The 56,281-nt window shown below is 64.3% G+C and carries 55 protein-coding genes (2 of these 55 cut by a window edge); 18 read left to right on the top strand and 37 right to left on the bottom strand.

Going from position 1 to position 56,281, the window contains the following annotated elements; translation table 11 throughout:
• Positions 1-219, bottom strand: the 5' end (the start) of a protein-coding gene (locus AC1RWL_RS04450; RefSeq protein WP_493093061.1) for a VOC family protein. The gene continues 297 nt to the left of window position 1, outside the view; the window shows 219 of its 516 coding nt (coding positions 1-219); it begins with the start codon at positions 217-219; its stop codon lies off the left edge, out of view.
• A 764-nt stretch (positions 220-983) separates the two neighbouring features.
• Between AC1RWL_RS04450 and AC1RWL_RS04445 the strand changes: the two genes are divergently transcribed.
• Positions 984-1,553, top strand: a complete 570-nt coding sequence (locus AC1RWL_RS04445; protein WP_493093062.1) for an NAD(P)H-dependent oxidoreductase — start codon at positions 984-986, stop codon at positions 1,551-1,553.
• Positions 1,554-1,564: 11 nt separating this feature from the next.
• Here the strand turns inward: AC1RWL_RS04445 and AC1RWL_RS04440 are convergent, their stop codons facing one another.
• From AC1RWL_RS04440 to AC1RWL_RS04410, 7 genes are read right to left on the bottom strand one after another with little or no spacing between them, the layout of a single operon-like run.
• Positions 1,565-3,001, bottom strand: coding sequence for an NAD-dependent succinate-semialdehyde dehydrogenase (locus tag AC1RWL_RS04440; RefSeq protein WP_493093063.1), 1,437 nt, complete (start codon positions 2,999-3,001; stop codon positions 1,565-1,567).
• A gap of 19 nt (positions 3,002-3,020) precedes the next feature.
• Positions 3,021-4,973, bottom strand: coding sequence for a 3-hydroxyacyl-CoA dehydrogenase NAD-binding domain-containing protein (locus AC1RWL_RS04435; protein ID WP_493093064.1), 1,953 nt, complete (start codon positions 4,971-4,973; stop codon positions 3,021-3,023).
• A 15-nt stretch (positions 4,974-4,988) separates the two neighbouring features.
• Positions 4,989-6,248: a CaiB/BaiF CoA transferase family protein gene (locus AC1RWL_RS04430; protein ID WP_493093065.1), complete on the bottom strand. Its 1,260-nt coding sequence runs from the start codon at positions 6,246-6,248 to the stop codon at positions 4,989-4,991.
• Positions 6,248-7,279, bottom strand: a complete 1,032-nt coding sequence (locus AC1RWL_RS04425) for an ABC transporter ATP-binding protein (protein ID WP_256114759.1) — start codon at positions 7,277-7,279, stop codon at positions 6,248-6,250. The genes AC1RWL_RS04430 and AC1RWL_RS04425 overlap by 1 nt, the downstream gene beginning before the upstream one ends.
• Complete coding sequence (locus AC1RWL_RS04420; RefSeq protein ID WP_493093066.1) at positions 7,276-8,262, bottom strand: ABC transporter ATP-binding protein; 987 nt, start codon at positions 8,260-8,262, stop codon at positions 7,276-7,278. Before AC1RWL_RS04420 ends, AC1RWL_RS04425 begins: the two co-directional genes overlap by 4 nt.
• Positions 8,263-8,270: 8 nt before the next feature.
• The gene (locus AC1RWL_RS04415; RefSeq protein WP_493093067.1) at positions 8,271-9,107 is read right to left on the bottom strand and encodes an ABC transporter permease; all 837 of its coding nucleotides are present in this window, start codon (positions 9,105-9,107) and stop codon (positions 8,271-8,273) included.
• Between the two features lie 4 nt (positions 9,108-9,111).
• On the bottom strand, positions 9,112-10,125 hold the full coding sequence (locus AC1RWL_RS04410) for an ABC transporter permease (RefSeq protein ID WP_256114762.1): 1,014 nt from the start codon (positions 10,123-10,125) through the stop codon (positions 9,112-9,114).
• A 184-nt stretch (positions 10,126-10,309) separates the two neighbouring features.
• Here AC1RWL_RS04410 and AC1RWL_RS04405 point away from each other — a divergent pair, with 184 nt between their 5' ends.
• Both AC1RWL_RS04405 and AC1RWL_RS04400 read left to right on the top strand, forming a co-directional pair.
• The gene (locus tag AC1RWL_RS04405) at positions 10,310-11,167 is read left to right on the top strand and encodes an IclR family transcriptional regulator (RefSeq protein WP_435264756.1); all 858 of its coding nucleotides are present in this window, start codon (positions 10,310-10,312) and stop codon (positions 11,165-11,167) included.
• Positions 11,168-11,190: 23 nt separating this feature from the next.
• On the top strand, positions 11,191-12,480 hold the full coding sequence (locus AC1RWL_RS04400; protein WP_493093068.1) for an acetoin dehydrogenase dihydrolipoyllysine-residue acetyltransferase subunit: 1,290 nt from the start codon (positions 11,191-11,193) through the stop codon (positions 12,478-12,480).
• A 3-nt stretch (positions 12,481-12,483) separates the two neighbouring features.
• Here the strand turns inward: AC1RWL_RS04400 and AC1RWL_RS04395 are convergent, their stop codons facing one another.
• The 3 genes from AC1RWL_RS04395 to AC1RWL_RS04385 are packed head-to-tail and all read right to left on the bottom strand — an operon-like array spanning position 12,484 to position 15,545.
• On the bottom strand, positions 12,484-13,128 hold the full coding sequence (locus AC1RWL_RS04395; protein ID WP_493093833.1) for a class II aldolase/adducin family protein: 645 nt from the start codon (positions 13,126-13,128) through the stop codon (positions 12,484-12,486).
• Between the two features lie 12 nt (positions 13,129-13,140).
• Positions 13,141-14,397 carry a four-carbon acid sugar kinase family protein gene (locus AC1RWL_RS04390; protein ID WP_493093069.1) on the bottom strand — a complete coding sequence of 419 codons (1,257 nt, stop codon included), beginning with the start codon at positions 14,395-14,397 and terminating at the stop codon, positions 13,141-13,143.
• Positions 14,398-14,399: 2 nt separating this feature from the next.
• On the bottom strand, positions 14,400-15,545 hold the full coding sequence (locus AC1RWL_RS04385; RefSeq protein ID WP_493093070.1) for an acyl-CoA dehydrogenase family protein: 1,146 nt from the start codon (positions 15,543-15,545) through the stop codon (positions 14,400-14,402).
• A 127-nt stretch (positions 15,546-15,672) separates the two neighbouring features.
• On the opposite strand from AC1RWL_RS04385, the gene AC1RWL_RS04380 reads away from it, so the two are divergent.
• The 4 genes from AC1RWL_RS04380 to AC1RWL_RS04365 all read left to right on the top strand — a co-directional run bounded on the left by AC1RWL_RS04380 (position 15,673) and on the right by AC1RWL_RS04365 (position 21,841).
• Complete coding sequence (locus AC1RWL_RS04380; RefSeq protein WP_493093071.1) at positions 15,673-17,847, top strand: alpha-ketoacid dehydrogenase subunit alpha/beta; 2,175 nt, start codon at positions 15,673-15,675, stop codon at positions 17,845-17,847.
• A 45-nt stretch (positions 17,848-17,892) separates the two neighbouring features.
• Positions 17,893-19,494 (top strand): ABC transporter substrate-binding protein, encoded by a 1,602-nt coding sequence (locus AC1RWL_RS04375; protein ID WP_493093072.1) that lies wholly within the window; start codon positions 17,893-17,895, stop codon positions 19,492-19,494.
• 54 nt (positions 19,495-19,548) lie between these two features.
• The gene (locus AC1RWL_RS04370) at positions 19,549-20,793 is read left to right on the top strand and encodes an aminotransferase class III-fold pyridoxal phosphate-dependent enzyme (protein WP_493093073.1); all 1,245 of its coding nucleotides are present in this window, start codon (positions 19,549-19,551) and stop codon (positions 20,791-20,793) included.
• Between the two features lie 85 nt (positions 20,794-20,878).
• Positions 20,879-21,841 carry an aminotransferase class IV gene (locus AC1RWL_RS04365; RefSeq protein ID WP_493093074.1) on the top strand — a complete coding sequence of 321 codons (963 nt, stop codon included), beginning with the start codon at positions 20,879-20,881 and terminating at the stop codon, positions 21,839-21,841.
• 4 nt (positions 21,842-21,845) lie between these two features.
• Here the strand turns inward: AC1RWL_RS04365 and AC1RWL_RS04360 are convergent, their stop codons facing one another.
• A complete protein-coding gene (locus AC1RWL_RS04360) occupies positions 21,846-22,745 on the bottom strand; it encodes a LysR family transcriptional regulator (RefSeq protein ID WP_493093075.1) in 900 nt (299 codons plus the stop codon).
• A 96-nt stretch (positions 22,746-22,841) separates the two neighbouring features.
• On the opposite strand from AC1RWL_RS04360, the gene AC1RWL_RS04355 reads away from it, so the two are divergent.
• The gene (locus tag AC1RWL_RS04355; protein WP_493093076.1) at positions 22,842-24,257 is read left to right on the top strand and encodes an aldehyde dehydrogenase family protein; all 1,416 of its coding nucleotides are present in this window, start codon (positions 22,842-22,844) and stop codon (positions 24,255-24,257) included.
• A 45-nt stretch (positions 24,258-24,302) separates the two neighbouring features.
• On the opposite strand, the gene AC1RWL_RS04350 is transcribed toward AC1RWL_RS04355, so the two are convergent.
• The 3 genes from AC1RWL_RS04350 to AC1RWL_RS04340 all read right to left on the bottom strand — a co-directional run bounded on the left by AC1RWL_RS04350 (position 24,303) and on the right by AC1RWL_RS04340 (position 28,225).
• Positions 24,303-25,427 (bottom strand): ABC transporter ATP-binding protein, encoded by a 1,125-nt coding sequence (locus tag AC1RWL_RS04350; RefSeq protein WP_439622558.1) that lies wholly within the window; start codon positions 25,425-25,427, stop codon positions 24,303-24,305.
• Between the two features lie 15 nt (positions 25,428-25,442).
• Entirely contained in the window at positions 25,443-27,167 is a 1,725-nt protein-coding gene (locus AC1RWL_RS04345; protein WP_256114777.1) for an ABC transporter permease, read from the bottom strand.
• A 65-nt stretch (positions 27,168-27,232) separates the two neighbouring features.
• Positions 27,233-28,225: an ABC transporter substrate-binding protein gene (locus tag AC1RWL_RS04340; protein WP_256114778.1), complete on the bottom strand. Its 993-nt coding sequence runs from the start codon at positions 28,223-28,225 to the stop codon at positions 27,233-27,235.
• A 256-nt stretch (positions 28,226-28,481) separates the two neighbouring features.
• Between AC1RWL_RS04340 and AC1RWL_RS04335 the strand changes: the two genes are divergently transcribed.
• Positions 28,482-29,534 (top strand): ABC transporter substrate-binding protein, encoded by a 1,053-nt coding sequence (locus tag AC1RWL_RS04335; RefSeq protein WP_493093077.1) that lies wholly within the window; start codon positions 28,482-28,484, stop codon positions 29,532-29,534.
• A gap of 45 nt (positions 29,535-29,579) precedes the next feature.
• Here AC1RWL_RS04335 and AC1RWL_RS04330 read toward each other — a convergent pair whose 3' ends face one another.
• From AC1RWL_RS04330 to AC1RWL_RS04315, 4 genes are all read right to left on the bottom strand, one after another.
• A complete protein-coding gene (locus tag AC1RWL_RS04330) occupies positions 29,580-30,503 on the bottom strand; it encodes a LysR family transcriptional regulator (protein WP_493158265.1) in 924 nt (307 codons plus the stop codon).
• Positions 30,504-30,539: 36 nt separating this feature from the next.
• On the bottom strand, positions 30,540-31,238 hold the full coding sequence (locus AC1RWL_RS04325) for a class II aldolase/adducin family protein (RefSeq protein WP_493093078.1): 699 nt from the start codon (positions 31,236-31,238) through the stop codon (positions 30,540-30,542).
• Positions 31,239-31,293: 55 nt separating this feature from the next.
• Positions 31,294-32,247, bottom strand: coding sequence for a PDR/VanB family oxidoreductase (locus AC1RWL_RS04320; RefSeq protein WP_493093079.1), 954 nt, complete (start codon positions 32,245-32,247; stop codon positions 31,294-31,296).
• 65 nt (positions 32,248-32,312) lie between these two features.
• Positions 32,313-33,065, bottom strand: coding sequence for an IclR family transcriptional regulator (locus AC1RWL_RS04315; RefSeq protein WP_493093081.1), 753 nt, complete (start codon positions 33,063-33,065; stop codon positions 32,313-32,315).
• Between the two features lie 215 nt (positions 33,066-33,280).
• Here AC1RWL_RS04315 and AC1RWL_RS04310 point away from each other — a divergent pair, with 215 nt between their 5' ends.
• From AC1RWL_RS04310 to AC1RWL_RS04290, 5 genes are all read left to right on the top strand, one after another.
• Positions 33,281-34,630, top strand: a complete 1,350-nt coding sequence (locus AC1RWL_RS04310; protein WP_493093082.1) for a Rieske 2Fe-2S domain-containing protein — start codon at positions 33,281-33,283, stop codon at positions 34,628-34,630.
• Positions 34,631-34,718: 88 nt separating this feature from the next.
• On the top strand, positions 34,719-34,958 hold the full coding sequence (locus AC1RWL_RS04305; protein WP_256114785.1) for a hypothetical protein: 240 nt from the start codon (positions 34,719-34,721) through the stop codon (positions 34,956-34,958).
• 2 nt (positions 34,959-34,960) lie between these two features.
• Positions 34,961-35,968 (top strand): aldo/keto reductase, encoded by a 1,008-nt coding sequence (locus AC1RWL_RS04300; protein ID WP_493093083.1) that lies wholly within the window; start codon positions 34,961-34,963, stop codon positions 35,966-35,968.
• Entirely contained in the window at positions 35,968-36,570 is a 603-nt protein-coding gene (locus tag AC1RWL_RS04295; RefSeq protein WP_493158233.1) for a chromate transporter, read from the top strand. Before AC1RWL_RS04300 ends, AC1RWL_RS04295 begins: the two co-directional genes overlap by 1 nt.
• Positions 36,563-37,102: a chromate transporter gene (locus AC1RWL_RS04290; protein ID WP_439622574.1), complete on the top strand. Its 540-nt coding sequence runs from the start codon at positions 36,563-36,565 to the stop codon at positions 37,100-37,102. The genes AC1RWL_RS04295 and AC1RWL_RS04290 overlap by 8 nt, the downstream gene beginning before the upstream one ends.
• A 23-nt stretch (positions 37,103-37,125) precedes the next feature.
• Here AC1RWL_RS04290 and AC1RWL_RS04285 read toward each other — a convergent pair whose 3' ends face one another.
• The 7 genes from AC1RWL_RS04285 to AC1RWL_RS04255 form a co-directional block, all read right to left on the bottom strand.
• Entirely contained in the window at positions 37,126-37,812 is a 687-nt protein-coding gene (locus AC1RWL_RS04285) for a siderophore-interacting protein (protein ID WP_493093085.1), read from the bottom strand.
• The gene (gene fhuB, locus AC1RWL_RS04280) at positions 37,809-39,761 is read right to left on the bottom strand and encodes a Fe(3+)-hydroxamate ABC transporter permease FhuB (RefSeq protein ID WP_493158231.1); all 1,953 of its coding nucleotides are present in this window, start codon (positions 39,759-39,761) and stop codon (positions 37,809-37,811) included. The genes AC1RWL_RS04285 and fhuB overlap by 4 nt, the downstream gene beginning before the upstream one ends.
• A gap of 24 nt (positions 39,762-39,785) precedes the next feature.
• On the bottom strand, positions 39,786-40,667 hold the full coding sequence (locus tag AC1RWL_RS04275; protein WP_493093087.1) for an ABC transporter substrate-binding protein: 882 nt from the start codon (positions 40,665-40,667) through the stop codon (positions 39,786-39,788).
• Positions 40,668-40,669: 2 nt separating this feature from the next.
• Complete coding sequence (locus AC1RWL_RS04270; RefSeq protein ID WP_493093088.1) at positions 40,670-43,078, bottom strand: TonB-dependent receptor; 2,409 nt, start codon at positions 43,076-43,078, stop codon at positions 40,670-40,672.
• A gap of 102 nt (positions 43,079-43,180) precedes the next feature.
• Positions 43,181-44,131: a FecR family protein gene (locus tag AC1RWL_RS04265; RefSeq protein WP_493093089.1), complete on the bottom strand. Its 951-nt coding sequence runs from the start codon at positions 44,129-44,131 to the stop codon at positions 43,181-43,183.
• Between the two features lie 83 nt (positions 44,132-44,214).
• Positions 44,215-44,712 (bottom strand): RNA polymerase sigma factor, encoded by a 498-nt coding sequence (locus AC1RWL_RS04260; protein WP_256114794.1) that lies wholly within the window; start codon positions 44,710-44,712, stop codon positions 44,215-44,217.
• Positions 44,713-44,828: 116 nt separating this feature from the next.
• Positions 44,829-45,332: a hypothetical protein gene (locus AC1RWL_RS04255; protein ID WP_493093090.1), complete on the bottom strand. Its 504-nt coding sequence runs from the start codon at positions 45,330-45,332 to the stop codon at positions 44,829-44,831.
• A 322-nt stretch (positions 45,333-45,654) separates the two neighbouring features.
• Between AC1RWL_RS04255 and AC1RWL_RS04250 the strand changes: the two genes are divergently transcribed.
• The 4 genes from AC1RWL_RS04250 to AC1RWL_RS04235 all read left to right on the top strand — a co-directional run bounded on the left by AC1RWL_RS04250 (position 45,655) and on the right by AC1RWL_RS04235 (position 47,010).
• Positions 45,655-45,864, top strand: coding sequence for a cold-shock protein (locus AC1RWL_RS04250; protein ID WP_256114797.1), 210 nt, complete (start codon positions 45,655-45,657; stop codon positions 45,862-45,864).
• Positions 45,865-45,992: 128 nt separating this feature from the next.
• Positions 45,993-46,217 (top strand): hypothetical protein, encoded by a 225-nt coding sequence (locus AC1RWL_RS04245; RefSeq protein ID WP_256114798.1) that lies wholly within the window; start codon positions 45,993-45,995, stop codon positions 46,215-46,217.
• A gap of 34 nt (positions 46,218-46,251) precedes the next feature.
• Positions 46,252-46,632, top strand: coding sequence for a DUF6481 family protein (locus AC1RWL_RS04240; protein WP_256114800.1), 381 nt, complete (start codon positions 46,252-46,254; stop codon positions 46,630-46,632).
• A 138-nt stretch (positions 46,633-46,770) separates the two neighbouring features.
• Positions 46,771-47,010: a BrnA antitoxin family protein gene (locus AC1RWL_RS04235; protein WP_435264728.1), complete on the top strand. Its 240-nt coding sequence runs from the start codon at positions 46,771-46,773 to the stop codon at positions 47,008-47,010.
• Between the two features lie 26 nt (positions 47,011-47,036).
• On the opposite strand, the gene AC1RWL_RS04230 is transcribed toward AC1RWL_RS04235, so the two are convergent.
• The 11 genes from AC1RWL_RS04230 to dmpG form a co-directional block, all read right to left on the bottom strand.
• The gene (locus tag AC1RWL_RS04230) at positions 47,037-47,330 is read right to left on the bottom strand and encodes a type II toxin-antitoxin system RelE/ParE family toxin (RefSeq protein ID WP_493093091.1); all 294 of its coding nucleotides are present in this window, start codon (positions 47,328-47,330) and stop codon (positions 47,037-47,039) included.
• Positions 47,318-47,590 (bottom strand): CopG family ribbon-helix-helix protein, encoded by a 273-nt coding sequence (locus tag AC1RWL_RS04225; protein ID WP_493093092.1) that lies wholly within the window; start codon positions 47,588-47,590, stop codon positions 47,318-47,320. Before AC1RWL_RS04225 ends, AC1RWL_RS04230 begins: the two co-directional genes overlap by 13 nt.
• 91 nt (positions 47,591-47,681) lie before the next feature.
• Complete coding sequence (locus AC1RWL_RS04220) at positions 47,682-48,422, bottom strand: SDR family oxidoreductase (protein WP_493093093.1); 741 nt, start codon at positions 48,420-48,422, stop codon at positions 47,682-47,684.
• A gap of 8 nt (positions 48,423-48,430) precedes the next feature.
• Entirely contained in the window at positions 48,431-49,501 is a 1,071-nt protein-coding gene (locus AC1RWL_RS04215) for an ABC transporter ATP-binding protein (RefSeq protein ID WP_493093094.1), read from the bottom strand.
• Positions 49,498-50,310, bottom strand: a complete 813-nt coding sequence (locus AC1RWL_RS04210; protein ID WP_439622597.1) for a carbohydrate ABC transporter permease — start codon at positions 50,308-50,310, stop codon at positions 49,498-49,500. The genes AC1RWL_RS04215 and AC1RWL_RS04210 overlap by 4 nt, the downstream gene beginning before the upstream one ends.
• An 8-nt stretch (positions 50,311-50,318) precedes the next feature.
• A complete protein-coding gene (locus AC1RWL_RS04205; RefSeq protein ID WP_439622599.1) occupies positions 50,319-51,221 on the bottom strand; it encodes a carbohydrate ABC transporter permease in 903 nt (300 codons plus the stop codon).
• A 63-nt stretch (positions 51,222-51,284) separates the two neighbouring features.
• Positions 51,285-52,493, bottom strand: coding sequence for an ABC transporter substrate-binding protein (locus tag AC1RWL_RS04200; RefSeq protein ID WP_493093095.1), 1,209 nt, complete (start codon positions 52,491-52,493; stop codon positions 51,285-51,287).
• A 50-nt stretch (positions 52,494-52,543) separates the two neighbouring features.
• Positions 52,544-53,452, bottom strand: a complete 909-nt coding sequence (locus AC1RWL_RS04195) for a sugar phosphate isomerase/epimerase family protein (protein WP_493093096.1) — start codon at positions 53,450-53,452, stop codon at positions 52,544-52,546.
• On the bottom strand, positions 53,452-54,528 hold the full coding sequence (locus tag AC1RWL_RS04190) for a Gfo/Idh/MocA family protein (RefSeq protein ID WP_493093097.1): 1,077 nt from the start codon (positions 54,526-54,528) through the stop codon (positions 53,452-53,454). Before AC1RWL_RS04190 ends, AC1RWL_RS04195 begins: the two co-directional genes overlap by 1 nt.
• Positions 54,529-54,537: 9 nt before the next feature.
• Positions 54,538-55,287, bottom strand: coding sequence for an SDR family oxidoreductase (locus AC1RWL_RS04185; RefSeq protein WP_493093098.1), 750 nt, complete (start codon positions 55,285-55,287; stop codon positions 54,538-54,540).
• A gap of 1 nt (position 55,288) precedes the next feature.
• A protein-coding gene (gene dmpG, locus AC1RWL_RS04180; RefSeq protein WP_493093099.1) for a 4-hydroxy-2-oxovalerate aldolase crosses the window boundary here: on the bottom strand, positions 55,289-56,281 show its 3' portion. The gene runs 51 nt beyond the window's last position; 993 of the gene's 1,044 nt are visible here — the last part of the coding sequence; its start codon lies off the right edge, out of view — the gene reads right to left on this strand; its stop codon occupies positions 55,289-55,291.

The following is a 56,281-nucleotide window of genomic DNA, read 5'->3' as shown; positions in this document are numbered from 1 at the left end:
GAGTTCGAGATTGCTGCCATTGCCGCAGCGCAGCACCTTAATGTTCTCGATGCGGCAATGGTCCGGCACGCCGAGCCGGCGGCGCATAAATTCGCCGTCCACATCGACCTTTCCCGTCGTCATGACCGTAACCGCACCAAAAACCGTCTCGAAGAACGAAACCGCCTCCTCCAGGTCCGGCACCGTAAAGCCGACATGCTCAACGCCGAAAACTTTCAAATTCCCCTCCTCCGCGATCACATCCTTGATCGATGAGCCCTCCGCTCGCCGGGGCGACCATGTCGCCATCAAGTATGTATCTAGTTAGTTATTTATTTAATGCACTATCCGGTTACCATGTCAACAGGGTGATCGCGCACGCGTTCGCATGCATGGATAATGTGACGCCCTGCACATGGCGCGGGCGTTCGCTTAAGTGGTATTGGCGGGGGTTTTCGCCCGTTATGCGGGGCGTCAAAGGAATTGGGCGGTGAAATCCGCAACGCCGGCATCAGGCGGCGTCGCGCGCTGCACCTTCGGCCCGAATTTGAAGCAGAACGCGTGCTGAGCAGGCTTTCAGAAGAAGCGTGACAGGAGTTTCAGCCAGAAACCGAGACGGTCAGACGATCCGTCAAACTCGCTACGCTCGCAGAATTGAGCGGGGCAGACCCAGGCTAGCGCAATCATCTGTCGAGACATCGTGGTTCTCTCCCATTTTGAGCCAAGCGCCAAACATCCGCCTGCCGACGCGCAACGACAATTTCGCAACCTGCGAAAAACTGAAGCGCTCTGACGCAATATCAGGCCGGAATCCCGGCGCTCCGAACCGGAGTGCCGGGCTGCATCTAACCACGAGCGCCGGCTATGTACGAAGCGATCTTTCGCAAGATTCCGCTGCGCCACGTTTAATCCACAAAACGGATAATATGGAATATTGAATATCGATTGGAGTAATTACGAATCCAGCGCCATCTTCACGGCAACCCAAACCCAAGGAGGTTGCCGTGAAGACTTTGATCCTGATGTTCCATCCCGATATCGCCCAGTCCAAGACCAACGCCGCGCTTGCCGCGGCGGCTCGCACGGTTCCCGGTGTCGAGGTTGTCGATATGCAGGCGCTTTACCCGGAAGGCCGGCTCGACCTGTTCAGCGACGGCGCGGTCGAAGCAGAACGGCTGCTTTCGGCGGACCGCATCGTGCTGCAGTTCCCGGTGCAATGGTATTCGAGCCCGCCCCTGCTCAAGGCGTGGATCGATGCGGTCATGACGCGGATGTACTATGTGGCCTATGAAGCCGAGGGCAGTCGGCTGGAAGGCACGCCGATCATGATCGCCGCCACCGCCGGCAATGTGCCGGAGGCGTACGGCCCCGACGGGCAGAACCTGCTACCGCTTGCCGATTTGCTCAACCCGCTGCGCGCCATGGCCTATCGCTGCCGCTTGCCCTGGGCAGACCCGCTCCTGGTCTACCGCGCCGGCAAGCTCGACGAGACGGAACTCGCCGAGGCTGCACGGAACTATGTGGAGACGCTGCGCAACTGGATCGAAGCGTCTCCCGGCACGATCGCCGCCTGAGCGGCGGAGGATCAGCCCTTTCGCGTGACCAGACGCGTGTCGAGATAGGCCTGAAGCGCCTCGGCGCCGCCTTCGGTGCCGTGGCCGGAATCCTTGATGCCGCCGAAATGCACCTCGGGCAGTGCCAGGCCCAGATGATTGATCGAGAGCATGCCCGCTTCCACCTCGTTGCCGAGGCGGGTTGCCGTGGCGCTGCTTCGCGTGAAGGCGAAGGCAGCGAGGCCATAGGGCAGACGATTGGCCTCGGTGATCGCCTCGTCGAGATTGCCGAACCGGTTGACGACGGCGACGGGGCCGAAGGGTTCTTCGTTCATGATGCGGGCCGCCACCGGCACGTCGGCCAGCACGGTCGGCTCGAAGAACCAGCCCTCGTTGCCGATGCGGCGACCGCCGGTTTTCAGGCTCGCGCCGTGCTCGACGGCATCGTTGATCAGGCTCTCCAGCGCCGGGATGCGGCGGTCGTTTGCCAGCGCACCCATCTCGATATCGGCATCGAGGCCGTTGCCGACGCGGATTGCCTTCGCACCGGCCGCGAACCGCTCGGTGAAGGCATCGGCAATTTTCTCCTGCACGAGGAACCGCGTGGGCGAAACGCAGACCTGGCCAGCATTGCGGAACTTGTTGGCGACCATCAGGTTCACGGCAAGATCGAGATCCGCGTCCTCGGTAACGATGACCGGCGCATGGCCGCCGAGTTCCATGGTGGCGCGCTTCATATGCGCGCCGGCCAATGCGGCGAGTTGCTTGCCGACCGGTGTCGACCCGGTGAAGGAGATCTTGCGGATGACCGGATGCGGGATGAGATATTCCGAAATCTCGGCCGGAACGCCATAGACGAGATTGATGACGCCGGCCGGAATGCCCGCGTCGGCGAAGGCGCGGATGAGGGCTGCGGGCGATGCCGGCGTTTCTTCCGGCGCCTTGACGATGATCGTGCAGCCGGCGGCAATCGCGGCCGAGAGTTTCCGCACGACCTGGTTGATCGGGAAATTCCATGGCGTAAAGGCGGCGACCGGACCGACGGGCTTCTTCAGGGTGATCTGGAGGATATCCGGTGCGCGGGATGGAATGACCTGCCCGTAGGAGCGCTGTCCCTCGCCGGCGAACCAGTCGATGATGTCGGCGCCGGCAAGCGTTTCCACCCGCGACTGCGAGACCGGCTTGCCCTGCTCCAGCGTCATCATGACCGCGATCTCGTCGGTCCGTTCGCGCAGGAGATCGGCGGCACGGCGCATCAGCCTGCCGCGGTCATAGGCCGATGTCGCGCTCCACTGCGCGAAGGCCCGGTCAGCCGCCGCCAGCGCCTCGTCTAGATCCTTGCGATCCGCCCAGGCGACGCTGCCGATCGGCTGCGCCGTCGCAGGATTGACGACGGGAATGGTACGGCCGGTGGATGCCGGGCGCCAGACGCCGTCGATGAAAAGCAATGTATCGGGATAGGTGGTCATCATAAAATCCTTGTTCGTGTCATGTCTTGTCGGCACTTGCCCGGGCGGCCTGGAACATCGGCCCGCCGCGCCTTCGCGGAAAGCCATAGCCGTGCACTTCAACAAGGTCGATATCGGCAGCGCTTGCCGCAATACCTTCGTCGAGAATTAATTGGCCTTCCTGCGCCATCGCCGCCATCAACCTTGCGACGATCGCCTCCTCCGCCACGTCGTTTTGCGCGCCGACAAGCGGGGCGATGATCCGCTCCGCCTCGGCCGAAGGCTGCGGCCGGCGGTCGCCGGCGGCATAGTCGTACCAGCCGCCGCCCGTCTTCTGCCCCTTGCGCCCGGCGCGCACCAGAAGGTCGCCGGGCATGTTCGGCACATGCTCCCCGCGCGACCGCGCCGCTTCGCGATAGAGAAATGCGATGTCGAGGCCGGCCATGTCCTGCATTTCGAACGGCCCCATCGCAAAGCCGAAGCCGCGCATGGCCGCATCGACGGCGGCAATGGCAACGCCGCCGCAAACGAGGGCCTCCGCTTCCGCCCGGAAGCGGCGCAGAATGCGGTTGCCGATGAACCCGTCACAGATCCCGGAGCGCACGGGGACCTTGCCGAGGCGACGAGCGAGATCGAAGCCGGTCGCCAGCACATCCGGAGCCGTTTCGGGCGTCGGGATGACCTCCAGCAGTTTCATGACCTGCGCCGGGCTGAAGAAATGCAGGCCCAGAAAACGCTCCGGCCACGGCAGCCCCTCCGCGATCAGGCGTGGGTCGATATAGGACGTGTTGGTCGCAAGCATCGCATCCGGCCGGCAGATGCGCCCGAGTTCGGCAAACACCGACCGTTTCACGGCAAGATCCTCGAAGACGGCTTCAATCACCAGGTCGCATCGTGCGGCGGCACCATAGCCGATGCTCGTTTCGAGACGAGCCATCCGCTCTGATGCCTGGTCGTCCGTTATCTGCCCCCGGCGCCGGGATGAATCGAAAATGCCCGCGAGCGTCGAACGCGCACGCGAAACGCCCGCCTCGTCCTGCTCGATCAGCACCACGGAAAGACCGGCATTGAGAAGGGCGGCAGCGATTCCGCTCCCCATCGTCCCGCCGCCGACGACGCCCACCGTTTCGATGGGGCGCGGGCTTATGCCCCGGATGCCCGATGGCCGAAGCGCGGCACGTTCGGCGAAGAACAGGTGGCGCAGGGCGGCCGCCTCTTCCGTGGCACGAAGTTCCAGGAAGGTGGAGCGTTCCAGCGCGAGGCCGGCCTCGGCCCCGTGTTCGATCCCGTGCCGCAGGGCCTGCAACGCGCGCGGGGGCGCCGAGGCGCCCTTTGCGCGGGCAACAATCCTGTCCTCCGCCTCCGCCCACACGTCCGGCGAAGGCACGGAAACCGGTCGATCGAGACTCGGCGACGGCAGCGCGTGTTCGAGGGCATTGCGCGCAAAAGCAATGGCAGCCGGCAGCAGCGGTTCTTCGACAAAGGCATCGACCAGCCCCAGTTTCAGCGCCTCAGCGCCGCCCGGCGTGTGGTTTTCTGCAACGATCCGGATCGCGTCGGCGACGCCGATGACCCGCGGTAGGCGCTGCGTGCCGCCGGCGCCCGGAATGATGCCGAGGTTGATTTCCGGCAAGGCGAAACGGGCGCTTTCCGTCGCCACCCGGAAACGGCATCCGAGCGCAAGTTCGAGACCGCCGCCGAGGGCGGACCCGCGGATCGCCGCGATCCAAGGCTTTGCCGCCCTCTCGATGCGCGCAATGACATCGGGAAGGAATGGCGGCTCAGCCGGCCGGTCGAATTCGGCGATATCGGCGCCCGCAACGAAGAGCGTGCCGGCACCGGTCAGGATGACGGCCCGGACCCCTGGATTGTCATCAAGCTCCTGCGCCAGTGCCAGCAACCGCTCCCGCACGGCCCTGTTCACGGCGTTGACCGGTGGATTGGCGATCGTGACGATCGCGATCTCGTCCTCGATTTCGACGTTGACGCTCATCATCGTTTCCCCGGCCTAGGCGACCGCATCCTGAACGGACTGCGATGGGGCTGCGGTTTTCACATCGTGGCAGGCGACGACGCCGGCAAGGATGAGGCTTTCGATCCTCGCCTCCTCGAAACCCAGAACATCGCGCAACACGCCGCGCGTGTCCTCGCCGAGAAGCGGCGGCGCCTTCGCACCGGCATTTTCCTGCGCGGCGAGACCATGGGCGGGCCGGATCAGCGAGACCGTTCCAAGTTCCGGATGCTCCAGGCGCTGCACGACCCCCCTGTCCGTAACGCTCGGGCTCTGGAGCGCCTCGGAAACGGACTTGACCTGGCCCGCCGGCACGCTCGCCCGCTGGCAGGCGGAAAGCCAATGCTCGCAGCTTTCATTGCCGATGATCTCGGCCAGCAGGGGAAGCAGTTCGCCCCTGTGCAGAGCGCGCTGGTGCGAGGTGACGAAGCGGGGATCGCGTGCCAGATCAGGCCGGTCGATGACCTGCTCGCAGAAATCGACGAACATGCGGTCATTGCCCACGGCAAGCGCGAAGGTGCCGTCATTCGCCTCGAAAATCTGGTAGGGCACGACCGTCGGATGCGCATTGCCGTAGCGCACGGGCTCGACGCCGGCATTGAGATATCCCGTCCCCACATTGATCAGGAGGTTCAGCGTGGCATCGAGCAGCGCGACGTCGATATATTGTCCCTGCCCGGTATCCCGGCGCTGGTAGAGTGCGGCGAGAATGGACTGGGTGGCGATCATGCCGGCCACCACATCGGTGAAGGCGACGCCGAGCCGGTTCGGCGGGCCATCCTCCTGGCCGGTGATGGACATGAGGCCGCTTTCCGCCTGCATGATGAAGTCGTAACCGGGCCGGTCGCGCTCCGGGCCGGTCTGGCCGTAGCCGGAAATCGCGCAATAGACGATGCCCGGATTGATCGCCTTGATATCCTCGTAACCGATGCCGAGCCGCTCGACTGTGCCGGCGCGAAAATTCTCCACGACGACGTCGGCCTTGGCGGCGAGGTCGAGCACGATCTGCCGGCCTTCCGGCGTCTTGAGATCGAGCGCGATGCTCTGCTTGCCGCGGTTGGCGCAGAGGTAATAGGTGCTGACCCCCTTGAAATTCGGGAAGGACCAGGCGCGCGTGTCGTCGCCGCCCTTGATGTTCTCGATCTTCCAGACCTCGGCGCCGAGGTCGCCGAGGCTCATGGTGGCCCATGGCCCGGCGAGGACGCGCGTCAGGTCGAGGACACGAATGCCCTCAAGCGGCAATCTCAATTCCGTCATTACGCTCCTCCAGGCCCGCTTTTTTCGCGGGCCGACAAACCTGTCTCCATGGCATTCGGAAAATGGCAGGCAACCGAATGGCCTTCCTCTCGTTCGCTCAGCGGCGGCTCCACCTCGGCGCAAAGCGGTTGGGCAATGGGGCATCGCGTCCGGAAGCGGCAGCCGGACGGCGGGTTCAGCGGGCTCGGCAGGTCGCCCTTCAGCACGATGCGCGAGCGGGTGCGCTCCAGCGCCGGGTTCGCCAGCGGCACGGCGGACATCAAGGCCTGGGTGTAGGGATGCATCGGCGCGCGGTAGAGCCGGCGCTTTTCGGCGATCTCGACGATCTTGCCGAGATACATGACGGCCACGCGGTCGGAAATGTGCTGCACGACGGACAGGTCATGCGCGATGAAGACATAAGCGGTGCCGAAATCCCGCTGGATGTCTTTCAGAAGGTTGAGAACACCCGCCTGCACGGAGACGTCGAGCGCCGAAACCGGCTCATCGAGCACGAGCAGTTCCGGCTTCAGCGCCAGCGCCCGGGCAATCACCACACGCTGTCGCTGACCGCCGGAGAGTTCGTGCGGATAACGCTGGCCATGCTCCGGATTGAGCCGGACGAGATCGAGCATCTCGACGACCCGCGCCTTGCGTTCTGCGGATGAAAGATCGCTGATGCGCAGCGGTTCGGCGATGTTTTCGGCCACCCGCATGCGCGGATGCAGCGACGCGTACGGGTCCTGGAAGACGAGCTGGATCTTGCGGCGTAGCGCGCGCATCTCCGCCGGGTTCGCCTCGTTGATGTTCTGCCCGCGAAACAGGGTCTGCCCGCTGGAGGGCTCGATCAGCCGCAGGATGCAGCGGCCCAATGTGGACTTGCCGCAGCCGGATTCGCCGACCAGTCCCAGCGTTTCGCCGGGTTTGACGTCGAAGGAGACATTGGTGACGGCGTTGACCTGGGCGATCTCCCGCTCGAAAATCACGCCGCCGGTGACGGCAAAACGCTTCGAGAGATCGCGCACGGAGAGAATGGGTTCCGGTCCGGTCATGCGGCGCTACCGATCGGCAGGGTGGCGAAATGGCAGGCTGCCGTATGCGCGCCGTCGGTGCGCACCGGCGGCGCCGTATGCCGGCAAATCTCCTGCGCCTGCGGACAGCGCGGATGGAAGGCGCATCCGCCCGGAAGTTTGCCAAGCGGCGGCGGCGCGCCGTCGATCGAGAAGAGACGCTCCTTTTCCTCCGCCATGTTGGGGATAGAGGCGATGAGGCCGCGTGTATAGGGATGGGCCGGCCGCTCGAAGAGGTCGTCCACGCCGGCCTGTTCCACGATCTCGCCGGAATAGACGACAGCGACCCGGTCGGCATGCCCCGCAAGGACGCCGAGATCGTGGGTGATGAGGATCAGCCCGAGGTTCAGACGCTTCCGGAGATCCGTCAGCACGTCCATGATCTGCGCCTGCACGGTGACGTCGAGCGCCGTCGTCGGCTCGTCGGCGATCAGGAGGTCCGGATCGTTGGCGACGGCCATCGCGATCATCACGCGCTGGCGCATGCCGCCGGAAAACTCATGCGGGAACTGGTGGATGCGCCGGTCGGGCTGGGGAATGGCAACGAGAGAGAGCAGTTCGGTGGCACGGTCCATGGCCGCCTTCTTCGACACGCCGGCATTGTGCAGCCGGATCGTCTCGGCGATCTGCGCGCCGACCGTCATGACGGGATTGAGCGACGACAGCGGGTCCTGGAAGATCATCGCGATGCGAGAGCCGCGCAGCGTGCGCAACTGGCTCCTTGGCATGTCGACGAGTTCGCGCCCCTTGAAGCGCGCCGATCCGGTGACGGTGGCGGTCTTCGGCTGAAGGCCGAGGGCGGACAGCATGCCGACCGACTTGCCGGAGCCGGATTCGCCGACGATTCCGAGCACTTCGCCATGATCGACATGCAGGCTGATGCCGCGCACGGCCTCAAAGGATCGGCCGTCGCGGGTGAAGGAGACACGAAGATCCTGAACGGAAAAGAGGGGTTCCTGCTGCATCCTGCGCCTCACTTCGACTTCGGATCGAAGTAGTCGTGCAGACCGTCTCCGATGAAATTGAAGCCCAGCACGATGGTGAGGATGGCAAGGCCCGGGCCGAGTGCCACCCACCAGGAATAGAACTGCGCGGCGCCATCCGAGATCATCGAACCCCATTCCGGCGTCGGCGGCGTGGCGCCGAGTCCGATGAAGCTGAGCGACGCGGCGAGCAGGATGACCTGCCCCAGATCCATCGTCGCGCTGATCAGGACCGGCGTCCAACAGAGCGGCAGGATATGCTTGAAGAGGATGCGCGTCTTTCCGGCGCCTGCGGCAATGGCCGCCTCGACATGCTCCCGCTCGCGGATTTCGAGAACCTGCGCGCGCATCAGCCGGGCATAGACGGGCCACCAGACGATCACCATGGCGACCGTCGCATTTTCAAGCCCCGGCCCCAGCGACGCCGCCACCGCCATGGCAAGCAGCATGGGCGGAAACGATAGCGTGACGTCGACGAGCCGCATGATCGACGCGCCGAGCAGGCCGCCGGCATAGCCGGAGATCGCGCCCAGCATGGCGCCGATCGCCACGGACAGGGCAACGACGACGATGGCGATCGGGATCGAATGCTGCGCGCCGTACAGGGTCCGGCTCAGGACATCCCGGCCGAGCGCATCGGTGCCGAGCCAATGGCTCCAGCTTGGCGCCTGCAGCCGGCGGCCGACCATATCGAGCGGCGCATAGGGGCTCATCAGTGGCGCCAGCACCGTGACGGACAGCCAGAAGACCACGATGGCGATGCCGATGGCGAGCGGGACCGATAGCCATGCCGGGCGGCGGAAGGTGCTGAGGGTTGCTGTTTTCATGGTCTCATCCCAGGCGCACGCGCGGATTGGCGATGACATAGGCAATGTCGGTGAGGAGGTTCGTCAGGAGGAAGACGACGCCGCCGACGATCGTGACGCCGATGATGGCGGGAAAATCGAGGCCGCGCGCCGCCTCCACCGCATAGGAGCCCATGCCCGGCCACGAAAAGATCGTTTCCGTCAGCACGGCGCCGGTCAGCAGATAGGCGAAGGAATAGCCGATGACGGTCAGCGTCGGGACGAGCGTGTTGCGCAGCGCATGGCGGACCACGACGCGGAACTCGCCCGCACCCTTGGCGCGCGCCGTGAGGATGAACTCCCGGTCGAGCACCTCCAGCATGTTGGCGCGCACCAGCCGGGAGATGGTGCCGGCAACGGCCCATCCGAGCACGAAGGCGGGCAGGATCAGGTGCCACAGCGCATCGAGGAAGAGTCTTATGTTTCCGGCCAGCAGCGAATCGATCGTCATGAAACCCGTAACGGATGTCGGCGGCGCGGCGCGCGGATCGAGCCGGCCGGGACCGGGCAGCACGCCCCATTTGACCGAGAACACATAAAGAAGCGCCAGGCCGAGCCAGAAGACCGGTATCGACGAGCCGAACAGCGCGAAGAACCGCGCGGCATGGTCGATCACCGTATTGCGGAAATAGGCGGCCAGGACGCCGAGCGTGATGCCGATCGTCGAGCCGATGACCATCGCGGCAAGCACCAGCTCCATCGTCGCCGGCAGGCGGAAGAAGACGTCCTGCGCCACGGGCCGGCGGGTGATGAAGGACGTGCCCATGTCGCCGGTCAGGAGATTGCCGACATAGATCACGTAGCGCTCCGGCAGGCTGCGATCGAGCCCCCAGCGCGCCTTCGCCGCCGCCACCGCCACCGGGTCGTTCATCTGCCGGTCCGAGACGATCGCCGTCAGCGGGTCACCCTTCGTCACGGTGGTGAGCAGGAAGGCGAGCGTCACGATGCCGAGCACCAGGAAGGGCATCGCGATCAGGCGCCGCAGTATGTATCGTGTCACAAATCGCGTCCTTTACCCCGTTTGCCATCCCGTGCCGACCGGCGGGTGGGAAGATCGATACAGGCATTATTGACAACAGGCGAAGCGGACGTCAACATAAATGAAATTATATTCCAATTACGAGAGATCGACAGATCCGTCGAATTCGGTATGGCTCCAGCAGCGCTGAAACGAAAGGCACACCATGCGTAAACGGACCAAACCGACGGACGGAAGCGAAGGCGCCGAAGGCGGCAACTCGGCCGCATCCCTGACACGGGGACTGGAAATCCTGCGCGCCTTCACCGCCGACGATGCCACGCTGGGCAACCAGGACCTGATCGAGCGGACGGGCCTGCCGAAGGCGACCGTCTCGCGCCTGACCTCGACGCTGGTCGGCCTCGGCTATCTCCACTATGACGCCACGCTCGGCCGCTACAGCATCGGACCGGCAACGGTGTCGCTCGGCTATTCGGCGCTGAGCTCCAGCGCCGTCATCCACATGGTCCGGCCCCTGATGCAGGAACTGGCGGACCAGACCGGCGCCGCCGTGGCGCTCGGCACGCGCGACGGGCTGGAAATGGTCTATCTCGCCAACTGCCGCTCGATGAGCCCGGTTTCGCTGCGGCTCAATGTCGGCTCGCGCCTGCCGATCTATCGCACCGCCATGGGCCTTGCCTATCTCGCGGAAATGAAACCGGAGATCCGCCAGTCTGTGGTCGAGCAGCTCATCGCGGCGGAGCCGGAAAAGGCGCAGGACCTCGAACGCATGGTCGAAAACGCCATCGAGGACCACCGGCGGGACGGCTTCATCAGCGCCTTCGGCAGCTGGCACAGCTATATCAACGCCGTCGGCGTGGCCTTCCGGCCGACGGACGGCTCGCCGCTCGTGGCGCTCACCTGCGGCGGGATCGTCGACATCCTCTCGCGCAATCATTGCCGCGAAATCGTCGGGCCGGACCTCCTCAAGCTGACGCGCCGCCTTCGTGCGCGGCTTGCCGGAGAGCCGGACCCGTTCCCCACGTCGCAACGTCCGCCAACCTGGAAAACCTCGGCCGAATAGGCTCAAGCCTGCAAGGATCCCTCATGCCCATCCATGTCGTCTATCCGAAGGTCAGCCTCGAACTGTCGAGCGGCCGCATCGCCCGCTGGCTGGTGGCCGAGGGCGAAACCGTTCGACAGGGGCAAGTCCTTTTCGAGATCGACAACGACAAGGCGGCCGTCGAAGTCGAGGCGCCGGCAAGCGGCGTCATCCGCGAGCTCCTCGATAGCGAAGTGGAGGTCGAGGTCGGCGGGGATGTGGCGCGCATCTATGCGGAGGGGGAAGTTTTTGGCGCAGCGAAGGTTTCCAGTGCTGCCCGCAAAGTTGCGGCCGACGAGACCAAGGCGGCCATTCTGCTGCCGGACGTGAAGCGCAACGGGCGCGGCCCCAATCCCACCCCCCTCGCCCGCCGCATCGCCAGGGAACACGGCATTTCGCTGGAAGGCGTTCACGGCACCGGGCCGGGTGGACGCATACAGAAGACGGATGTCGTTGCGAAGATCGGCGACGCTGTGGAGACACGCCGGCCCGCAGTGGTCGCGAGTGGCACCATTCCTCAGCGCAAGAGCGAGCATTCAACCCTGAACGCCGTCTGGCTGCGCAAGGGCGAAGGCCTTCCCATCGTCCTCCTGCACGGGTTCAGCGCGGACCTCAACAACTGGCGCGGCATGCTGGGTGGCGCACGCGCGGACTGGCCCGCCTTGGCGATCGACCTTCCGGCGCATGGCCGCTCACCGCGTGCCGTTCCCGACGATCTCGACCACATGGCCGAATGCGTCGAAGCGACCCTTGCTGCCGAAGACGTCGGCCCGCTCGTGCTCGCCGGCCATTCCTTCGGCGGCGCCCTTGCGGCGCGGCTGGCAAGCCGTGGTCAGTTGGATGTCCGGGGCCTCTGTCTCGTATCCCCGGCCGGTCTTGGCCCGGAAATCAACGCAGCCTTTGTCGAGGGCGTCCTGCGCGCGCGGCAGCGGGAGAGCCTGAAGCCGTGGCTTGAACTGCTTTCGAACGACCCCGCCGTCATCTCGCCAGCCTTCCTTCAGGCCACCGTGCAGCAACGGGAGGATGAGGACCTGACGGAAGCGATGCGCGCCTTTGCCGCGCGGTTCTTCCCGGATGGAACCCAGGCCGTCTCGACCCGCAACGAGCTCGCCCGCCTGCCCTATCCGGTGCGGGTCGTCGCCGGGAGACAGGATCGCATCCTGCCCTTTGGCGCCACGGCCGGCCTGCCGGGCAATGTCGGGCTGCATGCGCTCGACAATTGCGGGCACATGCCGCATCTCGAATATCCGGAACTGGTGATGAAGATCCTCGGCGAAATCAGACGAAGCGCCTGACGTTCAGCGCCTCGCCTGCTGGCCGTAGGTGCCGTAGCGGGCGCGCACGTCTTCCAGCTCCGCCGGCGTCAGCAGCACCGGTTCGCCGATCGAACGGGCAAGCAGGTACTGGCGCGCCAGCATTTCCAGCTTTTCCGCCCGCGCCAGCGCGGTGGCGACGTCGGGTCCGATCGTGACCGCGCCATGGTTGGCCATCAGGCAGGCCGAATAGGTCGTACCGATAGCGGCGATCACGGTTTCCGCCAGCGGCACGCTGCCGAAACACGCATAGTCCGCGCACGGTATTTCACTGCCGCCGAAGCCAGCGACCATGTAGTGAAACAGCGGGATGGGCTGGCGCAGGGCGGCGAGCGCCACGCAATGATCAGGATGGGCGTGGACGACGGCGCCCGCATTGGTCGTCTCGTACAGCCGGCCGTGGATTGCCCATTCCGAGGACGGCCGCCAGTCGCCGGCCCATGTCCCGCCGAACTCCATCGAAACGATCTGCTCGGGCGTGAGGTCATCGGGCACGATGCCCGTCGGCGTGATCAGCATGCCCGCCCCGTGCCGCACGCTGAAATTGCCGACCGTTCCGCTGTTGAGCCCGATCGCCACCGACCGTCGGCTCGCCTCGACCAGCGCCGTTCTTGCCGCAGCTTCGTCCATCATCGTCCACTCCTATCGGTTCATGTCTTCGATTGCCCGCAGCAGGATATCGTCTGCGCCGAGCTTGCCGGGTTTGAGGTAAAGCGAAAGCGGCACAGGCCCCGGTGACACGCAGAAACCCGTCCCAATTGCGCCCTCCGGCAACGCGCGAACGGAGGCGATGTCGAGAGCATTGACCACGGCGCCCGAGGTCTCACCCCCCGCGACGACGAACCGGCGAACCCCGCGATCGCGCAACCCTCTGGCAATGGCGCCGAAAATACGCTCGGCCCGACGGGCAGCCCCAACGGCGCCGAAAGCCGCCTGCACGGCGGCGACCTCGTCCGGCCCGACCGACGTCGAAATGGCCAGGGGTTCTGCGCCGATCCGGCCGGAAGCCCAGTCGAGCGCCTTCGAAATCAGCCCGTCCTCCCCCGCCGGATCGAGCAGATCCAGCGTCAGCACGGGATAGCGCGCCGAAAAGGCCGCAAGTTGCGCCAGCATGACCGGGCCAACGCTGCCGGCCAGCACCGCCGTGGGTCCATCGACATGCCGCGGCCAGGGGACCGGAGCCAGCTGCTCGGCGCGTCCGAGGCGGATCGCATAGTCGATGATCAGGGGATCGCTCGCGACGACGATGCGGCTCATCGCCGCCGCGAGATTCGCCGCAACCTCGACGTCGCCGTCATCCGTCGTATCGAGGAAGACGTGGCCCACACCGTCGGCAGCGAAGGATTCGATGGCGCCGATCGCTGCTTCCGTACCCTGGCGAAGAACCGCGTGGCTCAGGAGCGCGATCCGATGCGGCGTCTGGCGTCCCAGGAAGCGCACGAGATCGGGGTCGGACATGGGGGTCAGCGGGTCGAAACGCTTGATCGATTCGGAGACGAGGCGGCCGCGATAGAACATGTAGCCCTGGTGGACCGTCGTGCCGAAGCGCGGAAATCCGGCGCTCATCAGCACCGGGCGCACGCCCGCGCGATCGGCGAGATAATCGGCGACGGGGCCGATATTGCCGTCCTCCGTCGAATCGAACGTAGCGCAAGCCTTGTAGGCCAGGCGCTTGCAGCCGGCGCGGGTGAACGCATCGGCAAACCGGCCAACCTCGCCAAGCGCATCCGAGACGTGCACAGTGCGCGCCCGGGTGCCGGCGATCACGACCGCCGAAGGCGGGATTTCGGCGTCGGGGCTGAAGAGCACGGGACAGTGAATTCCGGCCCCCTCCAGATAACCGGCGACCATGAGGGCACCGGTAAAGTCATCCGCGACGATTCCAAGGGCTCGCTGCATGGTCAGGCCTCGGCGTTCAGCATTTCGCGGGCGATGATGATCTGCTGGATCTGCGAGGTGCCCTCGTAGAGCCGGAACAGCCGGACATCGCGGTAGAAGTGCTCCACCGGGTAGTCCTGCATGTAGCCGGCGCCGCCGTGGATCTGCACCGCGCGATCCGCGACGCGCCCGACCATTTCCGAGCAGAACAGCTTTGCGCTCGCCGCCTGCTGGATGACCCGCTCGCCCCTGTCGAACTGGCGGGCCGCCTCCAGCACCATGGCGCGCCCGGCAAAGGCTTCCGTCGAACTGTCGGCCAGCATGGCCTGGATGAGCTGGTGTTCGGCGATCGGCTTGCCGAACTGCACACGCTCTCGGGCAAAGCGCACGGCCTCGTCGCACAGCCGCTCGGCGGCGCCCACGCAAACCGCCGAAATATGCAGGCGCCCGCGGTTCAAAACTTTCATCGCCGTCTTGAAGCCCACGCCCTCGACGCCGCCGATGACGCTGTCGGCTGCAATCCGGCAATTGTCGAAGATGACGTCGCAGGTGCGGGTGCCGCGCTGCCCCATCTTCCTATCGACCGGGCCGAGGCTGAGACCGGGGCTGTCCTTCGGCACGAGGAAGGCGGTCACGCCCGCCGGCCCCGGCCCGCCGGTGCGCGCCATGACGGTGAAGACGTCGGCCACCGGGGCGTTGGTGATGTAGCGTTTCGTGCCGTTGAGGACGTAGTGGTCGCCGTCCCGTCTCGCCGTGGTTTTCACGGAGCCGGCGTCGGAGCCGACATCGGGTTCGGTGAGCGCAAAGGAGCCGATGACCTCGCCCGTCGCCATGCGCGGAAGCCAATAGCGCTTCTGCGCCTCGGTGCCATCGACGATGATGCCCTGCGAGCCGATGCCGTTGTTGGTGCCGATGACGGAACGGAAGGCGGGCGACGCGTAACCGAGCTCGAAGGCGACCAGCACCTCCTCCTCCATCGTCAGGCCAAGCCCGCCATGGTCTTCCGGAATGGACATGCCGAAGAGGCCGAGCGTGCGCATTTCCGCAATGATTTCCGGCGGAATGGCGTTGTCTTCCTCCACGCGCGCCTCCGCCGGCAGCAGGCGTTCGCGCACGAACCGGCGCACCACCTCAACCAGCGCGTTCAGCACTTCGGCGTCCCGGATCATCGCTTTTCTTCCTCTTTGGCAGCTCACGAAAATTTCTGTTGCATCCAAAGGCTGGCACAGCTTAGTGTGCCATTCAACAGAAATCGGAATTTATTTCCATAAACGAAAAACGAAGCCGAGGACACGAATGGCACGCCAGATACCCCTCGCCCCGTCCGCGCCCTGGTTCCGGCTGGAACTGGACGAAGCGGACTGGAGCGGGGAACAGGCTCAGGACCTGATCCACTGGTACGGCCAGATGCTCCTGATCCGCCGGTTCGAGGAAAAGCTGCTCGATCTGGAAAAGGCCGGCCTGATCCACGGCCCGGCCCATGCCAGCATCGGCCAGGAAGCGGGCGCCGTCGGTGCCATGTCCGCACTCGGCACCCATGACAAGATCAACGGCACCCACCGCGCCCACCACCAGGTGCTGCTGAAACTGCTCAATCCGTCGGTTCCAACCAATTTCGACATCCACACGGATGACTTCGCCCCCGGCATGGACGAGGCGATCTATCGCTTCATGGCGGAAATCATGGGCCTGACGCCCGGCTATTGCGGCGGCCGCGGCGGCTCCATGCACATGCGTTTCGCCGGTGCCGGCGTCGTCGGCACATCGGCCATCGTCGGCGGCAATCCGCCCCATGCGGCGGGCTATGCGCTCGCCGACAAGATGCTCGGCCGCGACCACGTCTCCGTCGCCTTCTTCGGCGATGGCGCCGCCCAGAACGGCGCCAGCTACGAAGCGATGAACATCGCAGCCGCGCAAAGCCTGCCGGTGATCTTCTTCATCGAGAACAATCTCTACGGCGTCGCCACCCATATTTCCGACGTGACGCGCGAGACGCGCCTGTCGTCGCGCGGCGCGATGCTCGGCATCGCCTCGATCGAGTGCGACGGCATGGATGTCGTCGCCGTGCACCGGGCGATGGTCGAGGCGCGCCGCATCATCCGCGAGACCGGCGGTCCCGTCGTCGTCGAAGCGCTCTGTTACCGCCATTTCCACCAGTCCGGCTCCCGCAGCGGCAGCGACTTCGGCTACCGCACGAAGGAAGAGGAAGCCGCATGGCGCGAGCGTGACCCGATCGCCCTTGCCGAAGCCCGCCTGACGGCGCTCGGCTTGCTTTCCCCCGACGAATTCGCGCGCATCGATGCGCTGGTGACCGACCGCGTCGCCGCCGCGGCAGGACGGTTGACGGAGCCGGTCCCCGGCGGAAACACGCTCAGAATCCCCGAAGGCCTCTGGCCGGACCCGGCGACGCGCGACAACGGCATTCTCGGCGACCTCTCCGAACTCGACGGCAAGCGCATGCTCGATCACGACGATATGCGACCCGATGCCATCGAGAAGGTGAAATTCGTCACCGCCGCCTCCGAGACGCTGGCCGCCGCAATGGCGCGCGACCCACGCATCATCGTCATGGGCGAGGACGCCCACCAGATGCGCGGCGGTGTCAGCGGCTTCACCAAGGGCGCGCTGGAACGCTGGCCCGAGCGCGTGCTGCCCATGTCGATCGCCGAAAACGGCTTTACCGGCGTGGCGCTCGGCGCGGCCCTCAACGGGCTGCGTCCTGTCGTCGAGATCATGTTCGGCGATTTCTGTTTCACCGCCGCCGACCAGATCGCCAATGGTGTGGGCAAGGTGCGCCACATGTTCGGCGACGGCTTTCCCGTGCCGATCGTCCTGCGCGTGCGCATCTCGCCGCATACCGGCTATGGCTCGCAGCATTCGGGCGATCCGTCCGCGCTCTTCGGCATGTTCCCGGGCTGGCGCATCGTCACGCCGTCGAACGCCTTCGACTATATCGGCCTGATGAATTCCGCCCTCGCCTGCGACGACCCCGTCGTCGTCTTCGAGCATACGGAACTTTACCAGAAGGAATTCGACGTGCCGGCCGGCGACCGGGAATTCCATATTCCCTTCGGCTCGGCGCGCATCGTGCGCCCCGGCAGCGCCTGCACGGTGCTCGCCACCTCCGTCATGGTCCAGAACGCGGTCAAGGCCGCGGAGGAGACGGGCATCGACGCCGAGGTCATCGACCTGCGCAACATCGACCATCATGGCATCGACTGGGCGCTGATCGGCCAATCCATCGACAAGACCGGACGCGTCGTCATCGCCGAGCAGACCGCCCGCAGCCTTTCGATGGGCGGCACCTGGGCGGCCGAGATCCAGGAACGCTTCTTCGACTGTCTCGACCACGAAATCCTGCGCGTCACCGGAGGGCTTGCCGCCCCCACGGTTTCGGCGGCCCTCAACCGCGCGGCGCTCGCAACGGTCGCCGACGTCAAGAATGCACTGCTTCGAATTGCGGAAAAATAGTGGAACAGGGCATCCGCGGCCCATCAAACTGGAGGTATCCAACCGATGAAACGACTTCTTCTGTCGAAATCCAGACTGGCCTTTCTCACCCTCGCCCTCTCCGCCACCATGCTGGGCGGGCCGGTCCAGCAGGCGTCAGCGCAAGAGCGAGCGCTCGTCATCGCGCGTGACATGGACGTCAATTCGCTCGACCCGGCGCGCGCCTGGTGCGACACCTGCCAGATCTACAACACCTCCGTCTACGAGCAGCTCGTCACACTCGACAAGGACAACAAGGTGCAGCCGCTGATCGCCTCGAGCTGGGAGGTCAACAAGGAACAGACCGAGCTGACCTTCAAGCTCGACCCCGCGGCAAAGTTCTCCGACGGTTCGCCGGTCGAGGCGAAGGATGTGAAATGGTCGTTCGAGCGGCTGAAGAACATCAAGGGCAACGGCGCCTTCATCGCCGATCCGATCAGCTCCATCGAGATTCCCGACGCGCAGACGGTCATCGTCAAGCTGGCCGCGCCGAATTCGGAATTCCTCAACCAGGCGGCCGCCGGCTTCCTCGGCATCATCAACAGCGATGTCGCAAGCGAGAACGGCGCGCTTGCCGATGCGACGGCGGTCGACAAGGACACGTCGGAAAACTGGTTCCTCAGCAATTCCGCCGGCAGCGGTCCGTTCGTTCTGGCCTCCTACGAGCCGAATTCCGAGCTGCGCCTGAAGCGCAACGAGAACTACTGGCGCAAGGCCCCCGTCCTGCCGGAGGTCATCTTCCGCCAGGTCAAGGACGCCGTGGCGCAGGCGCAGATGCTGCAGTCCGGCTCCGCCGACATCGCCATGCAGATTGACCCGGAGACCGCCAAGACGCTCGAAGGCAGCGACGTGGTGGTCGAGAAGGTGCCGTCCTACAACTTCGTCTACATCGCTCTTTCGCCGGGCGCGAAGGCCAACACCGTCAAGCTGACGCCTGAAGTCCGTGAAGCGATCTCGATCGCCATCGACCGCACCTCGCTGATCGACTTCACCGTCGGCGGCGCCGGCCGGGCGATCGCCTCGCCGATCCCGCTCGGCTTCCCCGGTGGCGACGGCCACGAGATCCCCGCCTATAACCCGGATCGCGCCAAGGAACTGCTTGCCGCGGCGGGTGCGGGTGATGGCTTCACGCTGAAGTCGATCTATCCGGACATGAACGTCTATGGCGTCGATTTCTCGCTGATGATGCAGAAGATCCAGCAGGATCTCGCCAAGGTCGGCATCACGGTCGAGCTTTCGCCGGTTCCCTTCGCGAATTGGCGTGAGGCGGCGAACGGCGACCATATCCCGCTGACGGCCGTCTTCTTCGCGCCTGACTTCTTCGGCACCTCGCAATATGTCGACGTCTTTGGCCTGTCGGAAGGGTCCGTCTGGGCGAAGCGCGCCGGCGGCGAGGTCGATCCCTCGTTCATCAACGCGGAAACGGCGAAGCTTCGCGAACAGGCGCTCGCCGCTCCCTCCGTCGAGGAAGCGGAAAAGCTGTGGTTCGAAGCCGGCGAGCAGATGGCGAAGGCCCGGATCATCATCCCGATGGTCAGCCCGGACCTCATCCTGGCGCATAGCCCGAGCGTCAAGGGCGTTCGATACAGCGCCTGCTGCAACCTGCCGCTCGCCGAAATCTCGAACTGATCGCCGAAACGGGAGGGGTGGAAACGCCTCTCCCGGCCACTATTGGAGAGCAAGATGACAGCGAGACTGCTGAACAGCCGCGACACCGAACTCCTGGAACGCGCCCGCCGCGTCGTGCCGAATGGTGTGTGGGGCCATATGGCGACCCGGGCGATCGGGCCGGACTACCCGCAGTTCTTTTCGAAATCGGACGGCTGCCGCGTCTGGGATGCGGACGGCAACGAATATATCGACTTCATGTGCGCCTGGGGCCCGAACGTGCTCGGCTATCGCCATGCCGAGGTGGATGCCGCCGCCCTGGCACAGATGGACAAGGGCGATATCGGCAACGGCCCCACGGACACGATGGTGGAGCTTGCCGAACTTCTGGTCGATACGCTGGACCATGCCGACTGGACGCTCTTCCAGAAGAACGGCACGGATGCCACGACCGTCTGCGTCACCATCGCGCGCGCCGCCACCGGCCGCCGCAAGATCCTCGTCGCGCGCGGCGCCTATCATGGCGCGGTTCCGTGGTGTTCGCCGTCGCTCGTCGGCGTGACGTCGGAGGATCGCGCCCATCTCATCCTTTTCGATTACAACGACATCACGAGCCTCGATGCCGCAATCGCGGAGGCTGGCGACGATCTCGCCGGTATCCTGCTCACCGCCTTCAAGCACGATGTCGGCAAGGACCAGCATCTGCCGGAGAAGGCGTTCCTCGCCCACGCCCGCGCCGCCTGCGACCGGACGGGTGCGGCCCTCATCCTCGACGACGTGCGCGCCGGCTTTCGGCTCGATGTGCGCGGAAGCTGGGCGCGGTATGGCGTGAAGCCGGATCTCGCGGCCTATTCGAAGGCCATCGCCAATGGCTGGCCGCTCGCCGCCGTCGCCGGTTCGGAACGTTTCCGGGATGGTGCGGGAAAAATCTTCACCACGGGCTCGTTCTGGTACGGCTCCGCCGCCATGGCGGCTGCGGTCAAGACCGTGCAGATCCTGCGTGACAGCGATGCGCTGGCCCATACGGAAGCGATGGGCGAACGTTTCCGCGCCGGCCTTTCGACGATCTCGGCCCGCCACGGCTTCACGCTCAGGCAGACGGGACCGGCGCAGATGCCGATGGTGCTGTTCGACGGCGACCAGGATCTGAGGATTGCCAACGCCTTCTGCGCGGCGGCCCTGCGGCACGGCATCTACCTTCATCCCAAGCACAACATGTTCCTGTGCGCCGCCCATACGCCCGACGATATCGACCGGGCGCTGGACGCCGCGGACGGAGCCTTCGCCGACATCGTTTCCGCGGGCATTCTCGCGGCCTGAACCACGCTGCTTTCCAGCCTCACGCGCCGTCCCTGCGGACGGCGTGCGAGGGCGCACGACCATATCCTTTTGAGGAGCGCGTAGCATGTCCTACACGGACCACATCTTCACGGACTATCGCCAGCGTGTGGAAGCGCTCACGGCAAGCGACAACCCTTTCGCCAAGGGCATCGCCTATATTTCCGGCGAATACGTGCCGCTCGCCGAGGCGCGCATTCCGATCCTCGACCAGGGCTTCCTTCATTCGGACCTCACCTATGACGTCCCCGCCGTCTGGAACGGGCGGTTCTTCCGGCTCGACGACCATCTCGACCGCTTCGAGAAGAGCTGCGCACAGCTCCGGCTGAAGAGCCCGCTCGGGCGGCAGGAAATCCGCGACCGGCTTGTCGAGATGACGGCAAAGAGCGGCATCCGCGACGCTTATGTCATGATGATCGTGACGCGCGGCCTGCGTTTCGTCCGCCAATATGCCCCGGAGGAATGCGACAATTTCTGCTACCTCATGGTCATGCCCTATCTCTGGGTGATGGACGAAGCGACGCAGAAGACCGGCGGCACCGCCGTCATCACCCGCACGGTGCGCCGCGTGCCGCCAGGCGCGATCGACCCCACCGTCAAGAACCTGCAATGGGGCGATTTCACCCGCGGCCTCTTGGAGGCGCGCGACCGTGGCGCGATGTATCCGATCCTGACGGATGGCGACGCGAACCTCACCGAAGGCTCCGGCTTCAACGTCATCCTCATCAAGGACGGCAAGCTCTACACGCCGAAGAAGGGCGTGCTGGAGGGCGTGACACGCAAGTCCGTCCTCGCCGTCGCCGAAAAGCTCGGCTACCCCTCTACGATCGACGACGTGCCCGTGGAACTCGCCTACCAGTGCGACGAAATCCTTTTCGTCACCACCGCCGGCGGCGTCATGCCGATCACCACGCTCGACGGCCAGCCGGTCGGCAATGGCGAGGTCGGCCCGATCAGCAAGGCGCTGTGGAAGGGCTATTGGGACGCCCATGCCGACCCGGAGCTGAGTTTCGCGATCGACTACGCGTAACGCTTCAATCCCGGTCGGGCGGCAGTGCCCGGGCGAGATCGATCAGGGCGCGCAGTTTTGCCGGGACGTGGCGGCGGCCGGGATAATAGAGGCAGAGACCGTCATAGGGCGGCGTCCAGTCGTCCAGCATTTGCACGAGCCGGCCGGCGGCGAGGTGTTCGCGGACCGCGAAGTCCGACAGATAGGCAATGCCTGCCCCTTCCAGCACGGCATCCAGCATCAGTCCGCTTTCGTCGAGGATAAGCGGTCCCGGAACGTCGATCTCGACATTCTCCCCGTGGCGTGAAAACTCCCAGTGATAGATGCGACCGCTCGCCATGCGCGCGCGGATGCACTGGTGATGTTTGAGATCGGCCGGCTGGCGCGGAACATCCCGGCCCTGGAAATAGCCCGGCGCGCCGACGACGACCATGCGCGCCTGGCGCAGGATCGGTATGGCGATCATGTCCGGCGGAACCGCCTCGGCAAGCCGGAAGCCGGCATCGAACCCCTGGCCGACGATATCCACCAGGGCATTGTCGGTCACAACTTCCAGCGCCATGTCAGGATAACGGCGGAGATATTCCAGAAGGAGCGGCCGCAAAAGCATGCGCGCCGCGCCCAGCGACGTGTTCAGCCGCAAGGTTCCGGTCGGGCGCGTCTGCGACACGGTCGCGCGCTCGACGGCGCTGTCTATGGCGGCGAGCGCGGGGGCGATCTCGGCCACGAAAGCTTCGCCCGCGGCGGTCAGCACCACCGACCGGGTCGTCCTGTTGAAGAGCCGCACGTCGAGGCGCGCTTCCAGCGTCGAGACGGCGTGGCTGAGCGCCGATGACGAAACGCCGAGTTCCCGCGCGGCGGCGCGAAAGCCGCCGAGCCGCGCGATCGTCGTCACGGCCTCCAGTTCCGGCAGACTGGCCTTCATTGCGCTATTCACCTTATCAAGCTGTTGGCAATTGCTGATCTTATCCTGACGATCGATCGGATGCATATCCTCCTTATCAAATCAGGAGATTGCATCATGAAAGCCATTGACCAGATCTATATCGACGGCGCCTTCGTCACTCCGCATGGCACGGATCGCTTCGACCTTTTCAATCCCGCAACGGAAGAAAAGATCGGCGAGGTCCGGCTCGGCGATGCCGAGGATTCCTTCGCCGCAATCGCCGCCGCCAAGCGCGCCTTCCCCGCCATGCGCCGCACGAACCCGGCCGAGCGCATCGAAATGTTGCATGCTTTGCGCGATGCCGTTGCGGCGAGAGCCGATGCGCTGACGGAAGCGATGGCCACGGAATATGGCGCACCGCAGTCTTTCCTCGCCTTCTCGGTGCCCTATGCCGCCGGGGTGTTCGAGATGGCGGCCAGGACCGTCGCGGACTATGCCTTTACCCGACGCATCGGTAATACCGACGTGATCATGGAACCCGTGGGCGTCGCCGCCGCGATCACGCCGTGGAACAGCGATATCGGCTTCATCTGCTCCAAGCTCGCCACGGCGATTGCGGCCGGCACGAGCATCGTCATCAAGCCGTCCGAGATGAGTGCGATCCAGACCCAGGCCGTGACGGAGGCGTTGCATGCGGCAGGCCTGCCGCGCGGCGTGCTCAATATCGTCAACGGCTATGGCCACGTCGTCGGTACGGCGCTGACGCGGAGCCCCGATATCGCCAAGATCAGTTTCACCGGCTCCACCGCGACCGGCCGGACCATCCTCCGCAGCGCCGCCGAGACGTTCAAGCGCGTGACGCTGGAGCTTGGCGGCAAGGGGCCGCAAATCCTTCTCGACGACGCCGATCTGGACCAGGCGATCCCGCACATCCTGACCTCGGCCTTCCGCAACAGCGGGCAAGCCTGCATCGCCGGCACGCGCCTGCTGGTTCCGGCCTATCGCTACGAGGAGGTGTCATCCCGCCTTGCCGCGGCCGTTTCCGGGCTGAAGACTGGCCCCTCCAGCGACCCTGCGTCGGATATCGGCCCGATGGTCAGCGCGAAACAATGGGAGCGCGTGCAGTCCTATATCCGGCTCGGCCAGGAAGAAGGCGCGACCCTGCTCGCCGGCGGCGAGGGCCGCCCCGAAGGCCAGGATCGCGGCTGGTTCGTGCGCCCGACGGTCTTCACGGGCGTGACGAACGACATGCGGATCGCTCGCGAGGAAATCTTCGGCCCGGTCCTGAGCGTCATCGCCTACAGCGACGAGGCGGAGGCGATCGTCATTGCCAATGACACCGATTACGGCCTGCAATCCTATGTGCTGGGAACCGACGGCGATCGCATGCGCCGTGTCGCACGCGAGCTGGAGGCCGGGCGCGTCGTGCTGAACGAGGCGCCGATGGACCCGCGGGCGCCGTTCGGCGGCTTCAAGCACTCCGGCATCGGCCGCGAGTTCGGCGCCTTCGGCCTGGAAGCCTTCCTCGAACCGAAGGCGATCCTCGGCTGAGGGTCTGCGGCATGTCGCCCGACTGGGCGACATGCCGGATCCTGCCTAGTGGAGGCTGGCGGTCCGGGATGCGGAGCCGTTCAGGATGGCGCATTTCAGGGGATCGACGGACATGTAGATCGTGCCGCCGACCGGCGTGCGGATCGACGGGTGACAGCGGGCGAGAAGCTCGACCTCGTTGACCATGATCTTGAAGTCGATGCATTCGCCGAGGAAGACCTTGGCGGAAACCGTGCCCTGGATCACCGTGTGGTTGGTGTCCGTCGGCGGCGTCTCGGAGAGGCGCAGGTCCTCCGGGCGGATCGACATCGACACCGCCGTGCCGACGGTCAGATCGTCCTTGCGATCGGCGGCAAGCGAACCGATCGCGCTGTCGACGATGTAGCCATGGTCGGAGCGGTCGCGGATGACACCTTCGATGAAGTTCGTGCTGCCGATGAAATCCGCGACGAAGGCTGTCTTCGGGCGCTCGTAGATGTCGCGCGGCGAGCCGATCTGTACGATCTTGCCCTGGTTCATCACGGCGATCTCGTGCGACAGGGCCAAAGCCTCGCTCTGGTCGTGGGTGACGTAGATCGTGGTGATGCCGAGCTCGCGCTGGATCTTCTTCAATTCGAAACGCATCTTCTCGCGCAGCTTCGCGTCGAGGTTGGAGAGCGGCTCGTCAAGGAGCAGCAGTTCCGGCTCCATAACCAGCGCGCGGGCGAGCGCCAGGCGCTGCTGCTGGCCGCCCGAGAGCTGCGTCGCCTGCCGTTCGGCAAGGTGATCCAGCGACACGGCGGCGAGCATCTTCATCACCTTGTCCTTGATCTCCTTTTCGGGGAGCCGCTTGCTGCGCACGCGCAGCGGAAAGGCGGCGTTCTCGAAGACGCTCATATGCGGCCAGATCGCGTAGGACTGGAAGACCATGCCGAACTGGCGCCGGTTGGGGGCGATGAAGATGTTGGAATCGCCGGAAAAGACGACCCGGTTGCCGGCGGTGATGACCCCGGTCGTCGGCCGTTCCAGGCCGGCGATGGAGCGCAGCGTCGTCGTCTTGCCGCAGCCGCTCGGGCCGAGCAGCGTGAAGAGCCGTCCCTTGGGAACCGAGAAGTTGACGTCGCTTGCGGCGAGCACCGGTTTTGCCGATGGCGATTGATAGACGGTGCTCAGATTTTCGATGGTTAGCATGGCCTCACTCCCAGATTACATTCCCTTGACGCCGAAGCGCTTCGAAACGGATTGCACGAGCATGATGAAGCAGAAGAGCGCGGTGATCATCATCACGCCGAAGGCGGACAATTCCACATATTGGCCGTTCTGCCAGAACTCCCAGATCATGATCGAGATGACTTCATTGCCCGGGCTGTAGAGCAGGATCGAGCTCGACAGTTCCCGCACGGAGACGACGATGATGTAGATCCAGCCTGCCATGAGGCCCGGCTTCATCAGCGGCAGCACGACCCGGCGGAAGGTCATCAGCCAGGAGGCGCCGCTCATCGCTGCGGACTCCTCCAACTCCTTGTGGATCTGCACCATGGACGTCGAATTGTAGCGCATGCCGTAGGGCAGGAACTTGATGACATAGGCCATCAGCATGATCCACAGCGTGGCATAGATGCCGATGTCGAAATTCAGGTAGAACACCATCAGCGACAGGCCGAGCACGATGCCGGGAAAGACCAGCGGCAGCGAGGCGAGCACGTCGAGCAGCCAGCGGCCCTGGATCTTCGTGCGGATGGTGATCCAACAGATGATCGAGGTGAGCAGCATGACGATGGTGGCGCCACCAAGCGCGAGCTTCACGCTGTTCCAGACGGCGGTGTAGAAGCCGGGATAGGCGAGAACCTTGGCATAGGCATTGAAGGACAGGTGCTGCACGGCGTTCCAGGACGGCACCGAATAGTAGCGTTGCAGCGATGCCCAAAGCAGCACCAGGAACGGCAGCCCCACCACCAGGATGACATAGAGGATGAAGATCCCGCCGGTGAGATAACGCCAGCGCCCGATATCGGCGACGCGCGGGCGGAAACCCTTGCCGGTGACGGTGGAATATTTGCTGCCCTGGTTCGACAGCCGCGACTGGTAATAGATGCCGACGGAGGTGATCAAAAGCAGCACCACGGCATAGGCCGAGGCGAGCCCGATATTGCTCGGGTAGCTGTGCACCGCGTCGTAGATCGCCGAGGTGAAGACGCGCAGGCCGATCGGCAGGCCGAGAAGCGCCGGCACCTCGAAGGATTCGATTGCGCGGATGAACAGGATGATGAAGGCGGCGAGGATGGCCGGCCAGGCGAGCTTCAGCGTCACCTTGAAGGCCGTCTGAACCACCGATGCGCCGCTCATCATCGCGGATTCTTCAAGCGAAGGGTCCATGGAGCGGAACGCCGCCGTCACCAGCAGGAAGGCGACGGGCGCATAGTGCAGGCCATCGACCCACACCATGCCGGCCATCGAGTAGATGTCGAACCAGCTGCCGAAGACCTTGTTCAGGATGCCGATCTGCGGGCTTGCCAGCATGATCCAGGACACCGTGAACAGGATGCCCGGAATGATCAGCGGGATGATCGACATGGCGAAGAACAGCGACTTGAAAGGCGTGTTCGTGCGCTCGTTCACCCAGGCGAAGAACGTGCCCACCACCAGCGCGAAGGCGGCGGTCAGGAAGGCGAATTGCAGCGAATTGCCCATGAGAACCAGCGATTCCGCGCTTTCGAACGCGGTGATGTAGTTCTCCATGGTGAGAACCGCCGGCTCCTGCATCGTGCCGGTCGAGTGAAAGCTCTGCCACAGCAGGAAACCGAGCGGAATGAGCGTCAGCCAGGCGACGACAAGGGTCGCTCCGCCAATGACGAACCATTTCGTATCGAGCCGGCGCATCACCCGGCCCGGCAGGCCCATGGCCTCGTTTGTCGGCGTCATCATCGCCATATCGTCCTCCTCCCAGTGGACAGGCCGCCCTCAGGCAGCGCACGTCGGCAACCCAATGGCTGCAATCAGATTACAAATGCGTCGAGCGTCTCCGGTGCGAAAATCTCCTCCGCGTCCAGCTGCCGCTTGGAAAGGCCCTGTTCGTAGGAGTAGCGCAGGAAGGTATCGAGCACCTTCCGGTTCTTCTCGAAGCCGTTTGGCCAGAAATCCGCGCCCATCTCGCCTTCGGCTTCCTCGAAATGCGCCATCGCCCAGGGCAGCATGGTCTTGAGAGCGGCCGTCTCGCGCAGATCCTGATAGGTCTTGCGCTGCGACTGGTTGAGCGCCTTGAAGATCGATTGCGCGACCCAGCGATTGTTTTCGTAGATTTCCCGGCGGATCACAACCGTGTGCATGATCGGAAAGATGCCGGTGCGGGCGTAATAGTCGCGCTCGATGCCGACATAGTCGGGAAACAGGCGCCGCACCTTGCCGCTGCGGCAATTGAAGGTCGAGGGCTTGCGGGCGGTATAGAGCGCATCGATCTCGCCGTCGCGCAGCATGGCGGCCAGCGTCTTTTCGGGGCCGATCGGCTCCAGCTTGATGTTGTCGGGAAGCTGGATCTTGAGCTTCTCGCTGCGGTTCGGCGATTCCTCGCCGCCGGTATAATAGGTGACGCTGTCGACCGGCACATTATATTCGTCCGACAGCACGCCGCGGATCCAGACCGGCGCCGTCATCTGGTATTCCGGGCAGCCGATGCGCTTGCCGATCAAGTCCTTCGGCTCGTTGATACCGGCATCCGCGTTCACGTAGATCGAGGAATGGCGGAAATAGCGCGACGGAAAGAACGGAATGGCGACGAAGGCGCGCTCGGGCTTGAACAGCGAGACGACATACGAGGACAAGGACATCTCGGCGATATCGAACTCCCGGTAGCGCAGCATGCGGAAGAAGGTTTCCTCGACCGGCAGGTTGAGGCTCGTCAGGTTGATGCCGTCGGGCTTGATCGAGCCGTCCATGACGCCACGCGTGCGGTCGTAATCCCAGCACCCCATCGTCAAACGCAAATCGGCCATAGTCGTCTCCTCACCATTTTTCATGAGCAATTGCGGGTCTCCTCGGTGTCCCGGCTGTCCTTCGAGTAGTCAAAAGCAGCGGCCGTGACCAAGAGTATTTTCATGGGGCAGAGCGCAGATATTTGCTGTTTTAGCCCCCATTCATTGTGTGTAGGGTCCGGCCACTCTCAACCACGACCCCGACGATCGGTCGGCCGGAAAGGGTGGGATCACAGGGCGCGAGGAGGAGACGTCGCGCCGACCAGGAGGAGAAAACATGACGATCAATAGACGCCTGCTGATGCTTGCGACCGCTTCGGCCATTGCACTGGCAGGCATGGTTTTGCCGGCCGCGGCCCAGGATTCGACGCTTCTGACCTCGACGGCGCCCGACCGCGACGCCAAGCTCGAGGAGGCCGCCAAGGCCGAGGGCTCGCTGATGCTCTACACCTCGATCGCCCAGAAGGACGTCGACCCGCTGGTCCGCCCCTTCGAGGAGAAATACGGGATCAAGGTGACCGTGTGGCGTGCGAGCGGCGACGACGTGCTGCAACGCGTCGTGCAGGAACAGAAGGCCGGTCGCGCAACGGTGGACCTGATCCATATCAGCGCGCCGGAAATGGAAGCGCTGCAACGCGAAGGCATCTTCCAGAAGATCACCTCGCCGCATTTCGCCGAGCTGCTGCCGGGCGCCGTGCTGGAGCACAGCGAATGGGTGAGCACGCTGCTCTCCGTCTGGGTCCAGGGCTACAATACGGACCTCATCACCAAGGAAGAGCTGCCGAAGACCTACGAGGACCTGCTCGATCCGAAGTGGAAGGGCAAGCTTGGCTACGAGGTCGAGAACATCGACTGGTTCTCCACCGTCGTCGAGACGATGGGCGAGGAAAAGGGCCTGGAATACTTCCGCAATCTCGTGCGGACCAACGGTCTTTCGATCCGCAAGGGCCATTCTCTCTTGAACAATCTGGTGGTTGCCGGCGAAGTCCCGATGGGCCTGACGATCTACAACTACATGCCCGTGCAGGCGAAGAACGACGGCGCGCCGATCGACTGGTTCGCACTTGAGCCGGCCGTCGCCCGTTCGAACGGCGCTGGCGTCGTGAAGACCGCGCCGCATCCCAATGCTGCTGCCCTCTTTACCGAGTTCATGCTGACGGACGGACAGGCCATCCTGGTCGGGCTCAACTACGTGCCGACCTCGACGAAGGTCAAATCGCCGCTGGAAGGCGTCGAGATCAAGATCGCCGACCCGGCGGACAAGCTCGACAACGCCAAGAAGTGGCAGCCGCTCTACGATCGCATCATCGTGCGCGGCAATCCGGACTGATCGGGACCAACCAGACAAGGAAAAGCGGGCTTCAGGCCCGCTTTTTTATGGCTCGCTGCAACGGCCGATCACGCGCGCGCCGTCGCCCAGCCGTCCGGCAAGCGTATCCACCAGCCTGTCGATGAAGAGTTTCAGCTTCGCGTCCCGCGTGACGGACAGGCGGCCGGGCGTCTCGATCAGGTAGAGCGTGCGGCCGAGTTCCGGGTTCTCGATCGGGTGGGCGACGATCTTGCCCTCCTCGATCTTCTGCTTGACCACGCCGTAAGGCACGATGCTGGTCGCATGGCCCTGCTCCACCAGCGTCTTGATCATTTCCAAGGATTGAATGGAAAAGCGGATGTTGACCGGCAGCGTCGAGTTGCGCGCCGCACGGTGCACGGCATGCCAAACATTGTCGCGGTCGCCCGGCAGCGCCAGGTTCGAGGCGATGACCTCATTGAAGGGAACCGGCCCTTCCGGAAAGGGCGCGCCCGGCGCCGTGATGAAAAACAGCCGCTCCTCCATCAACGGCATGCGCAAGGCGCTGGTATTTTCCGAGGCGTCATAGGCGAGCGCGATATCGATCTCGTCGCGCATCAGGAGGTCGATGAGAATGAAGCTCAGCTCCTCCACCACGCGCAGCGATATGCCCGGCAGTTCGGAATGGGCGGAGACGAGGAAATCGGCGCCGAGCATGCGGATCGTGCTCGGCGTCAACCCCATCGACACGACCTGCTGGCTGGACTTGCTGAAGGCCGATACGTCCCGCCGCGCCTCGTCCACCAGTCGCATGATCTCGACGCCGCGCTCGTAGAGAAGACGGCCGGCATCAGTCATCGAGATGCCGCGCGAATGGCGCACGAGCAACTCGACCCCCAGCATCGTCTCCAGATTGCGGATCTGCAGGCCGAGCGCCGTCTGCGAAACATGTAGCTGCTCGGCCGCCTTCGTCATGTTGCCCGCATCGACCGATTTCATGAAATTGTTTATTTGTTTCAGGTTGATGGCGGGATCTCCTCTTCCCGTTTACGAGAGGCGTCGTTTCGCCTTTCTCGCCAGGTAGTCGAAATTGACGACATATTGCTCGCGGCCATCGAGATTGGCGGTCAGGCTTGCAATATCGTCTGCGGCAAACTCCACGATCTCTCCGCCCATCGCAAGACAGAGAACCTGGTCGTGGCAGGCATTTTCCAGCGTCAGCGTGCGGATGACGGCCTCCTCGACCGAAACGCCGGTAACGGTCACGCCGTGGCCGCGCATCATCACAACCTTGTGACCGGCCAGCCCCCTGGCCACGCCGCGACCAGTCTCCGGCGAGCGGATCAGGTTGACGGTATCCTGATAATAGCCGAGCCCATCCGAAAAGGCGACGCAGGCCTGCGACACGATCTTCCACGGGCGCTCGGAGGAACACCAGATCGTCGCATATTTCGGATGGGAATGGATGACCGAATTGAGGTCCGGCCGCGCCTTGTAGATTTCCGAGTGGATGAAGACCTCGCTGTGGCGACGCCCGCCCCCGCCGACCTTCTCGCCGTCGAGGTTGCAGACCACGATGTTCTCCATCGTGATCTCCTCGAAGCCGAGACTGTGCGGCTTCATGAAGAACAGCGCGGGGTTTTCGGGATCGCGTATGGAAACATGGCCGCGGGTGAAATCGCCGAGATCGGCATCGCCGAGGATGAGGCCGGCTTCGATCAGCCGCTGTTTGACGTGCTGGCTCATGGGCAGCATGGAACTCCTGTGTGATGAAAAATGGGGTGAACCGCCGGAGGCTGGTTCAGAGCGCGAGCGTCAGGCGCGGGCTCTTCGAGCCGGAGCAGCAGATCATCATCGTGTCGCCGCGCTCCTTCTCCTCGTCGCTCAGCACCATGTCCTGGTGGTCGGGAACGCCGTCCAGCACGCGCACCTGACAGGCACCACAGATGCCCATCTCGCAGGAGAAATCCAGGCTGAAACCGGCATCGCGCAGGACGGTGAGAATGGACTGGCCCTTCGGCACCGCGAATTCCTGGCCGCTGTCGGCAAGCTCGATGACGAAGTCGCCGTCGAGTGCCGGCGCTTTTGCCGGCGCGAAACGTTCGAGATGGACCTGCTCCGGCGCAAGCGCGCTGGTGCGCGCCTCGAACGTATCAAGCATCGGCCCCGGCCCGCAGCAGTAGAAGTGCGAACCGGCCGGCGCGCGCTCGACGATGGTGCCGATATCGAGGAACCCTTCCGCTTCCGAATCGACATGGATGCGGGCCTTGGGAAGCGTGGAGATCACGTCCGAGAAGGCGACGTCGCGCCGGTCGCGACAGGCATAATGCACCTCGAAACTGCGGCCGAGTTCGGTGAGGCGCTGGGCCATCGACCAGATCGGCGTAATCCCGATGCCGCCCGCGATCAGCACGCTGTGGTCGACCGCCTCGTTGAGCGCGAAATTGTTGCGCGGCGCGCCGATCTTCAGCACCGAACCGACACGGACCATGTCGTGCAGACAGACCGATCCGCCGCGCCCGCCCGGATCGCGCTTGACGCCGATCGTATAGCGATTGCCGTTTTCGACCGGATGGACGAGAGAGTAGAGCCGGACCATGTCGTTGGGCAGATGCAGCGAGATATGGGCGCCGGCACCGGCCGGCGGCACATTGCTGCCATCGACGCTTTCGAACTCGAACAGGCTCGTTTCATGCGCCAGGTAGCGCACTGCGACAAGGCGCATCTCGATGGTTTTGGTGACGGTTATTTCCAACTCTCTCTCCCTGTCCGTGCTCGGCAACGATGGAAATCCTCCTGCCGGACACTGTTCTAGAACCGCTATTCGTTACTGCGGCGCAGATTGATCTGATCCAGCCGCGGCAGGCGGGGCCTCAGCCCATCGGCCGCATCCTTCAGAAGCGCGCGCGCCATGTTGATCCGCTCGTCCGTGAACCGGCCGATGAGCCCTGAAACCGAAAGCGAGCCTACCAATTCACCCGCCATATTGGTGATCGGCACGGCGACGGCCGCGAGATCCTCGTCACGCCCCCCCTTGGAGACGATGGACCCCGTCGTGCGCAGCTCGGCCGCGCTCGGATGGTCGGACGCGTCGCCGTAATGCGACAGCAGAACGCCGGCGGCGCCCGAGGTCAGCGGATGGCGCGTGCCCTCCTCCAGATGGTGGCGGGCGCTGCGCGGCGAATTCTCCCGGTAGAGGCAGACGCGTTCGCTGCCATCCGGCACATAAAAGGACGCGGTCTCCTGCGTCACAGACGTCAGGTGCCGCAGCACCGGGCGCACGACATCCTGCAGCGTGAACTGCGAGCGGCTGAGATCGCCGAGCCGGCGAAGCTCCGGCCCGAGCTGGTAGCGCCCGTCCACCCCGCGATCGAGGAAGCCTGTATGCAGCAGCGATCCGGCAAGCCGCAGGATCGTGCTCTTGTAGAGGCCCGAACGCTGCGCAAGTCCTGAGAGCGTCAGGGTCTCCCCCGGCTCGGAAAAGCACTGCAGCAAAGTTATCGCGCGTTCCACCGCTTCAACCCGATCCCTGCCTGCATCGATCTCGTCATTGCCTGCGTCCATTTTTGTCATTTAGCATTCCTCAATAATTCTGTCTAGCGAAACATGGTCTGCTTGACAGAACGATTTCCTCTGTTACATCTATCCCGGCAAGGCACGACGCCTTGGTTTCAGCAACGGCATAGCATGCGCGGGGCGTGGCATTCCACGCGGGGAGCGTCGTGCTGCCTTGGGTATCCGGCTCCGGACTCTTTCCTTCCGGTGCTCCGTGATTTTGGGAGAAGAAAATGCTCAGCAAGGAACAGAACGATCGCCTGACACAGGTGGGACCGGGTACGCCCTGCGGCGAACTCATGCGCCGCTACTGGATACCGATTGCGCCTTATGCGCAGCTTCTGGAAAATCCCGTGCGCAAGGTGCGCATCCTCGGCGAGGACCTCGTCCTCTACAAGGATACCAGCGGCGGCCTCGGCCTCATCGGCGACCGCTGCCTGCACCGCAACGTCGACCTGCAATTCGGCATTCCGGACAAATGCGGTCTGCGCTGTCCCTATCACGGCTGGCTGTTCGACGAGACCGGCAAATGCGTCGAGCGCCCGATGGAGGGTGCGCCGCAGGCCGAGATCAAGCAGAAGCTTAAGGGTTATCCGGTTCAGGAAATGGGCGGTCTCGTCTTCGCCTATATGGGGCCGCTGCCCGCACCCGACCTGCCGCGCTGGGACCTTTTCGTCTGGCCGAATTCGATCCGCCAGATCGGCCTCACCGTCATCGATTGCAACTGGCTGCAATGCCAGGAAAACACCGGCGACCCGACCCACAGCGCCTGGGCGCACGGCCATCTGTTCGAATACGAGCTGAGCCGCAACGGCAAGCTCGACGAGCGCAGCTCCGACAACCTGCACACGCTGCACCAGCGCAAGCGCGTCGGCGTCGGCATCAAGGAAATCTACGCCAGCCAGACCGAGCACGGCTTCCGCAAGGGCATCCGCTACTCCAAGGATCTTGGCGCCGATGCCGACAAGGACGTCGAACATTCGACCGTCATCTTCCCGTTCTACACCCAGACCGGCAAGACGGGCGCACCGCGCAGCGAATACCAGATCCGCGTGCCGATCGACGACACCCACACCTACCACATCTGCTACCAGTGTTACGCCGCCCCTCCCGGCGTCGAGGCGCCCGAGCAGGACGTGGTGCCCTACTACATCCCGCCGACGCATGACGACACCGGCCGGCCGATCCTCGACTATGTGCTGGCGCAGGACGCCATCGTCTGGGTCGCCCAGGGGCCGATCGCCGACCGCACGACGGAACTGCTCGGCCGGACCGACATTCCGATCGTCGTGCTGCGCCGGCAGCTGGACGAGCAGATCAAGCGTGTCGAGCAGGGTCTGGAGCCGATGAACTACTTCCAGAAGAGCCCGGACATCATTCACCCGCTCGGTTCGGCGCCCGACTACGACAAGCCGGAATCGCTCAACAAACATGGCTTCCGCAAATACTACCACAAGGGTTTTGCGAACGACGACGCGGACCGCTACGGCCCGCTGATCGAGACGGTCAAGGACCTGCACCGGGCCATCGAGGATTTCGAGATCAGGCGCGCCGAACAGCAGCGCGATCCCGCGCACGCCTGATCGAAACCGTCGATCCATGCCGCGCCCCACGCGCGCGGCATGGACTTTCGACCCTCAATGCCGGTCCCTCGGGCCGCGGAGCTTCACCATGTCAAGCAACACACGCGAGATCATCGATGCCGTCCTGAAGGTCGTCATCGACCAGGTGCCGACCATGACTGTTCGGGAAATCACCACGATCCCCGAACATCCGAAGGACGGCGACGCCGTGATCGCCAGGATCGACGTCTCCAACAACCGGCTCGTCTATTGCGAGATCGACGGCAATGGCAGCCTCTCTTCGGCCAGCGTCATCGACCTCAACGACCCGGACGAGGCACTGGACTAACCATGAAGATACGCCGTGTCGGTTCCACCGACCTCATGGTCTCCGAAATCGGTTTCGGCTGCGGCGGCAATGCCGGACTGATGATCAGGGGCGACGCCGCCGAACAGCGGCGCATCATTGCCCACGCGCTGGAAAGCGGCATCACCTATTTCGACAATGCCCCCGACTATGGCGACGGCCTGGCCGAGACCAATCTCGGCCAGGTCCTCAAGGAACTCGGCGCCACACCGGTCATCAACACCAAGGTGGAAATCCGCGCCGAAAACCTCGACGACATCGCGGACCATATCGTGCGCTCGGTGGAGGAGAGCCTTCGCCGCCTGCAGGTCGACAGCGTCGATATCGTGCAGATCCACAACGGCCCGGTGGCCGCACCGCCCCTCTTGGAAGGTGCCTACTACGCCACGCTCTGGCTTGAGGATTTCATGCGGCCCGGCGGCGTGCTGGACGGCGTGCGCCGTCTTCTGGAGAGCGGAAAGGCGCGCTACTCCGGCTTCATCTGCCGCGGCAATGACGCGGCCGAAGTCGGCACGCTCCTTCAGACTGGCCTCTTCCACCTCGTGAATACGCCCTACACGCTGCTCAATCCGACGGCTGGCCGCTTCAAGGCAGTAGGCATGACGGGTAACGACCACGGCAACGTGGTCGGCGAGGCCTCCGCCGCCGGCGCCGGTATCGCCGTCTTCAGCCCGCTTGCCGGCGGCCTGCTGACGGATAAGCTGCTCTCCGGTCAGCAGACCCATCCGCTCGCCCGGCAGAAGGATCACGCCAAGCTGGAGGCAAAGGGCGATCTCGCCCGCGCCCGACGGTTCCAGTCAATCGCCCGGGAGAGCGGCACCAGCCTCGCCGAACTCGCCTATCGCTTCATCCTGAGCGATCCCGGCGTCAGCACGCTCATCGGCGGGTTTTCCGATGCCGAACAGATCGATGCGGCCGTCGCCGCCGCATCGGCCGGACCACTCGATGTTGTCCAGTTCGAGTCCATTGAAAAAATCTGGTCGGCGGCCTAATGGCTGAAGTCCTTCCTGCTCGCTCAAGTGATTCCGCCTCCGTGCGCACCGATGACAATCCCAGCGTCAGTCTGTCGACCCTGTTCCTGGCCTGCCTCAAGCTCGGCCTGCTGAGCTTCGGTGGTGGGCTTTCCGGCTGGGTCTACCAGGATTTCGTCGTGCGCCGCCGCTGGATCAGCGATGAGGATTTCGCCAGCAGTTTCGCCATGGGGCAGATGCTGCCGGGCGGCAATGTCGCCAATCTCGTCGTCTGCCTCGGCGAGCAATTGCGCGGCCCGCTGGGCGCGGCGATGGCGGTCTTCGGCCTGCTGGTCGGCCCGTTCTTCGCGGTCATCGCCATGGCGACGCTGATCGGCAGCATTCCGCAGACCCAGTTGCTCGATATCGCGCTCGGCGGTGCTGCCGCGACCGCGATCGGATTCCTGATCAACCTGTGCTGGCGCGGCGTGCGGCGGGAAAGCGGCAATCCGGCCATGCTCGGCATCATCGCGGCCGTCGTCATCGGCGTCGGCGTGCTCAAACTTCACCTTCTGCTCGTCACGCTCTTCGTCGCACCGATCAGCATCGCGATTGCCTGGCGGCGGGGAAACAAGGATGCGTGACGATCACCTCGTCGGACTATTGGCCGTCTTCGTGCCCTTCTCGCTGATTTCCATCGGTGGCGGCATCAGCGTGCTGTCGGGCATCCAGCACGAGATCGTCGCGGTGCGCGGCTGGCTGACCGCACAGGATTTCGTGCAGCTCTTCGCCATTTCCCGCGCTTCGCCCGGCCCCGGCACCATGATCGCGACCCTGATCGGCTGGCAGATATCCGGCTGGCTCGGCGCCGTGGTGGCGACGCTCGCCTTCTTCCTGCCCTCCTCGCTGCTCTGCTACGGCGTCTTCCGCCTGTCGAATGCGCATCGCGAAAAAGCCTGGCACCGCGCCGTCCGCCAGGGCCTCGCCCCCGTCGGCACCGGCCTCGTCATCAGCTCCGTCATCGCCATCCTGCAACTCTCCGACGGCGGCCTCCTGACCCTCCTCCTCGCCGCCCTCTCCGCCATCGTCGTCGTCGTGGCACCCCGCGTGCCGGTCCCCTTGTACCTGCTCTGCGGCGCAGGGCTCGCCGTGCTTTACCACACGGCGATGCCCTAGAACGCTCAACTGCGCCCGCGCCCTCAATCACCACCTCGGCGCCAATAGGGGACGCAGAGGGAGGGGATGCCTCGCAGCATTGGGCGGAAGGGCATGACGGCGGTGTGTTCTCCGGCGATCCAGATGAAGCGGTCCGGCAAGGTTTTGAAGGCGGCTACTTCTGAGGAGAGCCTGGGCAGGAAGTCCGGGGCTTGTGGCGCTGCATGGCGGTAGAACCACTGCACTTCGACGTCTTGCGGAGTGTCGAGGGCGATCCTGTCCTCGGGGGTTTGGATTTCGAGGAGAACGCGGCCTTGGGCGTACCTCGGCATGCTTTCGGCGATGCGGGCGATGGCCGGCAGGGCGGTTTCGTCTCCGGCGAGCAAGTAGTTGCGTGCCGGCTTGATGCCGAGGCCGCAGGGGCCGGAGACGCCGCAGACCGTGCCGGGTTCTGCCCGGCGCGCGAAGTTGGAACCGGGGCCGTCGTCGTGGAGCACGAAATCGATGTCGAGCCAGCCGGCATCGGCGTCGATGCTGCGGATGGTGTAATAGCGCGTCTGGATTTCGGGATCCGTCGAGGCCGGCAGGTGCAGGCGGACGTGCAGGTTGTCGTTCGTCGCAAAATGGTGCAGGTCGCGGCCGGTGAAGCGGAGGCGCTGCATGGAGGGCGTCAGGCGCCGGGATGCCTGCACCTTGACGAGGCGGTACCCGCGCGGCTTTCTTTCGGTCATAGGCGTCTCCCGATCAGAAGCAGCAGGAATGGTCCCCCGACCACGGTCGCCAGCAGGCCGGCAGGGATCTGGTAGGGGAAGATGAGGTTACGGCCGAGCCATTCTGCGCCGAGCAGGATGGCGCCGCCGGCCAGTGCCGAGGCGAACAGATGGGCGGCCGGCCGCTGGAATCCGGCGAGGCGCGCGAGATGCGGCCCCATCAGCCCGGCGAAGCTGAGCGGCCCGACCAGGATGGTCGCCGCGGCGGTCAGGACTGCCGAAAAGATAAGAAGAATGGCGGTCGCGCTGCGAAGCGACACGCCCTGAGAGAGCGCCACGGTTTCACCGAGCGGCAGGATCTCCAGCCAGCGGCGCAGTAGCGCCCCGACGGCCAGTCCGGCAGCGAGGATGGCGACCGCGGCGATCGCTTCCTGCTCGCGCACCGCATAGGTCGAGCCAGACATCCAGGCAAGGAGCTGCTCGAGCCGCGGGTCCTGCGCGGCCATCAGGACGGCCATGACGAAGCCCGAAATCGAGCTCAGCGTCACGCCGATCAGCAGCAGGCGATCGCCCTGGAAGTCGCCTTTTCGGGCAAGCGCCATGATGAAGGCGAGCGTGATGCCGGCGCCGACGGCACCCGCCGAGATCTGCAATTCGCGCGATGCGGCCGTCGCCGACAGCGTCGCGGCGATGACGCCGAGCATGGCGCCGGAGGAGACGCCCAGCACTTCCGGCGAGCCGAGCGGATTGCCGGTCATGCGTTGCAGGATCGCGCCGGCAAGGGCGAGCATGGCGCCGCCGGCGATGGCCGCGACGGAGCGGATTGTGCGCATCGAATACAGCCCTTCGGGCGCCGCCATGACATGCCAGCCGGAGGGGCCGCGGCCGGCAAACACGGAGAGGAGAAGGGCGATAGCGAGCACGACGGCGGCCACGGCGATGACACTCCAGGGCCGCACCAGCCGCCGGGTTTCCGTCATTCCGGTCATCGCGGGCGGGGAGAGCGATTTCAGCCGGCGGACCAGCACGAGCAGCAGCGGCGCGCCCATCAGGGCGGTGACGGCGCCGGTGGGAAAGATGCGATAGGTCACCGGCAGGGCCTGGACGCATTGATCGGTGGCCACCAGCACCAGCGCGCCGAAGACGGCCGACCATATCATCTCGCGGCCGGGGCTACGGGCTCCGGTGGCGCGTGCCAGCGCCGGCACGGCAAGGCCGATGAAGCTGATGACGCCGACGGCGGCGGTGACGACCGCGATGATCACCGCGGCGACGAGCAGCGAGAGGAGGCGGAAGGCCTCGATGTTCAGGCCGAGGCTTCTGGCATTGCTGTCGTCGAGGGCCAGAAGTGCAAGCGGTCGCTGGATCAGCGCGGCCGCGGCGATTGCCACGAGAAGGCGGGGTGCGAGGAACAACACACCGGACCAATCCTGCTGGTCGAGATAACCGGCGCCCCAGAGATAGATGCCCGTCAGGAAATCGTGGTTGAACAGCATGAGCACGGCACTGGCGGCGCCGCAGTACAGGCTGACGATCATGCCCGAAAGCGTGACGGTCGCGGGCGACAGGCCCTTTCGCCAGGAAAGCCCCAGGATGGCCGCGAGCGCCAGCGCCGCACCGGCAAGCGCCACCCATTCCGCGGCGTTGCTGGCGGCGAGCGGAAACCACAGGGTTGCGACCGTCAGGGTGAGATAGGAGCCCGCGGAGACGCCGAGCGTCGCGGGCTCGGCCAGCGGATTGCGCAACACCCGTTGCAGGATCGAGCCGGCGATGCCGAGCGCCGCGCCCGCCATCAGCGCCACCACGATGCGTGGCAGCAGCGTATAGTGCAGCAGGATTTCCTCGGTCGCGCCGGCCTGCGGCGACACCACCGCCCAGATCGACACGTTGTCGGGCAATACGGACAGGATATTGCCACCGATCATGACGAGGCTGAACAGCGAGAGGCCGCACAGCATGACCGGGAGCATGGGATTTCGCGTCAAGCCCATGCGTCAGCCTTCCGCAGCGAGCGCCATGGAGGCGAGGCGCGCAAAACGGCTGGCGGAGGGCAGCCCGCCGTAGAAGAGCACATCGGGGACGCGCGCAACGCGGCCACTCCGGATGAACGGCAGGCTTGCGACGACCGGGGATGCCAGCAGTTTTTCCAAAGCGAGCGTGCTTGAATCGCCGACACAAAGCAGGCGGGCGTCCTTCTGCTGCGCCAGGCGGTCGGCCGTCACGGTCGTGTGCCCGTAAGCCGAGGTGAAACCCGTCCAGGCATTGACGATGCCGAACCGGTCGAGGACGCTTTGGAACAGACTGTTTTTGCCGAAGAGCAGCAGGCGGCGGCCGTCGATGACGGTGGCGATGAAGACGGGCCGGCCGTCATAATGGCGCAGGCGTTTTCGCGCCTCGTCCAGTTCCCGATCGAAGCCCTGCCGAAACAGGCGGTACGCGTCAACGCGCCCGAGACGTTGCGCGAGGCCCTGCAAGGCGGCGTCGCCCTTCACCACCGGGTCGGTTCCGTCGAAACCATCGGCGGAAAACATCGTAACGGGTGCGGCGGCCTCGATGCGTTCCCGCAGGCTCGTCAGGTCGTCACCCATCAGCACGAGATCAGGGGCGAGTTGCAGGACGAGTTCCAGGTTCGGCTCGGAGCGCAGGCCGAGGTCGAGCGTTGCCGGCGACATGGCCGGCTCGACGACCAGTGCCGCATAAAGCGCCCGCTCCGGCAGGGCCAGAGGGTTCACGCCGAGTGCGAGGAGGTTCTGAGCACTCGGCCAGTCAAGCGCCACGATCCGCTCCGGCCCGGCCGCCCGCGCAGGCGCACCGAGCCCGGCGAAAGCGAGCGCGCCGAGCAGCACCCGGCGCGTCAGCGCCGACCCCGGTGCCACGATCAGAACTGCTTCTGGATGGAAAACGCCACCGTGCGCGGCGCGCCGAGATAGTTGCTGGTCTGCCAGTATCCCTTGTTCGCCACATTGGTCACGGCAAGGCGCACCGTCAGCGGATCGCCGAACTGCGTGGTCGTGTAACGCAGGCCGAGATCGAAGGTGGTGAACGACGGCAGGCGATCGGTGTTGGCGTCATCGGCCCATTGTTTGCCGGTATGCTGCACACCGGCGGTCAGGAAGAACCCCTCGACCGAGGGCAACTCGTATTCCGCATAGACCTTGGCAAGTACCGCCGCGACATTCGTCGGATCGTTGCCCGCGAACTCGCCGCCCTTCACCTCGGTGTCCAGAAGCGTGAGGCCGCCGAGCACCGTCAGGTTGTCCGTGACATTGCCGGTCGCGGTGAACTCGATGCCGCGATGGTTCTGGCGGCCGTCCTGCGTGTAGACATTGTCGCCGTTGGTGAATTCGTAGGCCTTCTCGATGTCGAACAGCGCCGCCGTCAGCAGCACGTCGCCGACCTCCGCCTTGATGCCGAATTCCTTCTGGGTGCTCACCATCGGCGCCATGATCGCGCCGGAATTCGTCGTGCCGTCCGGCGCCACGCCGCCCTGTTCGAGGCCCTCGATATAGCTGCCATAGATCGAGATGGAGGGCGTGGCCTTGAAGATCAGCGACACGGAGGGCGACAGGCGTCCCTCGTCATAGACGGGCGACGAAAGCCCGCCTTCGCTGTCATAGCCGGAGGCGTAGATCTTGCTGTAGCTCGCGCCCACCAGCGCGCTCCAGCGCTCGTTGAAGTCGATCTGGTCGCCGAGCACGAAGCTCTCGTTCTTCACGCGGCCGGCATAATAGAAATCGGTGTCGTCCCTGGGGAAGAGCGGCCGCGGCAGGTGGGTCGGCGTCGTCAGCGGAAACGGGCCGATCCAGCCCGTATTGGGATTGTACGACGTGCTCCAGGACCTGTCGGAAAACATCTGGTAGCCAACCGTCACCTTGTGGCTGATCGATCCGGTATCGAAGACGAAGTCGCCGAAGAGCTGCGCGGCGTCGAACTCGTTTTTCGTGCGGCCGGAATGGATGCCGATCTGGGTATATTCCCCCGGCACCTCCACCGAGTTCATGATGTGGTCCTGCACGGGACGAGCGACGAATTCTTTCGAATAAGCACCGCGGATGGTGATCGCGTCGTTGACCTCATAGGTCGCCTTGAGCTGGACCTTCTTCTTCTCGAACTCGTCGCGGATCCATTTCTGCCCCCAGTTCTTCTCCGGATCGGGAACGACGTCGTGGGGGATGGCGAAATACCAGTAGGTCGACGGGTTTTCGGTCTTGTACCTGCCGTAGGAGGCGTTCAGCTCCAGCTTGAGCTGGTCCGTCACCTGCCAGTCGAAGGCGCCGCTGATCAGGCCGCGATTGATGTTCTGGTCGTCGATGGCGGTGTCGCCCGCCTGCTTGACGACGTTGATGCGGTAGCCGAACAGCCCCTCCGCGTCGATCGGGCCGCCGAAATCGCCGTGCACGTAACCCTGCTCGCCGCCATAGCTGCCGAGCGTGATGCTGTTGTAACGCTCGTCCGTCGGCCGCTTGCTGACATAGTTGATCATGCCGCCGGGCGCGGAGGCGCCGTATAGAAATCCGGACAGGCCATTGAGGATCTCGATGCGCTCCACGTCCTCCAGCGAGGTCGCGTGGCTGTAGGAGCGCCGCAACCCGTCCTGAGCGGAATCATAGGTCGTGAAGCCACGGATATTGACCATGGGCGACCAGCCGCTGATCTGCGGCGTGGAGGTGCGCGTCGAGGGGTTGAGCCGGAAGACATCGTCCGGCGACTGCGCCTGGATGTTCTGCAAAAGCTCGCGCGGCATGACGCTCACGGCAAAGGGCGTGTCCTTCAGGGAAAGCCCGTCGAGCAGGCCAAGGCCGGAGATCATCTCGGCCTTGTATCCGGCGGAAGCCAGGCCGTCGTTCTGCAGGATCGCGGTGGCGTCGCCATCGACGACGACGCGCTCCAGCGTCGTTGCCGTGTTCGTCACGGCGCCGACCTCGGTCGTGTCCATCTGCGGATCGGAAATCGCGATCGTCGAGCCGTAGGGATAGGCATAGACCAGTCCCGAGCCCTGGAGGATCTTGTCCAGGGCGACCTTGCGCGTCATCGCGCCGGAGGCGCCCTGCGTGCGCTTGCGGGCGGCGACCGAAGGAATATAGGTCACCTGCACGCCCGCCTGCCGGCTGAATGCCGCAAGGGCGCTGCTGAGCGGGCCTGCCTCCACCGAGTAGGATTTCACGGGATCGTCCTCGGCGCGAAGCCCCGGGGCGAAGGCGGCCGAGAGGCACGCACCCGCCAGAAGCGTTGCCAGAAGGCCCTTCCCCGTTGAATTTCCACTGCTCTTGCGAACGTCCCGTCTCATGCGTCTACCCCAGGCATATGTCCAACCACGCCGCGTCAAAACTCGGCCTCATCGTTGAAACGAAGTTGGTGCGCGGGTTTTCGGTGATTTTTCGAAAATTCTTCAGACCGAGGAAATGATCGTCAGATAGGGGGAAATCTGGCGGACCTTGCCGCCATAGGGATGCACGACCGCGCGCAGTGCGGCGATCGGATTGCTGAGGTCGAAGGCCCCGCTGATGTTTGCCCGACCGAGCGCCGGATTGGCGAGGATGGTGCGCCCCGGCTGCCAGCGGGCAATCTTGGCGACGACGGCGCCGATCGGTTCGTTGTCGGCAAACATCAGGCCCTGGCGCCAGGCGGCGATCTGCGCCTTGTCGCGCGCACCCCGCACGATCGCACGGCCCTCGCCGCCGAGCCGTGCCCATTCGCCATCGAGAAGCTCGACGACCTCACCATTCTCGACGCCCGCAAATCGCACGTCCATGCGGCCCTGGTCCACGCCGACATTGACGAAATCGTCGTCGATGCTGATATCGAAGGACGGCCCTGCACCTGTAGAAAGCACAGGCCCCGATCCGACCTCGAAGGACCGCGCCGCATCCTCGGCAATCTCGAAATAGCCCATGCCGCGCAAAAGGTCCGCACGGCGCACCCTGTCGGAGACATGGAAGGCCATGGCGCTTTCCGGGCCGAGCGTCACCGCACTGCCATCCGAAAGCACGACGCGGCGGATTTCCGCCGTGCTCGTCAGGTAGTCGGCCTTCGCCTGCACGATGAGTTCGGGTCCGCCGGTCGCGGCCGCCGTCGCGACAACCAGCCCGCCGACGATGAGTTTCCGGCGCGACAGCCGTGCCGGCCCCTGCTCCGCCTTGCGCTGGCCGTCGAGCACCTTACCGGTCATGCCGAAGATCTCGCCGGCCTCCTGCCAAGCCAGTTCATGCTCGGGGCTGCGCAGCCGCCAACCCTGCGCCAGCTCGATGGCCACGGGGTTGTTCGGTTCGTTCTGCAGCCGGATCATGTGATCGACGGCTTCGTCGAACAACCTGTCCCTGTCTGTCGCTGGTCCGGTCATGGTGGTCCCATGGATATGGCGTCGCGGTAGCGCTACCCTGAATGGTGTAACGCAGCAACCGCTGTCAATTTCGCTGGAAGCGCTCAGATTTCCTTGAGCCGGTCGCGCACATGCCGGTAGGCATCGCGGATCAGCGACCAGGTCTGCGTGGTGGAAAGGCCGACCAGCGGGCCGATTTCGGCAATCGACAGCCCATCGAGCCGGTGTAGCTCGAATGCCTTGCGCGTGCGCTCCGGAAGTTCGGCAAGCGCCCTTGCCGAGGCTAGCAGCCGCTGCTTGTCATAGAGCGCCCGTTCGGCAGAGGGCCGCGGATCGGCCACCGCCTCCACAATATCCTCCCCGATCGAAAGGAACGGGGCCGAGCGCGCCCGCCGCTCGAAATCCGTCGCCAGATTGCGCGACACCTGGAACAGGTAGGCCCGCGGATTGTCGTCGACGCCGCGCGGAGACGCCGTCATCGCCCGCAGGAACGTATCCTGCGTCAGGTCGGCCGCGTTGTCTTCCGACAGCCCCCGACGGCGCAGCGACCGTTTCAATTCCTGCGCATGGCGCTTGAAAAGATTATGAATATCCCATGCCATTCAAGGCTGGCCCCCAGCGGCAAGCGTCTTAACTTGCGTTCGATACTCATGTTTAAGACGATCAACATCATCTTTCAACTCCATATCGCGCGCAAAACCGCTGGAACGTCAGCCTTTCACTTCCACTCGTAGGATTTTTCGGCGCGCCACGGCCGCTCGACCACGAAAGCCGAGGAATCACCGGCCTGCGAGACATAGTGCAGCGCATCCGCTTCATCGTTGAAGGCGACGAACACCATCAGCGTCGAGCGCGTGACCGGTTGACCCTTCTTGCGATAGGAGAAATTGACGGCGCAGTGGGGATATTGCGTGTCCGCTTCCACGCGAGCGCCCGCTTCACCGGTCAGGGCGACGAACTCGCCGAGGGCGAAAAACCGGTCGATCGCGGCAAAGGCCGTGGCCTGGGAAATCTGCTGGTTGGCTCCGGTTGTGCCGGAGCGGCCGTAGTACAGGCTGTCCGTCTGGCCTTTCCGCCGTCGCGTCTCGTAGACGACGAGATTGCCTGCCGCGGCCAATTCAAAACGGGCGGTATAGGTCTGAAATCGTTCAGGATATCGATCCAGCTCCGCGAAGAGGCTTTTCAACTCGGCAATGTAGTCTGCGTATAATGCGACGGTCATGGCGCCTCACCCGTGCTGTCTCGTTCAAAAGTGCGGCCTGCCCTAGCATGCGCCGGCCGGGGGCGACACTGCTTTCCGTGCCGAAGCCGCCGCCGATCAATGCCGGGCAATCACAACCTTTCGACGAAGTGAAACATTCGAGGAACGAATGGTTGACGCGGCGGCGCAGGCAGGATACAAGGGCGCATCGAATTTGCTTGCTGAGCTTTGGTTATCGCGCGCCTAACGCCGCGCCCTGAACGAACTTCCTTTCAAAATCGCTATCATCATCCGCGGCGCCCTGGCGCAGCGGTCTCTCAATGTTGCTATGAAAGGGTTCATCATGACCACTGGCACAGTTAAATGGTTCAATTCCACCAAGGGCTTCGGCTTCATTCAGCCTGACAATGGCGATGCGGACGCATTCGTTCACATCTCCGCCGTCGAGCGTGCAGGCATGCGCGAACTCGTCGAAGGCCAGAAGGTTGCCTTCGACCTGGAGCGCGACAAGAAGTCCGGCAAGATGTCGGCCTGCAATCTCCAGGCTGCCTAAGCGGTTTGTGCTTCCCTTTGACCACGGATGTACTGGCACTGCCGGAAGCACGGTAACCATGCGAGGCCAGGCGATTTGCCTGGCCTTTTTAATTTCCGCTCGTTCACGAGCCCAGGATCGGACATCTCATGACCGAAAAATTCAGCCCATCGCGCCAGAAGGCGGAGGCTGCCTTCAGCAATCTCCAGACGCCGTTCTTCGCCAAAGCCGAGGCAGCCGAAGAGCTTGCCTCCATCACCCAGTCACGCGAGGCTAAGACCTTGCGGCTTCGCGAAGCCCGCCTTGCCAAGGAATTGAAGGACCGCGTCTCGGCGACGTCCGCCCTTCTCGCCAAGCGCGCGGCCGCGAAATGACCCTTTCGGCAACCCTCACAGTCAGGACACGAATTTGAAAAACGCCAGAGACAACCAGCTTACCGACCGCCGCAGTGCGGCCGCAGAGGCGAAAGCCGCTCAACTGGAGGCCTTCCGGGCCGCCCGCGCCGCATCCGAACCCGCCCAGGCCGCACGCCAGGCGGAACGCGCTGCCATCTCCGCAGCCCGCGAAGAGCGCCGCCTTGAGCGCGACCGCATCAAGCAGGAAGAACAGGCCCGCATCGCGAGCGAAGCCGCCGAGCGCGAAGCCGCTGCCCAGGCTGAGGCGAGAGCCGAGACGGAAGCGCGTGAAATCGCCGAAAAGGCCCGGGTCGCCCGCGTCATCGAAGACGAAGCGGCACGCAAGGCCGAACGCGACCTGCGTTATGCCGCCCGCAAAGCCAGACGCGGATAAATCCTGGTGCGCCTTCCTGCGCACCAAGGACGAATGGACGTGCTAAATCGCCTTGCCGAGCAAGTGTAAGGCGAGCACCGCTCGACATCCTCCCGGTAAGGATGGCACAACCCAATCGGCCCAGAAAAGGAATCAATCATGGCAACCACGCCGCGCAGACACGTCAATCCGAAAGACGCCGCAGAGGCACTGTTCAAGCCGATCAAGAAAGTCGCAGCACCTGCGGTCGAACGGCCTGCCATTCCCAACACCAAGGAACTCGTTTCGCTGAAGATCGACGCCGATGTGCTGGCGCATTTTCAGGCGGACGGACCCGGCTGGCAGGATCGCATGAACGATACCCTGCGCGCCGCCATGAAGCAGGCGACCGGCAGCTAAATCCGAGGCCGGTCACCACCCGTCATTCAATACCCGGCCTCTTTCTGGTGCCGGAAGGCCAGCACGTAGACCGCATCGTCGGCCGGTTCGTGGCGATAGAGCGCGACATAGCCGGAATCGCCGAAGGCGATCACCAGTTCGCGCAGTTCCGGCAGATCGGGGAACGGGCGGCCGATATCCGGCTTTGCTTCCAACAGCAGGAATTGCCGCTCGATGGCCTGGCCGGCGCGCCGCGTCGCTTCCGGCGCCTTTGCGGCCAGGAACTGGCGGCAGCGCTCAAGGCCCTGCGCGGCCCCTTCCGTAACGATCAGTCGTGGCACTCGGGCACGGCCTTTTCGTTCTCAGTGCCCCAGGTGTTCAGCCAGGTGCGGGCCTCCGCACCGCTCAGGTGCCGGCCGGTTTCCTGATAGGCCGCCCAGGACGACAAAGCCTCTTGCTTGAAGCTCTCGCGTGCTTCCTCGCGCTCGACATATTGCTGGATCGCCTCCAGCATGATCCAGTGCGGCGAACGACGGCGCTGGCTGGCAAGCTGCTGCACGCGGCTTTTCAATCCATCGTCGATCTTCAGGGATGTCGCCATGGCTGCACCTCTTATCACAGAGTAATACCTCGTGATACTATAGCCCCTCGCTCCCCTCCTGTCGACTCGTGCTCCGGACTCAGAGAGGCGTTTACGAGAAGGTGCGGCCGCCGTTTACGGTCAGGCGCTGGCCGGTGATGAAACGCGCGCGATCCGAAGCGAGGAACGCCACCGCGTGGGCAATGTCTTCCGGCGAACCAAAACGCTTCATCGGGACCTGGTCGAGATAACGCTGCTTTCGTTCCGGTGTCATCCCGGCGTGGCGCTCGACGGGGATCCAACCGGGAGACACCATGTTGACGGTGATGTTCTGGTCCGCCAGTTCCCGCGCCCAGGAGCGTGTCGCGGCGAGAAGCGCGCCCTTGGCGGCGACGTAGTGCCCTGCCTTGGCATTGCCGAGGTCGACGACCTCGGAGCCGATATTGACGACGGCGCCCCGCCCCCGCGCGCGCCATCCGGGCAACAGGAGTTTTAGCAGCTCGAAGGGCGCCTTGAGGGCGAAATCGAGCTGTTGGGCGTAGTGCGACCAATCCTGCTCCTCGAAGGAAAGCTCCGGTTGCGGGCCGGTCGCATTGTTGATCAGCACGGCGATCGGGCCAAGCGTCGCCGCGATAGCCTCGACGCCGGCGGCGCGCGCATCGGCGTCACAGATGTCAAACCGGAATTTTTCCGCGCGGCCGCCGTGCTCCACGATATCGTTGACGACGACCGTCGCCCCGCTATCGTCGCTCGAATAGTTGACCGCGACGGCCCAGCCCTCCCTGGCCATCGCCCTGGCAATTGCCGCACCCAGGCCGCGGGAGGCGCCGGTCACCAGCGCGGTTTCGGGCATGGGAGACATCACAGCAGCGACCGCTCGGTTTCCGCGTCGAAGACATGCAGCTTCTGCGGCTCGACGGAAAGGTCGAGGATGTCTCCGCCGGTTGCCGCCAACCGGCCGTTTACGATGACGGAAATTTCCGGATTGGTCGCAGACGTCAGAAGCGTTGTCGATCCCGGCACCTCGATCGACCCGACCGGCAGGCGCACCTGTCCCTCGCCCGGCGGGCAAATCGTCCAATGCTCCGGGCGCACGCCGATCACGACGCGTCGGCCGGGCTCCAGCGCACTGTTGATGGAAAGGGCGGGGTTCGAGGGAAGGTCGAGCCGGACCGATCGGCCGTCGTCGTTCACCGTTGCCTCGATGAAGTTCATCGCGGGCGATCCGATGAAGCCGGCGACGAAACGGTTGCACGGCCTGTCATAAAGGTCGAGTGGCGATCCCTGTTGTTCGATGACGCCATCCCGCATGACCACGACGATATCGGCCATGGTCATCGCCTCGACCTGGTCGTGGGTGACGTAGACGGAGGTCGCGCCCAGCCGGTCGTGCAGCGCCCGGACTTCCTTGCGCATGCGCACGCGCAGCGCCGCATCGAGGTTCGAAAGCGGTTCGTCGAACAGGAAGGCCTTGGGGTTGCGAATGATCGCCCGCCCCATGGCGACGCGCTGGCGCTGGCCGCCGGACAGTTCGCGCGGATAGCGGTGCAGCAGCGCGGTAAGGCCGACCGTGGCCGCCACATCCTCCGCCCGCTTTTGCGCCTCGGCCTTGGAGACGCCCTTCAGGCGCAGCGAATAGGTCAGGTTTTTCAACACCGACATATGCGGATAGAGCGCGTAGCTCTGGAAGACCATGGCGATGTCGCGCAGACGCGGCGGCACCTGGTTCACCGTCTCCCCCTTTATCTTCAGCGTGCCGCCGGTAATCGTCTCGAGCCCCGCAAGCGATCGCAGCAGCGTGGACTTGCCGCAGCCGGACGGGCCGACCAGGGCGACGAACGTCCCCTGGGGAATATCGAGATTGATATCCCTCAGCGCATGATAAGCGCCGTAATGCTTGTTCACGTTGGTAAGCTGGATCTGCAAGTTCATTTGATGGCTCCTTCCGTCAGTCCGCTGACGATCCGGCGCTGAAGCAGCACGAAGAGGGCGAGAATGGGGGCTATGTAGATGACGGCATAGGCCATGATGCCGGGCCAGTCGTTCATGTTCGGTCCCATGAAGGATTGCAGGCCGACGGTCGCGGGCTGGAACTCGCGCTGCGAGATCAGCGACCGCGCGTAGACATATTCGCCGAACGACTGCAGGAAGACGAGGACCGAGGTGACGAGGATGCCGTTGCGTGCCAGCGGCAGCATGATGTTGACGAAGGCGCCGAGACGAGAGTGGCCGTCGAGAAGGGCCGCCTCCTCCAGGTCCTTCGGCAGTTGCACGAAGGTCGCCCGGCAAAGAACGATGTAGAACGGCAGCGACTTGGCCGCCTGCGCGAGGATCACGGCAAGCCGCGGCGTCTCCATGAGCCCGGTCTGGCTGAACGCCACGAAGATCGGCGTCGCCATGAGCGAGGACGGAAGCACCTGCATCATGAGGATCGAGAAGAGCGCCGCATCGATCGCAAGCCCGCGAACCCGGGCGAGCGCATAGGCGCAGCCCGTTCCCAGCAGCACGACGATCGCGGTGCTTCCGGCGGCGATGATCAGGGAGTTTATCAGGAACCGCCCCATCTGGAGGTCCACCCAGACCTGGGCAAACCGGACATTCGGCTCGTGCGGAAAGAATGTCGGGGGATAGGCGAAGATCTCGGCACTGTCCTTCAGCGCCGTGATGAACATCCAGTAGAGCGGGAAGAGATAGATGGCGACCAGGACGATGCCGGCGGCACAGAGTGCATATTTTTTCATGGTCGCCTCTAGTTGATCTGTTCCGACCGCGTCGACAGCGTGTAGGTGGCCGCGACTGCGACGACGAGCACGATGAGGAGCACCGAAATGGCACTGCCGCTCGATATGTCGTAGGTCTGGAAGGAGAACTGCCAGGACCAGTATTGCATGACGTTGGACGAGTTCGACGGCCCGCCCTGCGTCAGCGCGGCGAAGAGATCGAACTGCTGCATCGTGAAAATCACACCGAGCGAGACGACGGCGGCGAGATGCGTGCGCATCAGGGGCAGCGTGATCGTCAGGAACCGCCGGAAGGCGCCTGCCCCGTCGAGTTCGGCCGCCTCGTATATGTCGTGCGGTATCGAGGCGAGGCCCACGGACAGCAGGATCATGTTGAACGGGATGCCGACCCAGATATTGGCGATGATGATCGAATACAGGGAATAGGCGGGATCGGAGAGCCAGAAGATGTTTCCGCTGATGACGCCGAGCGACCGCAGCACATAGTTGAGCACGCCGAAATCGCCCGCGAGAATCCAGTTCCAGATGGCGCCCGTGACAAGGCCCGGCATGATCCAGCCGGCGAGAAACAGCCCGCGCATATAGCTGGAGCCCGGGAAATCCTGGGCAAACAGCAATGCCAGCCCGAAGCCGAGCACGATCTGCATCAGCACCGAGATGCCGACGAAGAAGGCCGTGTTCTTCAGGATCGGCCAGAAGGACGGGTTTGCGAAGATCGCCGTGTAGTTCTGCAGGCCGACGAAGGGCCGGTCGAAGCTGGCGATCGAGAAGATGTCGACCGTCTGGAACGACATGATGATGTTGTAGAAAAGCGGGAAAGCCGAAAAGATCAGCAGATAGGCCATTCCCGCCCAAATCAGCACGATGTGCATGCCGATGCCGTCGCGCATCGAATTGAAGAGACGGGTCATGAATATCCTCCCGTAATTCGTAGGGCTCGGCGGCGCACCAGCAGTGCGCCGCCGAGCTATATCTTAGAGAACACCGTCGATCGTCGACTGCGCCTCGGCAAGAGCCGATGCGGCATCCTGCTGTCCCGTCAAGGTGGTCTGGATCGCCCGCTGGATGGCCTGCGAAATCCGGCGCCATTCCGCATGCGGCCCGCGGTTGCGCGCATATTTCATGCTTTCCTCGAACACCGCATACATGACCGGCGCATTCGGGTTGGCAACCTCCACCTTCGAGGCCGGCAGCAGCCCGAACTCGTTCCACGAACGCGGCATCTGCGAATAGAGATATTCGACGAAGGCGAACGCGGCTTCGGGATGCTTGGTGCTCTTCAGGATGACCGTGTCGCCTTCTCCGAGCGCCGATGCACGCGTGGCGCCGGCCTCCGGAACCGGGAGGAACGTCACCCGGTAGTCGAACTTCGCCTGCTTGACGAGACGGGGAACCTCCCAGTTGCCCGAGATCGCCATCGCCGCGCTGCCGGCGATGAAGGTCGACATGGAATCAGACTGGCTTCGCACCAGCGTATCCGGCGACGCCAGTTTTTCATCCAGCAGGCGCTTCCAGAATTCCAGCGCTTTCTTCGCACCCTCGGTGTTGACGTTGTTGAAGTCGCTTCCCGTCATCTGCACCCAGGGCAGGAACTGGAAGGTGCCGGATTCGGTCGCCACGGCGGAGAATGCAATGCCGTAGACATTGTTTTCAGCGTGCGTCAGCGCCGTCGCGGCCTTGTAGAGCTCGTCCCAGGTCTGCGGCGGCTTGTCCGGATCGAGCCCGGCGGCGCGGAACATGTCAGCATTGTAGTAGAGCGCCAGCGTGCTCGCGCCGCGTGGGATGCCGTAGATCCCGCCTTCATAGGTGACCGACGCGCGCGGACCGGGATAGATGTCGTCGACCTTGATGACCTTTGACTTTTCGATAAGCGGATTGAGATCGAGCAACAGGTCACGCGAGGCGAACAGGGCAACCTCGGGGTTGTCGATATGAGTGATGTCCGGGCCGGAATTGGTCGCCACCGCCCTTGCCAGGTCGTTGACCATGTCCTCGAACTGAACGGTGCGAAGATTGATCTTCACCTCCGGATGCAGCTTCATGTATTCGTCGGCCATGACGTAGTGGTACTCACCGGGATCGTCGATCGTCCAGAGATTGAGTTCCACCGCCTCCTGCGCAATGGCTAGGGTGGGCAGGGCAAACATCGCCATTCCGGCGGCCATTCTGCTGAGATAGTTCATTTCCAGTCCTCCTCTTGATTTTGATTGGTGGTCGCCCTCCTCCGGGCGGTTCACGTCCAGACGGGATCGGCTCGATACAAGCCGCCCCGGCATTCCTTGAGATATTCGAGAGCCCGCGCCTGACCGGTCATTTCCAGCGCGTCGCGGTAGACGGGGTCATGTCGACCCTCGATGTCGATGGTGCCGGTCCACCCGGCCAGGCGCAGTTCCGAGATGATGTCCGTCCAGTTGCAATCGCCGAAGCCCGGCGTGCGCATGAAGACGAACTTCTCCTTGCCGAAGATCCCGTGTTCGCGGATCACATCCCAGCGGATGGTCGCGTCCTTGCCGTGCACATGGAAAATCTTCGGCGCCCATTTGCGGATCTGCGGCAGGGGGTCGATGAGATAGACCATCTGGTGGCAGGGCTCCCATTCGAGCCCCAGATTGTCATCCGGCGTTTCGTTGAACATCATCTCCCAGGCATCCGGCGTGTGGGCGATGTTCCAGTCGCCGGTCGTCCAGTTGCCGTCCATCGCGCAATTTTCAAAGGCGATCCGAATGCCGCGGTCTGCCGCGTATTTTGCAAGCTCGCTCCAGACTTCCCTGTAGCGCGGCAGGCTTTCGGGGATCGGGCGATTGCGGATGCGGCCGGTAAAGGTTCCGATGCAATCGGCACCGAAATGATGCGCATTGTCGATGCAGCGCTTGAGGCTTTCGATGCTCTCAAGGTCGTCCGGCCCCGTTTCAAGGAAGTTGCCGAACATGCCGAGCGTGGAGATCGTGATGTCGCGATCACCGATGGCGTCGCGGCAGCGCTTGCCGAGATCCGCGAGGTCGACGCCGCCGAGCGTTTGCCAGAAATAGGGCTGGAAGCTTTCGAAACCCCAATCGGCAAGGCTGGCGATGCGGTTGGCGACATCGCCACTGGCGGCGCGGACCATCGTGCCGATGCGGATGTTCTTGACGGGATCGCTCATCACGTTTCTTTCTCGATTTCGATGTTCATGCGGGTGCCCGCCTTCGCGCTGTCGATAGCGGCGAAAACCATGGCGAGGCTGTTGATATTGTCGGTGGCGGCCGTTTCCGGCGCCGTGCCGGTTTCCAGCGCCTCCAGAAAGTCCGCGATCACGCTGGCATGGCCTTCGGTGCGGCGTGCTTCCGGCGCCGGTGGAATTTCGACGGGTGCGAGATCGCGAAACTGGCCCGTGCCGCCGGTGACGACATGGGCGGAAAACCCATCATGGCCGTCCCAGAGCAGCGTGCCCTTGGTGCCGACGAAGCGCCAGCTGCCCTCCCAGCTCGTGTTCGCGCCCTCCGCCGCCCAACTGCCGCGATAGGTGAAGACGACGTCGTCGCTCATCCGGAACAGCGCATTGGCCGCCGCACCATGCCTGTACCAGGAGCCGGGCGGGTTGCTTTCCTCGCAATAGACCGAAAGCGGCGTCTTGCCCGACATGAAGCGGGCGGCATCCAGCGTGTGGATCGCCATGTCGAGAAGCAGCACATGTTGCATCTCTTCACGGAAGCCGCCGAAATGCGCGCCGACGAAAAAGTCGCAGTGCAGCGCCGTCAGCCTGCCGATGCCGCCTTCGCGCAGGAAGCGCTCGATGCGCCGCACACCGTCAACGAACCGGCGGTTCTGGACGACGGCATGAACCCTTTGCGCCTGCGCCGCAGCGGCGATGAGGTGGCGGGCTTCTTCGAGAGAAGAGGCCATGGGCTTTTCGCTGAGGACGTGGCAACCGTGCCGAAGCCCCGTCTCGACGACGGTCCGGCGTGCGGCGGGCACCACCACGTCAAAGAGAATGTCGGGCTTCGTCGCGGCAAGCACGCTGTCCAAGTCCGTGCCAATCATGGCATCGGGAAAACGGAACTGTTCCGCACGACTGCGCGCCGCCGCTTCGTCGATATCCACAAGTCCGACGATTTCCACGCGGCCCTTCACATAGGGGCTTTCGTTGACGGCGCCGAGCCATTTGCGGGCCATCGACCCGCAGCCGACGAGCACCGCACTGAAGGGTTTTGTTGGTGGGTTCACAGTTTTACCAGTCATAATATGCTCCTAGCCCCGGCCGCCGAACGGCATCGCACTGGCGACGACGGTGAGATGCGGGACGTTTGCCTCCGGCGGGAGACCCGCCATGAACAGCACGGCGTCGACGGCATTGGCCGCGGACATGGTCGGTTCCGGTCGGACGGTGCCGTCCGGCTGGATCATTCCCTTCGCCATGCCGCTTGTCATGTCCGTGCTCGCATTGCCGATGTCGACCTGGCCGCAGGTGATGCCGAAAGCGCGCCCTTCCAGCGAAATCGCCCGCGTCAGGCCTGTGATGGCGCTCTTCGATGCCGAATAGGCGACCGCATTGGGGCGCGGCACCTGGGACGACACCGAGCCGTTGTTGATGATGCGCCCGCCCTGGGGCATCTGGCGCTTCATCGCCCGAAACGCGGCCTGTGCACAGAAGAAGGCACCGGACAGGTTGATGTCGATGGAGCTTTGCCACTGTTCCGGCGTGACCTCGTCGATCGGCACGGAGCCATCGAAGGTCCCGGCATTGTTGAAGAGAACATCGATGCGGCCGAAGCGGGCGACCACCGCCTCGATCAGTTCGGTGGCCGCGGCAGGCTTGCGCAGATCGGCAGCATGCACGAGGCAATGCGTGTCGTTGCCGATTGCCGCGGCAACGTCCGACAAAGCGCTTTCCCGACGCCCGACCAGCACGACGCGTGCGCCCCGCGCGGCGAAGGCCAGAGCCGCCAGCCGGCCTATTCCCGACCCTGCCCCCGTGATGACGACGACCTTGCCGTCCATATCAAAAGCCCCCCGAGGCTTGGGGTGCAGGCGTTGCGCCGGCTTCGCGCGCAAGGTCCATGGCGACGTCCACGATCATGTCCTCCTGCCCGCCAACCATCCGCCGGCGCCCGAGTTCGACCAGGATCGAGCGCGTATCGACCCCGTAGATCGGTGCGGCCCGCTCGGCATGGCGCAGGAAGGACGAATAGACACCGGCATAGCCCAGCGAGAGCGACTCCCGATCCACACGGACCGGGCGGTCCTGCAGCGGGCGAACGAGATCGTCCGCCGCATCCATCAGACCGAACAGGTTGCAGCCCGTTTCGATGCCCATGGCGTGGAGTGCGGCGACAAGCACCTCCAGCGGCGCATTTCCGGCACCGGCGCCCATGCCGGCAAGCGACGCGTCGACGCGATGGGCGCCTTCCTCGATGGCGACGATCGCATTGGCAACGCCGAGCGACAGATTGTGATGGGTGTGGATACCGACTTGCGTTTCCGGCTTCAGGCCCTCGCGCAGCGCTCGAACGCGCTCCCGCGTTGCAGTCATGGTCAGGGCACCCGCCGAATCCGTGATGTAGACACAGGCCGCCCCCGCCTTCTCCATGATGCGCGCCTGGGCCAGCAGTTCCTGCGGCCCGGACATGTGCGACATCATCAGGAAGCCGGCGACATCCATGCCGATGTTGCGGGCGAAGTCGATATGCTGGATCGCGATATCCGCCTCGGTGCAATGGGTGGCGACGCGGACCGAGCGAACGCCGAGCTCCTTCGCCTCGCGCAGGTCGTGCACCGTGCCGATGCCCGGCAGCAGCAGCGTCGTTAGCACCGCATGCGTCAGCTGGTCGGCAACGGCCGCGATCCATTCCGCATCGGTGTGCAGGCCGAAACCGTAGTTGAAGCTGGAGCCGGCAAGGCCGTCGCCGTGCGCAACCTCGATGGCATCCACCTTCGCGGCATCGAGAGCCCGGGCGATCGTGGCCGCCTGGTCGAGCGTGTAGCGATGGCGAAC

This window comes from Shinella sp. GW821-FHT10F02 (assembly GCF_058809275.1).
The sequence above is the reverse complement of the archived record's forward strand: the minus strand, read 5'-3'. Positions and strand labels throughout refer to the sequence as shown.

Bases quoted from the DNA above. Each gene is read 5' to 3' on its own strand.
- AC1RWL_RS04440 (WP_493093063.1), bottom strand. From the start codon at position 3,001: ATGACCACCTATCCCGATACATTGCTTTTCATCGACGGCGTCTGGCGC.
- AC1RWL_RS04435 (WP_493093064.1), bottom strand. From the start codon at position 4,973: ATGAGCGTCAACGTCGAAATCGAGGACGAGATCGCGATCGTCACGATC.
- AC1RWL_RS04430 (WP_493093065.1), bottom strand. From the start codon at position 6,248: ATGACGGAATTGAGATTGCCGCTTGAGGGCATTCGTGTCCTCGACCTG.
- AC1RWL_RS04425 (WP_256114759.1), bottom strand. From the start codon at position 7,279: ATGACCGGACCGGAACCCATTCTCTCCGTGCGCGATCTCTCGAAGCGT.
- AC1RWL_RS04420 (WP_493093066.1), bottom strand. From the start codon at position 8,262: ATGCAGCAGGAACCCCTCTTTTCCGTTCAGGATCTTCGTGTCTCCTTC.
- AC1RWL_RS04415 (WP_493093067.1), bottom strand. From the start codon at position 9,107: ATGAAAACAGCAACCCTCAGCACCTTCCGCCGCCCGGCATGGCTATCG.
- AC1RWL_RS04405 (WP_435264756.1), top strand. From the start codon at position 10,310: ATGCGTAAACGGACCAAACCGACGGACGGAAGCGAAGGCGCCGAAGGC.
- AC1RWL_RS04400 (WP_493093068.1), top strand. From the start codon at position 11,191: ATGCCCATCCATGTCGTCTATCCGAAGGTCAGCCTCGAACTGTCGAGC.
- AC1RWL_RS04395 (WP_493093833.1), bottom strand. From the start codon at position 13,128: ATGGACGAAGCTGCGGCAAGAACGGCGCTGGTCGAGGCGAGCCGACGG.
- AC1RWL_RS04390 (WP_493093069.1), bottom strand. From the start codon at position 14,397: ATGCAGCGAGCCCTTGGAATCGTCGCGGATGACTTTACCGGTGCCCTC.
- AC1RWL_RS04385 (WP_493093070.1), bottom strand. From the start codon at position 15,545: ATGATCCGGGACGCCGAAGTGCTGAACGCGCTGGTTGAGGTGGTGCGC.
- AC1RWL_RS04380 (WP_493093071.1), top strand. From the start codon at position 15,673: ATGGCACGCCAGATACCCCTCGCCCCGTCCGCGCCCTGGTTCCGGCTG.
- AC1RWL_RS04375 (WP_493093072.1), top strand. From the start codon at position 17,893: ATGAAACGACTTCTTCTGTCGAAATCCAGACTGGCCTTTCTCACCCTC.
- AC1RWL_RS04370 (WP_493093073.1), top strand. From the start codon at position 19,549: ATGACAGCGAGACTGCTGAACAGCCGCGACACCGAACTCCTGGAACGC.
- AC1RWL_RS04365 (WP_493093074.1), top strand. From the start codon at position 20,879: ATGTCCTACACGGACCACATCTTCACGGACTATCGCCAGCGTGTGGAA.
- AC1RWL_RS04360 (WP_493093075.1), bottom strand. From the start codon at position 22,745: ATGAAGGCCAGTCTGCCGGAACTGGAGGCCGTGACGACGATCGCGCGG.
- AC1RWL_RS04355 (WP_493093076.1), top strand. From the start codon at position 22,842: ATGAAAGCCATTGACCAGATCTATATCGACGGCGCCTTCGTCACTCCG.
- AC1RWL_RS04350 (WP_439622558.1), bottom strand. From the start codon at position 25,427: ATGCTAACCATCGAAAATCTGAGCACCGTCTATCAATCGCCATCGGCA.
- AC1RWL_RS04345 (WP_256114777.1), bottom strand. From the start codon at position 27,167: ATGGCGATGATGACGCCGACAAACGAGGCCATGGGCCTGCCGGGCCGG.
- AC1RWL_RS04340 (WP_256114778.1), bottom strand. From the start codon at position 28,225: ATGGCCGATTTGCGTTTGACGATGGGGTGCTGGGATTACGACCGCACG.
- AC1RWL_RS04335 (WP_493093077.1), top strand. From the start codon at position 28,482: ATGACGATCAATAGACGCCTGCTGATGCTTGCGACCGCTTCGGCCATT.
- AC1RWL_RS04325 (WP_493093078.1), bottom strand. From the start codon at position 31,238: ATGAGCCAGCACGTCAAACAGCGGCTGATCGAAGCCGGCCTCATCCTC.
- AC1RWL_RS04315 (WP_493093081.1), bottom strand. From the start codon at position 33,065: ATGACAAAAATGGACGCAGGCAATGACGAGATCGATGCAGGCAGGGAT.
- AC1RWL_RS04310 (WP_493093082.1), top strand. From the start codon at position 33,281: ATGCTCAGCAAGGAACAGAACGATCGCCTGACACAGGTGGGACCGGGT.
- AC1RWL_RS04305 (WP_256114785.1), top strand. From the start codon at position 34,719: ATGTCAAGCAACACACGCGAGATCATCGATGCCGTCCTGAAGGTCGTC.
- AC1RWL_RS04300 (WP_493093083.1), top strand. From the start codon at position 34,961: ATGAAGATACGCCGTGTCGGTTCCACCGACCTCATGGTCTCCGAAATC.
- AC1RWL_RS04295 (WP_493158233.1), top strand. From the start codon at position 35,968: ATGGCTGAAGTCCTTCCTGCTCGCTCAAGTGATTCCGCCTCCGTGCGC.
- AC1RWL_RS04290 (WP_439622574.1), top strand. From the start codon at position 36,563: ATGCGTGACGATCACCTCGTCGGACTATTGGCCGTCTTCGTGCCCTTC.
- AC1RWL_RS04285 (WP_493093085.1), bottom strand. From the start codon at position 37,812: ATGACCGAAAGAAAGCCGCGCGGGTACCGCCTCGTCAAGGTGCAGGCA.
- fhuB (WP_493158231.1), bottom strand. From the start codon at position 39,761: ATGCTCCCGGTCATGCTGTGCGGCCTCTCGCTGTTCAGCCTCGTCATG.
- AC1RWL_RS04270 (WP_493093088.1), bottom strand. From the start codon at position 43,078: ATGAGACGGGACGTTCGCAAGAGCAGTGGAAATTCAACGGGGAAGGGC.
- AC1RWL_RS04265 (WP_493093089.1), bottom strand. From the start codon at position 44,131: ATGACCGGACCAGCGACAGACAGGGACAGGTTGTTCGACGAAGCCGTC.
- AC1RWL_RS04260 (WP_256114794.1), bottom strand. From the start codon at position 44,712: ATGGCATGGGATATTCATAATCTTTTCAAGCGCCATGCGCAGGAATTG.
- AC1RWL_RS04255 (WP_493093090.1), bottom strand. From the start codon at position 45,332: ATGACCGTCGCATTATACGCAGACTACATTGCCGAGTTGAAAAGCCTC.
- AC1RWL_RS04250 (WP_256114797.1), top strand. From the start codon at position 45,655: ATGACCACTGGCACAGTTAAATGGTTCAATTCCACCAAGGGCTTCGGC.
- AC1RWL_RS04245 (WP_256114798.1), top strand. From the start codon at position 45,993: ATGACCGAAAAATTCAGCCCATCGCGCCAGAAGGCGGAGGCTGCCTTC.
- AC1RWL_RS04235 (WP_435264728.1), top strand. From the start codon at position 46,771: ATGGCAACCACGCCGCGCAGACACGTCAATCCGAAAGACGCCGCAGAG.
- AC1RWL_RS04225 (WP_493093092.1), bottom strand. From the start codon at position 47,590: ATGGCGACATCCCTGAAGATCGACGATGGATTGAAAAGCCGCGTGCAG.
- AC1RWL_RS04220 (WP_493093093.1), bottom strand. From the start codon at position 48,422: ATGCCCGAAACCGCGCTGGTGACCGGCGCCTCCCGCGGCCTGGGTGCG.
- AC1RWL_RS04215 (WP_493093094.1), bottom strand. From the start codon at position 49,501: ATGAACTTGCAGATCCAGCTTACCAACGTGAACAAGCATTACGGCGCT.
- AC1RWL_RS04210 (WP_439622597.1), bottom strand. From the start codon at position 50,310: ATGAAAAAATATGCACTCTGTGCCGCCGGCATCGTCCTGGTCGCCATC.
- AC1RWL_RS04205 (WP_439622599.1), bottom strand. From the start codon at position 51,221: ATGACCCGTCTCTTCAATTCGATGCGCGACGGCATCGGCATGCACATC.
- AC1RWL_RS04200 (WP_493093095.1), bottom strand. From the start codon at position 52,493: ATGAACTATCTCAGCAGAATGGCCGCCGGAATGGCGATGTTTGCCCTG.
- AC1RWL_RS04195 (WP_493093096.1), bottom strand. From the start codon at position 53,452: ATGAGCGATCCCGTCAAGAACATCCGCATCGGCACGATGGTCCGCGCC.
- AC1RWL_RS04190 (WP_493093097.1), bottom strand. From the start codon at position 54,528: ATGACTGGTAAAACTGTGAACCCACCAACAAAACCCTTCAGTGCGGTG.
- AC1RWL_RS04185 (WP_493093098.1), bottom strand. From the start codon at position 55,287: ATGGACGGCAAGGTCGTCGTCATCACGGGGGCAGGGTCGGGAATAGGC.